This window comes from Bradyrhizobium sp. LM2.9, from assembly GCF_054056555.1.
This window is the reverse complement of sequence record NZ_JBSRYJ010000002.1, coordinates 3,916,072-3,973,742: the sequence shown is the minus strand read 5'-3', so window position 1 is coordinate 3,973,742 and position 57,671 is coordinate 3,916,072. Positions and strand designations below refer to the sequence as shown.

Here is a 57,671-nt window from a genome sequence, read left to right as displayed (position 1 = left end):
TGAACCTTGACGGCACCCAGCAGCTCGACCTCACCCGTGGCACGGTCGAGCAGGCGTATGACCGCTGGGCGCCGGTCTACGACCTCGTGTTCGGAGGCGTGTTCGCCAAGGGTCGGCAGGCCGCGATCGCGGCCACCAACAAGATCGGCGGCCGCGTGCTCGAGGTCGGCGTCGGCACCGGAATCTCGCTGCCGCTCTACGCGCCGCATCTGCGCATCTTCGGCACCGACATTTCCGAAGCGATGCTCGACAAGGCGCGCCAGCGCGTCGCCGAGGGCAAGCTGGGGAACGTCGAGGGCCTCGCGGTGATGGATGCCGAGAAGCTCGAATTCCCCGACAATTCCTTCGACGTCGTGATGGCCCAGTATGTCGTCACGGCCGTGCCGAATCCGGAAGTCGCGCTCGACGAATTCGCGCGCGTGCTGCGTCCGGGCGGCGAGCTGATCATCCTCACCCGCGTCAGCGCCGATACCGGCATGCGCCGCTTCATCGAGCAGAAGCTCCAGCCGGTGGTGCGTCCGCTCGGCTTCCGCACCGCCGAGTTCGCCTGGTCGCGCTACGCCAAGTGGCTGGCCGGTGCCGACGGCATCGAGCTTTCCGAGCGCCGCCTGATTCCGCCGCTCGGTCATTTCTCGCTGGTGCGCTTCCGCAAGATCGACGTCGCCAAGGCGGCTTGACTGCCGCTCCTCATGGTGAGGAGGCGCGCAAGCGCCGTCTCGAACCATGAAGGCCCACGCTGCTGCACTCGGGCCTTCATCCTTCGAGACGCGCGTTCCGCGCTCCTCAGGATGAGGGGAGAAAGTAACCGTGCGTCATCGCGCCGCTGCACATCGTCACATGACAAAATGATGATGTCACACGGCCTACACCGAATCCCTGTAAATCCTGAACCCGAAAGCATTTTGGGGGAGAGCATGATCAAGAATTATCTCGAGCAGCTGCGGATCCAGCGCTGGGACGACCATCGCTACTATCACCACAGCCGCATCAATCAGAGCCTGCACTTCGTCAGCGCGCTGAGCTTTCTGTTCGCCTATGTCTGGCTGTTCGTCGACCCCATGATCTCCGCGCTGGTCGGCTGGCTGGTGTCGATGACCTCGCGCCAGGCTGGTCACTTCTTCTTCGAGCCGCACGGCTACGACCAGCTCAACCAGGCGACGCACGAGCACAAGGAAGAGATCAAGGTCGGCTACAACCTTCGGCGCAAGGTGGTGCTGATGTCGATCTGGGCGCTGTCCCCGGCGGTGTCGTTGGTCGATCCCACGCTGTTCGGACCGTTCACCCCCTGGGCGGGCGCGACCGACTTCATGCGGCAAGTCGCCAAGATATGGCTCTTCGTCGGCGGCGGCGGACTTCTGTTCCGCACGGTCCACCTGTTCTTCATCCGCGACGTCGAGACCGGCCTCGTCTGGATGACGAAGATCCTGACCGACCCCTTCCACGATTTGATGCTCTACCGCAACGCGCCGCTGGCGCTGCTGCGCGGCGAGTTGATGGACCCCGGCCTGCATCTCAACCCCGAGCACACGCTGGGCCTGATCGGCGAGTCCACGCTCGAAGAGCACCACGCCTGAGCACGCCGCGCAGATCCGGCATTCCGATGTCTGATGGTTGCATCATGCCCGGGCTTGTCCCGGGCATCCACGTCTTCGATCTCTCGCGCGGAGACGCGTGGATGGCCGGGACAAGCCCGGGCATGACGGCGTTGGAGGAACTAACCTCAGCGCCCGAAGCGCTTGGCCAGCATCTCTTTCAGGATCTGCCGCTTGATGGTCTTGTTGGTGAGGACGCCATCGTGCCACCAGAAGTCGTCGGCCTTCATCTTTTCGGCTGCGCGGACGAAGCGCTCGGCGACTTCGGTGAAGTCGGCGTCGGTGTAGTTCAGGCTGAAGATCAGCCGTCCGGTGCCGACCCAGCTCAAGGACAGGCCTTCCGCGCGCAGGTAGTATTGCAGCATCCAATTGTAGCGGGACGGCGTGGTGTACTTCACCGTCCAGATCGACGAGAAGTTTGCGAACCGCACCGGAAGGTCAGCATCGGTCATCGTCCGGTTGAGCTTTTGCGCGCGGCCGTTCCAGGTCTCTTCCAGTCCGTCATAGACAGCGCGGAAGTTCGGGCTGGCGAGCCGGCTCAGAAACTCGTCCATCGCCGTCATGACGTAGGGGTGCGAGTTGAAGGTGCCGCGGGCGAAGCAGACGTCGGCGGGACGATCGTCACGGAAGCGGCGCATCAATTCCTTCTTGCCGCAGACCACGCCGATCGGCAGGCCGCCGGCAAGGCTCTTGCCGTAGGTCACCATGTCGGCACGCACGCCGAAATACTCCTGGGCGCCGCCTGCGGCGAGACGGAAGCCGACGAACACCTCGTCGAGGATCAGAACGATGCCGCGTTCGGTGCAGACCTCGCGCAGCTTCTTCAGCCATTCGGTGTAGGCGGCGCGATCGAAACTGCCGCCGCGGGACGAGTCCACCAGCGCGGAATCGCCGGGTGCGCTGGCATTCGGATGCAGCCCCTGCAGCGGGTTGACCAGCACGCAAGCGATGTCTTTACGCGTACGCAGCACATGCAGCGTCTTCTCCGACATCTCGGCGAGAGTGTAGGTCTCGTGCGCGGTGATCGGGTTGCCGACGCCGGGCTGCACATCGCCCCACCAGCCGTGATAGGCGCCGGCGAACCGGACAAGATGCGTGCGCCTGGTGTGGTAGCGCGCGAGCCGCACCGCCTGCATCACGGCTTCGGTGCCGGACATGTGGAAGGAGACTTCGTCGAGGCCCGAGATCCGGCACAGCCGCGCCACGTTCTCGAGGATGACGGGATGGTAGGGGCCGAGCACCGGTCCGAGCGCCTGTGCGCGCTTCTCGGAGCCCTCGATGCACTCCTTGTAGAAGTCGTTGCCGAAGATGTTGACGCCGTAGGACCCGGTGAGGTCGTAGGAGGTGTTGCCGTCGACATCCGTGACGGTGACGCCGCGCGAGGACTCGGCGAAGGTCGAGGTGCCCAAATGCTCGCGGACGAGACGCGAGAACTGGAACGGCACGCGGTAAGTCTCGGTGAAGTGCAGGTCGGAGATTTTCTCCGCCGCTTCCTTCGTCATCGCGCGGCCCTTGGGGTAGCGCTCCGCGTAGAGGGCGGCGAGACGGAAGAAGGCGTCCTTGCGCTGCGTTGCGACGTTTGCCGGCGCGCCGTCGCAGGCGAAGTACGCATCGCCTTCGAATTCGTAGAACGGGACCAGCTTCGCCACCTGGCGCGACATCTTGGAATGCCCGGAGAGCGAGCGATGCTTGGCGCGGGACAGCTCCAGGCGCGCTTTGAGCTTCGGGAAGGCGGCGGCAGCGGACGCTGCGGCGGCCACGGACAAAGAGAGAATCGGGAGTGTCGTTTCCATGACAACAAGCGCTAATACTGCGAGCTGACAGATTCATGACAGTCAAAGCCCTCATCGCTTCATTCACCCAGCAGGAAGACCTCAACTTCCTGTTGACCAACCGCGTCCCCCGCGCGGCCCTGACCCGCTTCATGGGCTGGTTCTCCAAGATCGAGAATCCGCTTGTCCGGGACTTCTCGATCGCACTGTGGAAGCTGTTCTCCGACCTCGATCTGTCGGAGGCGCGCAAGACCCATTTCAGGAGCCTGCACGATTGCTTTACCCGGGAGCTCAAGCCCGGCTTGCGGCCGTTCGATCCCGATCCTGCGGTCGTCGCCAGCCCGTCCGACGGCATCGTCGGCGCCCATGGCCGGATCGCCGACACCGAGCTGTTCCAGGTCAAGGGCGCGCCTTACTCGCTGCTCGATCTGCTCGGCAATTCCGCGCTGGTGGACCAGCACCGCAACGGTTCCTTCGTCACGCTGCGGCTGACCTCGAGCATGTATCACCGCTTCCACGCGCCTTGTGACGCATATATCGAGCGCGTCACGCTGATCCATGGCGACGTCTGGAACGTCAACCCGATCGCGCTCAAGCGGGTCGAGCGCCTGTTCTGCAAGAACGAGCGCGCGGTGATCCGCACGCATTTGCCAACCGGCGAAGCCGTGACGCTGGTGCCGGTTGCCGCGATCCTGGTCGCAAGCATCCGCCTGCATTTCCTGGACATGGTGCTGAATGCGAAGACCAGAGGGCCGGTCAATTTTCCCTGCGACGTCAACGTGAGCAAGGGCGAGGAGCTCGGCTGGTTCGAACACGGTTCGACCATCATCATGCTCGCGCCCGGCGATTTCACGTTCTGCGACGGCATCGCCGAAGGCACGCGCATCCGGGCTGGTCAAGCGCTGCTGAGAAAAAACTAGCCTTCAATCCGCCGCGTCGACCGCCTATATCGTTCGCGGGGACGTTTCTACGACTAGGGATCTGGTGATGGCACGGGCGCCGGTCATGGCGGCGGGGGGTATTGTGCTGCGGCGTGGTGCGCCGCCGCTGATTGCCGTCGTGCGCCAGCGCAAGCGCAACGAATGGGTTCTGCCCAAGGGCAAGCTCGACGACGGCGAGACGCCGAAGCAAGCCGCGCATCGCGAGGTGCTGGAAGAGACCGGCCACGACGTCGCTATCCGCGAGTTTTTGGGCACGCTCGCCTACCAGTCCGGTGGTCGCTCCAAGGTCGTGCATTTCTGGCGCATGGAGGTCGAGGGCGGTCCCGTCCGCAAGCTGATGAGCGACATCAAGGCGGTCGACTGGCTGACGCTGGAAGACGCGCTTGCGCGCCTGTCGCGCGAATATGAGCGCGCGTTCCTGGTACAAGTCGGCCCGATCGCACTCGCTGCGGCCGGGCTTGCGCCGGCCGATGCGGAGCCGACGCCGCCGTTGGCAAGCGGCGATGTCGACGCCGCGATGCAGACCCGGACACCGGTAGAAGCCGCCTCCAGCGACGAACTGCGCCATGGCCTGTTGCAGAAGGTACGAGCGTGGTTGCGCGGTGAGGCGTGAGTTCTCATCGTGCCGCGCTTGCGGGCGCGTAAGCATCCGCGCGGGCTGATACGGTTGGGGAGAGCGCACCAGCTCTCTCCAAATCGTCATTGCGAGCGCAGCGAAGCAATCCAGAATCTTTCCGCGGAGGCACTCTGGATTGCTTCGCTGCGCTCGCAATGACGGAGAGGAGGGAGGCTGATTGCGCTCGACGTCAATCCTCATGGTGAGGAGCGCGCATTGCGCGCGTCTCGAACCACGAGGCCCAACTGTGGCCTCGCCCTTCGAGACGCTTGCTTCGCAAGCACCTCAGGGTGAGGGGCGGCACAATCACCGCCGCTCCTTCTCCTTCGGAGCGGGCGCCGGTTTGCGTGGCGCTCCGGGTCGTTGTGCGCCCGGCAGGCGTTGCTGGAATCCGCCCGGGCGCTGCAGGCCTGGCTGTTGACCGGCGGGCGGCTGCCCCGGCTGCATGCCGGTGCGTGGCAGTTGCAGCTGCTGGCCGGGCTGCTGCTGTGTCCCGCCCGGCGGCGGCGCGACTCCTCCGGGGTGAGTTTGAATTTGTCCACCGCGCTGCGGCTGGGTTTGCGGCGCGCCGTTAGGCTGCGTGCCTTGCCCGCTGCGTGGCGCACCTACCGGACGTCCCGCGCCTTGCTTCTGGCCTTGCTGTTGCTGACCCTGACCCGCGCGCGGCGTGCCCGGCTGCACGGCGCCGCCTTGGCCTTGCCCTTGGCCCTGCCGCTGCGGTGGCTGGGCGCCTTGACGGTTCGGTGCGCCCGGCTGCTGCTGGCCTGGACGGTTGTTCTGACCGGGCTGGCCGTTCGGCCGCTGCGGCTGTTGTCCGGGCGCCGTGTTCGGCCGCAATTGCTGCTGTTGCGGCGCGGCTGGAACGGACGCGGGATGCGCGGGCTCGCGGTCGGATTGGCGCGGCGGAAGTCGCGCTGCTCGATGACGATCTGCCGGCCCGTGGTCTGCGCCAGATGCACCTGGCTGACGAAGCCGCGGTCGCGCGCGATCTGCTGTGGCGCGATCGTGATCGGCACCGCGGCAAAGCGCATGACGCCAGCAGCGGCCGCACCCGGCCGGATCGCAAAACCGCTCGATCCTTGCGTCAGTGCGCCGAGCCGCGTCCCGCTCGTGCGGTCGTCGACATCGATGTGTCCGACCCGGCCGTCGGCGTCGGGATAGAGCTTGATGTTGACATTGTTGGCGTTGTTCGCGGCCGCGCCTTCCGGCACGTCGATGACGCCGGTGGTGCCGCGGATGCCGAGCGTCGCCGTCGGCGTCGTGATCTTCATGTCGCCGGTCTTTGCCACCGCCGCAGCGACGAACGCGACGGTGCCCTTGCCGATGTCGAAGGCGCCTGCGTTCTGCTTGCCGCCGTCCTCATAGACGTAAGTGTCGATGGTGATCTTGGCGCTGGCCGACAGATTGAATGTGGTCGCGTCGTTGAAGGTAATGCCGAGCGAGGAGTTGGACGAAGTCTGCACGACGTCGTTGAGATAGATGTCGTCTCGCACCCGCAGCGGGTAGGAATTCCTGTCGCGGATCACGGTCGCGATGCCTGTCACCGTCGCGACGTTGCCGATCGGCTCGACGGCGGCGGACTGCGCATCCGTCGCGGGAGCGGGTGAAGCTGAGGGCGTCGGAGAGGGGGCGGGCGTCGGTTGTGCTTGCGGCTGCGCCTGCGCAAGCTCGATCGCATCGGATGCGAACGCAACACTCGCACAGGCCGGTGGCAACGCCAGCAGCACAAGCGCGAACACGAGGCGGCGCCAAGCCACGATAAAAGTCACGAAGAGGTCCCGGTGAGAAACGCGAGGCGAGATCGACCGATATCAGCCAGATACAGCTGAACGGCGGATGAATGTCTATCGCACGGGAGCGGTGAACGTTCAAATGCAACTCTTTCCCCTCATGCTGAGGAGCGCGCTCTTGCGCGCGTCTCGAACCATGCCGGCCCGGCTCTCGATCCCGGGCCTTGCCCTTCGAGACGCCTGCTTCGCAGGCTCCTCAGGGTGAGGGGATAACGTGAAGCTGTCGCGCGAGATCCCGGGTCGATGCTTTGCATCGCCCGGGATGACGATAGTATGGGACGACGGTGGTGCGTCAGCTCACGCGCTTCCAGGTCTGGCCGCCGCAGAACATGCCGCCGAAGGCGCAACCCTGCACGCGCATTGCATTCGGGCCCTTCATCGCGATGGTCGAATCGTAGTTCTTGCCGGAGTCGGGGTCGTGGATGCGGCCGCTCCACTTCGCGCCCTCGGGCTTCATGTTGATCAGGATGCGCTCGTTGGTCTTCGCGGCGTAGCCGCAGAGATTGGCGCCGCACTGTTCGACGCGGACATTGCCCTTGTTCTCTTCGGTGGCCCAGACGCCGATCGGCGTGTTGGCGGCAAGCGCAGGCGCGGCGACAACCGGAGCCGGCGCAACCGCGACCGGCGCGGGGGCGGCAGCGGGAGTCGCAACGGGCGCAGTCTGCGTCGTGGTGTCGTAGCCGGCGGCCGGGGCAGCGGCAACCGTCGTTGCCGGAGCGGCGATAATTGGAGCCGCCGGTGCGGTCGCCTGTACCGGGGCCTGTTGCTGCACGGGAGCCGGCGCGGGCTGCGCGGTCGTGGCCGGAGCCGGCGTGGTGTCGATGTCATCGTCCTTGGAGCCAAAGTCTTTGGAGCCAAGGCCCTTGAGGTTGATGTTGTTCAGCTTGATCGGCTTGTCCGACAGGCCCGGTGCGACGATGGTCACGCAGTTGAGCGAGGCGCAGTTGCGCGGCGTCTCGATGCGGATGTGCTGGCCTTCGATCTGGAACGAGAGCGAATTGCCGGCATGCGCGGCGGCGGTCGAAGCGAGGAAGAGGGCAGCGGCGGCGATGGTGAGCTTGTTCATGACAACCTCCGAAAAATGTGTGGTCCCGACAGGACTGAAGTCACCCGTGGATGAAGCGTGCTTCGACCCTACGCCGGGCCGATCGAGCGTTCTGTGATAGATGTCACAACGGCTCGCCGCCGCTGGGTGAGGCAGCGCACATTCAGCCGCGATTCCATCTGCGTAACGTCTCGGGACACAGAGGGAGCCGCCGATGATGCGGCTTGTGACTTCGCTTGGCACATTGATCGCGCTGATGGCGCTCACTGAAGCGTCGACCAGGGGCGAGAGCGTGCTCGTCAATATGACGCCAAAAACGCACGACGTCTGGACCGGCAACATCTACAGCCGCTCCAGCGGCAGCACCTATTATGCGACGATGACGCTGAAGAGCTCCGGCAAGCTCCACGTCGAAGCCTGCGCACTCGGCCACTTCTGGTGTTCCGGAAACGACCGGAGGCGAGCCGAAGAGCAGCCGGAGAAATTGATCACAATGTCGCGGCAGTGGAGCGCGCGGTCGTAAGGGAAGCGTTCGATACCGCCGATTGAAGCCGCTAGATCATGCCGAGCACGATGGCGCCGACGAAGGCGATGGCGAGGTAGGCGGTGATAACGCTCAGTCTCCCGGCGAACGTCATGAGGTCGCTCCCGCTGTCGCGCCGCCTTGCGCGAGAGCGTCATGGTTAACAGAGAGTCTCTTTCCGAAAAAGCCAGCCTTGCTGTCGCTCGTCACCGGCAGGCGCGCCTGCGAGCGCGGGCCGGCATGGTTAAAGAAGACTGAAATCAACACGTTGAAGAGTCTTTAAGTAAATTCACCGAACGTGCGTGCATGACGCGCGGAGTTCGTTTGTATCTCGTCGGCTCCATCGTCCTTGTTTCGCTAGCGGGTTGCGGACGCGGCTTCTTCCAGGCCGAACGTGAACCGTGGCGGGCCGAGGCCGAAGCCGCATGCCTGAAATCAGGCGCGGTGAAAGAGGGGCCGGATCTCGTCCGCATCGACCCGATCTCCGGGCCGGGGATGTGCGGCGCGGAGTTTCCGCTCAAGGTCGCCGCCCTCGGCGAAGGCTCGAGCAGCTACGGCTTTGCCGATGAGGAACTGCGCCCGCCCGGGAGCGTCGGCAACCAGCCGCGCTGGCCGGTGACGCAGCCGCGATCGAATTACCCGCAAGGCCAGAACTATCCGCAACGCTCAAACTATCCCGAGAGCGCGGTGCGGCAGCCTTCCGGCTATGGCGCCTCACCCGGTCCAATGCCTCTGAATGCACCCGGCGTGGCGCAGCAGGAGGACGAGATCGACCTGCCGCCCGAGGGCACCGATGCATCGGGCGCCGCGCGCTACATGAATGCACCAAGCTATCCGGCGCGGCCGGCGCCGTATTCGCAGGCGCCCGCGCAGCAGCCGCTGCCGCGTCTTGGTCCGGCGCAGGGCAATCCGGTCACCGCCGTCGGCCCCGTCGCCGTGAAGCCGACCGCGACGCTGGCCTGTCCGATCGTCTCCGAGCTCGACCGTTGGCTTGCCGATACCGTGCAGCCCTCGGCAATGCGCTGGTTTGGCGCTCGAGTCGCCGAGATCAAGCAGATCTCCGCTTATTCCTGCCGCGGCATGAACGGCAATTCGCATGCCCACATCTCCGAGCACGCGTTCGGCAATGCGCTCGACATCGCAGCGTTCGTGCTCGCCGACGGCCGCCGCGTCACCGTGAAGGATGGTTGGCGCGGCATGCCGGAAGAGCAGGGATTTTTGCGTGACGTGCAGTCCGGCGCGTGCGCGCATTTCACCACGGTGTTGGCGCCGGGATCGAACGTCTATCACTACGATCACATCCACGTCGATCTGATGCGCCGTGCCAGCCGTCGCCTGATCTGCCAGCCCGCCGCCGTCTCCGGCGAAGAGGTTGCCGCGCGAGCGGGCCGGCGCAATCCTTATGCGAATGCGCGCGATCCCTCCGTGACCGGCTCGCTCGGTGCGAGCAAGAGCGCCGCGCACAAGCGCGAAGAAGACGAGTATGCGGACGACTAGAAATGTCCGCTGATATCGTCCGTTATCTCACCCACCCGCAGGTGCAAATCGACCCCGCGGTGCCGGTGCCGCAATGGAGCCTCAGTCTGATCGGCCGAACGCGCACCGAGGGGCTTGCGAATGCGAGCTGGCTCTGAAGCACCACGCAGATCGTCTCCAGCGGCGAGCGCAAGGCGATCGAGACCGCCGAGATCATTGCAGGCCCGCTCCGCCGGCGGCGGTCATTGTTTCGCGTTCGCGCGCAACGGGCGCCGAGTCCTGCACGCGTGGCGCCGCATGGAATATCTGGACCGGCCGGCCTCGCGCTGAGCCCTGCCTGCTCAGCCGACGCCGCGTCTTCGGCAGAGCACATCTCGGGCGCAAAAATTTGCGCACTCGCAATTCTTGTCTAAATCGTTGAAATCAAAACGACAATTGTGTCGTGGCGGGCTTTGCCGGAAGTTGGCACAATCGCTGCAATGGGGAGGCTGCCACGAAACGGCGCTGCCGGCGCCGTGAGCCAGCGGACCCCGTCATGCAGATGCCTGTCGCCCCTCCTTACTCGGATATCGAACGGCGCGTGCTGTCGCACATCACGGAGGAGCGCTGGCTTGAACTCGCATCCGAACTGATCCGCACCGGCCAGCCCCGTTCCGGCAATCCGCTGGATCCCGATTTGCCGCCTGCCGAGGAAGAGGCGACCTCGATGCTGGTCGCGGGCAAGCTCGAAGCGCTCGGCATGGAGGTCACCAAGCACAGCGCGCAGCCGCACCGGCCGAACGTGCTCGGCGTGCTCAAGGGACGGGCCGGCGCGCCCTCGCTCATTCTCAACGATCACCTCGACACCTATCCGGTCGTCGAGCCCGAGAAATGGCACATGACGGATTTCGATCCGTTCAAGGCGACGCGCCACGGCGATCTGCTTTATGCACGCGGCACGTCCGACACGCGCGGGAACCTCGCAGCATCGCTGCTCGCAGTGCAGGCCCTGATCGAAGCGGGTGTGAAGTTCGATGGCACCTTGATGTGTTGCTACACCGTCGATGAGGAGCGGAACGGCACCGAGGGCTCCATCTACATGCTGAACAAGGTCGGCCTTACCGCCGACTACGAGATCACCGCCGAGCCGACCGCGTGGGGTGACGTCAACAAGGACTGGGGCATGAACCTGTCGGTGGCCAATTCCGGCCACTGCCTGATCGAGCTCACCGTTCACGGGATCAAGTCGCACATCTGGCGGCCGGACATCAGCGTCAACGCCATCATGGAAGCGGCAAAGCTGTTGCCGAAGTTGAAGGACATGGCGTTCACGCATGTGCCGAGCAAGTTCATGGGCCATACGCCGCCCTGCTGCGCCGTGGTGCGCATTCGGGCCGGCCTGCCTGGCGAGATGCAGTTCTCGCCGGATGCCTGCACCATTACGCTCGCCGTGGTCGGCATCGTGCCCGGCATGACGCTGTCGAGCGTGATCTCGGACATCGAGCGTCTCGGACGGGACACTTTTGCGGGCGTGAACGACGTCAAGGTGGGGGTGCGCCAGGTGGCTGGATCGCTGTTCGTCAACGCGACCGAACCGGTGCCGGTCGAGGAGGAGCCCTGCCGCTCCTTGCGCACGGTTTACCGGCGTCTGATGGGCCGCGAGCTCGGGGTCAACCGCAAGAATGCCTTCAACGACACGATCCGCTTCCGCGAAGCCGGCATCAATGCAGTGACGTTCGGTCCCGGAGAAGACGGCTGGGCCGTCGACAACGAGAACATCTCGATCACCAAGTCGGTGATGGCGACGCGGATCTACGCGCTGACCATCATGCAGATCCTGGGAGTGCGGACATGAGCGTCGAGGCGAGCCCCATGGCCATTCCGATCTCGGCGGATCGCACGCGACGCGGCAGCCTGCCGCTGCGGCTTCCGAAGGTCTCTCGATCGGTGCTGCTCTCGACGCTTACCGTCGCAGTGCTGCTGGCTGGCTGGGCCATCGTCACGGAGAGGGGTTGGGCCAACGAGCTGTTCCTGCCGAAGCCGCAGGCGGTATGGGCCGCGTTCGTCAAGACGATGACGAGGGGCTATCAGGGTGCAACGCTGTTTCAGCATCTCGGCGCAAGCCTCTATCGTATCCTCACGGCGTTCACACTGGCCTGCCTGATCGGCATTCCGCTCGGCGTCATCATGGGCGTGTCGCGCAACGCACGCGCGCTGCTCAATCCGTTGATCGAGTTCTACCGGCCACTGCCGCCGCTCGGCCTTTACACGCTGCTGGTGATGTGGCTCGGCATAGGCGAGAGCTCGAAGCTGTCGCTGCTGTTTCTTGCCGGCTTGCCGGGCATCGTCATCTCGACGATCCAGGCCGTCACCAGCGTGGACCCGGTCTATGTGCGCGCCGCTCAGTCGCTTGGCGCGACCCGGCGCCACCTGCTCTTTCACGTCTACCTGCCGGCGGCGGGACCGCTGATTCTCGCCGGCATGCGCATCTCGCTCGGATTTACCTACACCGTTCTCGTCGCCGCCGAAATCGTCGCGGCATCCGCCGGCATCGGCTGGATGATCTGGGACGCGGCAAAATTCCTACTCTCCGACATCGTGATCATGGGGCTGATCGTGCTCGGTCTCACCGGCGTCGTGCTCGACCTCATTATGCGCGGCATCGCGAAACTGCTGATGCCGTGGGCCTGAATCCAATCCTGATCGTAGGGAGATCGACATGATCAAGAGACTGATTGCGACGCTCGCAGTTGCCACGTTGGCGCTCACGGCCGCGGTACGCGCCGAGGACAAGCCGGCGAAGGTGACCGTCGGCTATTTGAACCTCGTGAACGCGCAGCTGGTCACCAAGCATCTTGGCCTGCTCGCCAAGGAGATGCCGGGCGTCGACATCAAGTACGTCAAGATCGGCGGCGGCGGCGACATGCTGCGCGCGATCGCCGGCAACGACGTCGACTTCGGCGGTCTCGGCAACCCGCCAACCGCGATCGGCGCGACGCGCGCCCTGCCGATCAAGGGCATCCTGGTGATCAACATGCTCGACTACGTCGAGTCGATGGTGGTTCGCACCGACAAGAACATCACCTCGCTCAAGGACCTCAAGGGCAAGACGGTGGCGGCGCCGTTCGGCTCCACGACACACTACCTCCTGCTCCAGGCGCTCAAGGACGAGGGTGTCGATCCCGCCTCGATGAAGATCTTGGACCTCGCGCCGTCGGACATCGCGGCGGCCTGGCTTCGCGGCGACATCGACGCTGCCTGGTTCTGGGAGCCGAATCTCGGCAAGGCCGTGAAGAACGGCGGCAAGATCCTCGTCACCTCGGGCGACATGGCCAAGCGCGGTTACCCGACCTGGGACATCGGCGTCGTCATGAACGCGTTCGCGGAGAAGTACCCGTCCTACGTCGATAAGTTCATCAGGGCCGAATGCGAAGGCATCGAATTCTGGCTGAAGAACCCGGAAAAGACCGCGGAGATCATCGCGGAAGAGCTTTCGCTGCCCATCGAGGACGCGCAGCGAATGATGGAGGGCACCGGGATGGTTCCCTGCAACAGGCAGCTCACGGAGGAGTATCTCGGCACATCCGCGAAAAAGGGCAAGTTCGTCGACACGCTGGTCTCGACCGCCGACTTCCTGGTGAAGCAGGAGCGCCTGCCGAAGCTGCTGCCGCGCGCCGACTTCGAAGCCTTCATCCAGCCCGCATATCTGGAGAAGGTGATCGGCCGCTAAGGTCGGTGCCGGCGAGCTTGTCTCGCCGGCACATTGCCCAATTCCTGCAAGCACGTGATCGACATGAATCTCGCACCTCGCCACCTCCGTGCCGCCTATCGCAGCGGTGAGCTCAAGCCGTCCGATGTCGCCGCGCATGTGCTTTCGCGCCTTGACGACGCCGACCAGAGCGGCGTCTGGATCTCGACGGCAAATCCCGAAAGCGTCATGGCAAAGGCCCGCGCGCTCGATGCTCGCATAGGCGAGATCGGCCAACTGCCGCTCTACGGCCTCGTGTTCTCGGTCAAGGATTGTATCGATGTGGCCGGCGAGCAGACCACCTCGGCCTGCCCGGAATTCGCCTACACCGCGAAAGACACGAGCCCGGTTGTCGCCGACGCCATCGCCGCCGGCGCGATCTATCTCGGCAAAACCAACATGGATCAGTTCGCGACCGGCCTGGTCGGCGTGCGCTCGCCCTATGGCATCGCCCGCAACCCGCACAACCCGGACTACATTCCCGGCGGCTCCAGCTCGGGCGCCGCGGTATCGGTCGCGACAGGCACCTCGTCCTTTGCTTTCGGCACGGATACCGGCGGATCGGGCAGGGTGCCGGCGTCCTATTGTGGCGTGACCGGCTTCAAGCCCGCGCCCGGCGCCTTCAGTCAGCGCGGCATGGTCTATGCGTGCCGAAGTTTTGATACCATCTCGCTCTACACGCGCGATCCCCGCGATGGCCACGACGTCTATCGCGTCTTGGCGAGGCGCGATGCCGAGGACTGCTTTTCACCGGTAGATTTCGCCGGATGGACGGAGCAGGCATCCCCAGCGCGGCCGCTCAACATCGCAACGCCGCGTCCGGATCAGCTCAGGTTCTTCGGCAATTCAGAGACGGAGGCGTTGTTCGGCGATGGGATCCGCAAGCTACGGCAGCTCGATCTGTCGGTCGCATCGATCGATTTCTCGCCGTTCATTTCGGTCAACGACCTGATGTTTTTCGGACCTTTCCTCGCCGAGCGGGACGTCTCGGTCGGCGCATTCCTCGACGCCAACCCGGACGCGGGGGTGAAGATCGTGCGCGACCTCGTCATCGGCAGCCGGAAGTTCACGGCGGCCGACACCTATCGTGCGCTCTACAAGGTGAAGGAGGTCCAGCGATCGCTGCGCGATTTCTGGCAAGTTCACGATGCGCTGGTCGTGCCGACGGTCGGTACCGTGCTGAGCATCGACGACGTCGCGCGCGATCCGCTGACGGCCAACTTCAACAATGGCTATTACACCAACTACGCCAACCCGCTGGGCCTGACCGCCATCGCCGTTCCGAACGCCGTCACCGCAGCAGGCGTGCCCTATGGCGTCACGTTTCTGGCGCCGGCCGGCCGGGAGCGCCTGCTCACCGATCTGGCTTGCGCGTTCATGGAGGCGGCAGCCGAACCTCAACATCTGCGCCGCGTTGCAATCGGAGCGGAGACCTCCTAGCCTTCGAGCCGTCACTCGAAGGGAGACCGATCGTGGAGCGCAGCGATGCGCATGAGGTGGCCGATCCAGGTGAGCCGCGCGCTGAGCTGCCACGGCCCGGGACCGGACGTTATGTGCTGAAGGCGTTGGACAAGCCCGATCTGGACCTGGTGATGCGAACCGGCAGGCTCGCGACCTACCAGAACCGCGAATATCTGCTGCGGGAGGGCGAGCCAGCGAATGGCATCCACATCATCCTGAACGGGATCGTCGAAAGCACCCATGCCGGCACGCAAGGGCGCGAACTGATGCTGTCGACTTGGGAGGCAGGTGACTTCGTCGGCGCGCCCTATATCCTCGGCGATCATCGCCACAGCTGGTCAGCCCGCGCGCTTGGGCGGGTCGAAGCACTGCATCTCGACCAGGATGCGGTCCGCCGGTTGATCGCGCAGTCGCCCTCATTCGCAGTCGCGCTGATCGAGTGCCTCGGCTTCAAGGGCGAGACCTATTCGATGCTGGCGCAGACGCTGGCGGGACAGAAGGCGGCGGAACGGTTGGTCCTGCTCCTGGTCAAGCTGTGCGAGAACGCGGCCCAGGACGAGAGCGGCCCGATCTCGCTCGGCCGCATCACGCAGGCCAATCTGGCGCGCATGATCGGCGCGACGCGCCAGTCGATCAGCCTGATCCTCAGCCGCCTCCAGGGCGACGGCATCATCTCGACCGGCCCGACCAAGATGGTCGTCAACGATCTCGCCGCGCTGAGGAGGCAGGTTACCGACTAGGCGTGTACTCATAGAGGTCAGCTTACCGACGCAAAACGGAAGTCTCCCGCCTTGAGCATGATGGGCGGCTTGCGTGAAGGTTTTCGGCGCGGCCGCCAACCTTGGAACCGTCCGTTGTCATCCGCCATGGCTGATCAAGTGTGTCTTACCCAAACCGTAGCGAGGTAGCCACGATAGCGGCGGCGCTTGCGGAACTAAACCGCAATCGCGTGATTAGGAAGTCACTTGCAACCTGGACTATTAGGGGTACTGAGCTGAGCCTCGGAGGATGCAATCAAACCACTCGAGCATCAATTTTGGCTTTAGGATTCCTCGTTTCAGTCGCAACTTTGTTGCCCGAAAGCGTCGATGCCCGGCGCGGCGGCTCAGACCGGCGGAAGCGAGCGACCTTGGCGCGCAAGCTGTGCACTGCACAAGTAGAGAGAGGGTTGGCGGCACTTTGAAAGGAGATCGACGTGTACAAGAAAATTGCAATTGCATGCGCGGCCTCGCTACTGGTCAGCCATATCCGGGCCGCCACGCCTCACTATCCCGACGCGCTGGAGACGATACCGACCACCACCGAAAACATTAACGCTGGTCTGGAACTCGACGCCTATCAAACAGGTCTATCAGCCTACATCTGGGGATACCCGCTGGTCAGGATGGAACGCGTTGCGCGGGAGTACAGCGATGTGTCGGGGCCGCAGTCACCCACCAGTTATCGTGCGCCACTCAACCAGATCGGCTGGGCGGCGACGGTGGCGACGGTGGCGACGGCGGACGCCAAGGACATGCCGACACCGAACAACGACACGGCCTACATGAGCGCGGTGGTGAAGCTGGACGAGCCCTTTATCCTGCACGTACCTGATACAAATGACCGCTACTACGTGGTCGACGTTTTCGATATGTGGCAGAATCTGCAGCATTACGTGGGCCGTCGCGCCACCGGCACCAAGCCGGGCGACTACGCGCTGGTGCCGCCGGAATGGAATGGTCAATTGCCCGAAGGCGTCAAGCGACTCGATGTGTCCACCAACAAGGTATGGCTCTGGGGGCGAATGCGCGCGATAGAGGGCGAGGATCTTGCGCCGATGCACGCCTTGCAGAAGCAGTTCACGCTGCGCCCGCTAAGTCACTGGAAGGATACCAACTATGCGCCGGTTGCGGCAGCTCTCCCGCCTCTCCCCGCAATTGAAGGTGACGAATTCGGCTTCTTCACGCACTTGGCCGCTGCCCTCAAGTCCAATGCAGTGCCAGCCCAAGACGCCGCTCTTTTCGGTCAGTTCGCCCGGATCGGCCTGACAAAGAACGGCTTCGACAAATCCAAGCTGACGCCACCGCAGCGGAAGGGTTTGTTGCGGGCACTGGCAGACGGCCCGAAGGTCGCCGTCTCAGCCCTTGCTACTTCGACTGTCGACCGCAACGGCTGGAGCTGGTCCACAGGGCTCGACAACTTCGGCTATGACTACCCATTGAGGGCGCTGGTGGCAGGGCCATACCTCGGCGGTAACGGCGAGAAGGAAGCGATGTACCCGCTCCGGTCGACCGATGCCCAGGGCAATCAGTTGGCCGGAGGGAAGAACTACATGATACGTTTCGTCAAAGCGCCGCCAGTCAATGCGTTCTGGTCGCTCACCGTCTACGACGCAACCGACAAGCTGTTGGTCGAAAATCCAATCCACCGCTACAAACTCGGCTCAGGCACCAAGGGCCTGAACGTTCGCGCAGATGGCTCCGTCGAGGTGCGAATGCAGAACGCGCCGCCGTCAGGCGACGCCGCCAACTGGTTGCCGACCCCTAAGGGCCCCTTCTATGTGATCCTGAGACTCTATCAACCCACGGACGAAGTGCTGTCGGGAAAATATGAGCTGCCCCAGGTCGAACCCGTCCAGTAGCTGCGACGGACCACCAAGTCAGTAGCGAGGTTTCAATGGCCGCAGCAAAGCCTGGTGAAGGTTTTCGGATGCCGGCCCACGATGATGGCGCCACGCGCTCTGGGGCCGGCGTACGAAAACCTCCAAAGGAGGAAACCGCGGGACGTCGGGCGAGGTGGCACGTCAGGTGCTATGGGGATTTCGTCGCTGGCGGTGTGTGTGCGAGGTTCGTTGAACGCGTTTTGCGGACGCGATCGAGAAGGTTGGCGGGTTTGATCGGATGGGCAGAACCGGCGTTGAGCGGCGATTTGTTGACAAGCCTGATGGCGGATCGCTTAAGCGTGACCCTGAAGAAGAAACGCAACGCCGCCACGGTCGCATTGAGGGCTCCCGTGCCGACGCCGCTCTGGGCCACATGCAGCTGAAAGCGTCGGACGTCCTCGAAGCTCGCCTTGTCCGGCGACCGGCAAAGGAAAGCTGCCGAATTCTTGATCGTGCGGATGTAGCCTTGCTGGGTCTTCGGCGATAACGTCCGGATCGTCATGTCTTCGATCATGCGCCGGCGCAACGGGCTCATTGCCTCGTCGGTCATGGGGATGCTCCTGTCTTGAGTGAGGTTTGCCAACTCCTCATCTTCAAGACAGGACGCCCCACAGCGCTATCCTGTTTGCTGTGCCGCCGGCCGCGGCGCCCTACCGCGCGAGCGGCTTAGTCCTTTGAACCAAAGCAGACATCAGTGTTCTAGGCCGACACCGACGAGAAGCGCCTCGACGACAGTGGCAAATGCGGTAGGTCTTTTCCAACTCAACAGTCACTTCGTGGGAGCATTGATTGTCGCGGTCGCCGGCGGCGGGTTGGTGACGCCGTAGTGGTCAGCCAGGAAGTTACCCGGGTGGACATAAGACGCCGGTCGCGACCGTTCTGGCAGCATCGAAGCGTCCCAAACCGCCCATTCGCTTTTCAGCCGTTCGAATACGTCTTTCTCCCGGTCCATGAGGTTCGCTCGCTCCCGCGGGTCTCGCACGACATCGAAGAGAAATTCGTTTCCCCCTATCCGCAGATATTTCCGATCGCCGTCGCGGATGGCGCGCTGCGATCCCGCTTTATAGCGCCAGCACAACTTCCGGGGATGCGATCCCGCACCGCCGGCCAAGATCTGTCCGAGGTCCTCACCATCGGATGGATATGCCGCGTCCGGCGACGTGCCGGCGGCAGCCAGCAAGGTCGGCATCCAGTCCATCGTAATCGTGACCTGTTCGGACACCGCTCCAGGCGCGATCCGTCCGGACCAGCGAACGATCGCTGGAATGCGAATGCCACCTTCGAGGAGCTCATGTTTCATGCCGATGAACGGCCACACATCGGAGAATCGTTCGCCGCCGTTGTCACTGGTGAATATGACAATGGTGTTGCTGGCGAGACCGCTCGCGTCAAGCGCGTGTAGTACCCGACCGATATTGGCATCTAGACTTTGCACCATCGCCGCGTATGTCTTCTGGGAGCCGCCGTCGCGGTCAATAATGTTCCTGATCCGCTTTGACTCAGCCTCGTCGTCCGGCCCCTCCCATGGCCAATGCGGCGCCGTGAAATGCAGACTTAGCAGGAACGGCTCCTTCGATTTGGCGTAGCCTTCAAGAGTCTGCACCGCTCGATCGCCGAGGAGGTTTGTCATGTAACCGTGACGCTCAACCGGTACCTCCTGCTCGTAGAGTTGATGCGCAAGTCCGGGGAACGGCAATATGTACGTTTGCGAGGCCTCCGCCCCATGATTGAAATAATCGGCACAGCAGCCGAGTATCCCAAAAAACTGGTCATAGCCGCTTTTCAGCGGACTGAAATCCGGCAGATCACCAAGATGCCATTTTCCGACTAGAGTCGTGCCATATCCCACCTTCTTCAGCAGTGATGGTAAGGTGGGATGGCTCGGCGCCAAGCCAATCCCTTTCGGGCTTAAAGGAGAAAGTGGCTCTTCGAGCCCAAGCGGCAAGCGAGCCTGATAGCGCCCAGTGATCAGCCCCGTGCGCGTCGAAGAGCAATCAGGCGAATTGGAGTATGCCTGTGTGAATTTCAACCCCTCGGCAGCCAACCGGTCTATGTTCGGCGTCGTATAGTCCCGCTGACCATAGCAGCTTACGTCAGCGTAGCCGAGGTCATCCGCCAGGATGAAGACGATGTTCGGCTGTCGCGATTGAGCCGCGGCGGGACCGATCCGGCCTATTCCCGTGAGCGCCAGCGAACTCGCGGCGGTTGTTTGGACAAATCGGCGACGTGAAATTGCGCTCTGCTGGACCATGGATGAGTTTCCCCTTGCGGACTGAAGAAAATCGTCGCTTTCGTCAACAGCTTACATTGCTCCGTCAAAATATGCAGAACCAGAACCACCTCTAGGATTCCGTCCGCAACGTACATCTAAGCTATATGGGAAAGCTTGCACAATCGATCGTGCAAGAGTGGCGATTAGTGATTGATTTAAGGTCGGTCGTGTTGACGAGTTCATTCGGCACGAGTGTCTAACTCAGGTCTGAGTTTGGCCCATCGCTTCCGTTAGCGCGCCAGCGCCAAATGTCGGGTCATAGAGAAGACCGGTAGTTTTCGTCCGAGCACCAAACCGACGCTTTTGACCCGAACCGGCCGTCCATTCAACACAACCGCAACAACTTGTAAGGGCCGTGAACCTAGTCAGCAACCCTGACCAACGCAAAGCCACAAAACTCTGGTAGGTTCGAGCATCCGGGCGTTTGGCCCCTGCGGGGAGGCAATGGTGACAGACTCAGAAGTCTCCAGCGACCGACCGAATAAACCGGCATCCGATAGTGACCCACTGAACAAAACGCCATCTGATGACGAGCCTCCGGACCAACCGGCATCGACTCGCAACTTTAAGGGCCGCTTCCGGGTGCGAATGCAATTGATCGGCGGGGCGCTCGCTTCGATCGCGGCTATCGGTGCGATCGCGGGTGGCCTCGTCGGCTATTGGACTGTGTGGAAGACGCTCCGCACCGACGTGTTTCCGGACAAGCAACAGACGCAGAGGGAGGCTATGGCCCGGCCCGACATTGCTCCCCGCTTGTCACTTGTCATTCTGCCGTTCGCAAACGTCAGCAACGATCTGGAGCAGGACTATTTCGCCGACGGCATCACAACCGACCTAACGACCGACCTCGCGCAAATGCCCGGCGCGTTCGTTATCGGACGCGGAACGGCGTTTACATACAAGAACAAGCAGATCGACTTCAGGACGCTCGGCAAGGACCTTGGCATCCGCTGGGCGGTCCAGGGCGCGGTGCGGCGCAACGGGGATCAGGTTCGGGTCAACGTATCACTTACGGATATCGCGAGCGGTCGGGACGTCTGGTCCGATCGTTTCGACGGCGATCGTACGAACCTCGCCGCCTTGCAGGACCAGATCACAGCGCGGCTCGCTCGCTCGCTTAACATTGAACTGATCCAGGCCGAAAGCCGTCGCAGCGAAGTAGACCGATCGAGAAATCCAGACGCTACGGACTTCACGATGCGCGGCTGGGCAAAGCTCTATGGGCCGCAGTCGAAGATCCAAAATGGTCAGGCAAAAGACCTATTCGATGACGCGCTGCGCCTCGATCCGGACAACGTCGAAGCCATGATTGGCAAAGCGCGGTGTCTAGCGGCTGGTGTGAACAACCGATGGTCTACATCCGTTGTCGAAGACAAAAAGCAAGCGATCGACCTCATCGACAGAGTTCTGTCCAAAAGCTCGGCAAGCGCGAGTGCTCATACGACCAAGGGAACCATTCTTCTATTTGGACGTCCTGAGGAGGCATTGGCTGAATACGATACGGCGCTCGAAATTGATCCAAATAATCCAGCTGCCTACGCTACTAAAGCAATTGCACTCATCGCCTCCGGGCGCGCGCGCGAAGCCTTCTCGCCGGTCCAGTTGGCTCTCCGTCTCAGTCCCAGAGATCCTTTTGCTTTCCAATGGCGCTTCTGGCTCTGCCATGCACACTTGCACCTGCACCAATATGGAGAAGCCATCGAGGAATGCGGGCGCTCGGTCAATCTGAACAACTCGCACATGTACGCTTATGTAGATCTGACTTCGGCTTATGGAGCCACGGGGCAATTGGAACAGGCACAGCGGAGCTTGACTGAATTGAACAAGCTGCGACCAGACTTCACGATCCATTGGTACCGTGATCTTGTTTACTCAATGTCAACCAATCCGCAGTTTCGCCGCGAGATCGACGACATTCTCGATGGGCTGAGGAAGGGAGGGGTCCGGGAGCAATAAGAAGCAAGGCTATTCGCTTGCTGACGTCGACGGCCTCTTACATCTTGAGTGTCGCCTATTGGCCCATCTGCGACCTCGGAGGCCATCCGCTCTTCGGCCGGTGTTGGCGTTAAACCGGACATCAAGCGGCCGGCCGCTCAATGAGTGCACGCCCTCGCGCCTGGTGCCGTAGAAAATCATTTTCAGGCCGACTTCGACGGTACTGGGAGCAGCCCCATGCAGTGCTGCACCTCGGCCGGGACCTTGTAGGTCCGCATGATGTGGCGGCTGTCGCGCAAGCCGGATGCCTCACGCTGCACCACGAACATCCAGAGCGCGTGGCCGGCTTCCATCACCAGCTTGCGCCTGGCCGGTTGCATCGAGGCCGGCACCTCGGGGAGGGCATGGGCGGCGTCGAACTCGCGCAAGCGCGCTAGCGCCTGTTCGAGCGTGTGGCCCATCCGTCCAAGCGCGGAGGCTTGTTCCTGAACGATCTCGTAATGGAGGATATCGACCGGCGGCCGAAGATCACGGGACATGGGACCCAATATAGGACCGCCGGAACGGCCTGCAACGCATGCCCAGCTTGGCGCTACTTCGCCCGATAAGCCGCCAGGAACATCCGCGTCGCGCTGTCGACGACTTCGGTCATGCGCTCTTCCGACGGTGCGGGTGCGGCCTGGAAGACGAAGGGCAGGAAGAGCGAGGCCTTGCACAGCTCCATGAACTGCGACGCAGCAAGGTCGCAATCGTCGATATCGAGATCGCCAGTAACGACATGGGCTTTGAGATAGTCGGAGAGGCGGTTGATGGTCTTGTCCAGCACCCGCGCGTAGTAGCGGCGGCCGACGTCGGGCATGCGTTCGGCGATCGCCATCACGGTGCGGATTGCGGACCCGCCGCCGGGCCGGCACAGCAGATGGATGTAGGCCTGGCCGAAATCCTTCAGCGTGGTCTCGGCGTCGCGGGCGGGATCGAAATTGAACACGACCTGGCCGTGCTGCAGCGCCTCCTGCTCGAGGATGGCTTCGAACAGCGCGGATTTGTCGGCGAAGTAGACGTAAAGCGTGCCCTTGGAGACCTGCGCCGCGCGGGCGATCTCGCCCATGCTGGCACCGTCGAAACCGAGATCCATGAACACCTTACGCGCCCCGTCCAGGATCTGGCGCCGCTTGGAGCTGTCCTCTTCTTGGACGACGTGTAGTTGTTCGCGGCCGGTTACAACCATTGGTTTAGGGTCTCGGAAGGTTTTTGGATCGGTCCAGGGCCATGAAACCGAAATAAAGGATTCGGGCCAGTAGCGTCTGCCCGGGAATATTATCTATATTGACCGAACCGTTCGGTCAATGGTATTTGAGATGGGCGAGAGGGAACCGGCCGCACGGCGGCCGTCCCTCATCGCGCTTTTGGGGAAGCCTTTATGGCCGTATTGAGAGACCAGTCTGCGCGCGTTCTTCGCCAGGATACGGTGGAGACGCCGGCGCCCGCGGGCGGTGACGCCGCCACCGAGACGTCCGCAGTTCTCGCCGAGCAGTTGCGCTCTCATGTGACCGAGGAAACCAAGCGCCGCACCAGCGATGCGCCGGAGAAACCCGTGACCGACAAGCCGGCCGCAGCTCCAGAGGCGACCGCTGCCGCCGCCGCTCCGAAGTCGGGCAAGCGCAAATTCGTGATGATGGGAGTAGGCCTGGTGCTGGCGCTCGCCGCCGCGAGCTATGCCGGCTATTACACGCTGGTCGGGCGCTTCTACGTTGCCACTGACGACGCCTATGTCCGCGCCAACAATACCATGCTGGGCGCGCGCGTTGCCGGTCACATCTCCTCGATCCTTGCTGGCGACAACGCCACGGTGCGTGCCGGCGACATCGTCTTCCGCATCGACGACGGTGACTACAAGATCGCAGTCGACGCCGCCGCGACCAGGATCGCGACCCAGCAGGCCACCATCGATCGCATCGGCCGCCAGGTTGCGGCGCTCGACAGCCAGGTCGCGCAGGCCAAGGCGCAGTTCGTGTCCGCCGAAGCCGGCCTCAAGCGCGCCGACCTTGATTACGAGCGCCAGCAGGCGCTGAACAGCAAGGGCTTTGCCTCACGCGCCACCTTCGAAACTTCGGAAGCCGGACGTGACCAGGGCGCCGCCGCGGTCAAGGCCGCGCAGGCCGCCTATGACGTCGCGGTCAGCAATGTCGACGTCGCCAAGGCGCAGCAAGCCGAAGCGCAGGCGCAACTCGCCGAGCTCAAGACCACGCTCGCCAAGGCCGAGCGTGATCTCAGCTTCACTGCGGTGCGCGCGCCGGTCGACGGCACGTTCTCGAATCGCCTCGTCAGTGCCGGCGACTTCGTCGCGGTCGGCCAGCGGCTCGGCAATGTCGTGCCGCTCGACAACGTCTATATCGACGCCAATTTCAAGGAAACCCAGCTCAAGCGCATCCGTCCCGGCCAGCCGGTGACGATCAAGGTCGATGCCTACGGCATGCGCAAGTTCTCCGGCGTCGTCGACAGCATCGCGGCGGGTTCGGGCTCGGTGTTCACGCTGCTCCCGCCTGACAACGCTACCGGCAACTTCACCAAGATCGTGCAGCGCGTGCCGGTCCGCATCCGCGTGCCGAAGTCGGTCGCGAGGCAAAACCTGCTCCGCGCCGGCATGTCGGTCTATGCGACCGTCGACACCAACAAGGGCGCGGTCGACGCCGACAGCGAAATCGATCTCGACGATCCCACCACGGTCCATCCGCAGTAGCGCGCCGGCGCTTCGAGGTCAGGCCATGGCGAACGCCACCACCGCTTCACCTGCCATGATGGCGGACCCCGCTTCGGAGCGCATCGCGCCGAAGCGGCTGTTCGCTTTCATCATCATGGTGTTCGGGATGTTCATGTCGATCCTGGACATCCAGATCGTCTCGGCGTCCCTGAGCGAGATCCAGGCCGGCCTGTCGGCAAGCTCCAGTGAGGTCTCCTGGGTCCAGACCGCCTATCTGATCGCCGAAGTGATCGCGATCCCGCTGTCGGGATTTTTGTCGCGCGCCTTCGGCACGCGGCTGTTGTTCGCGATTTCTGCCGCCGGCTTTACGGCTTCGAGCCTGCTCTGCGGCTTCGCCACCACCATCGAGGAGATGATCCTCTGGCGCGCGCTCCAGGGCTTTCTGGGCGCCGGCATGATCCCGACCGTGTTCGCCTCAGCTTACACTGTCTTCCCGCGCTCCAAATTCCACATCGTCGGTCCCATCATCGGCTTGGTCGCGACGCTGGCCCCGACCATTGGGCCGACCGTCGGCGGCTACATCACCGACCTGATGTCGTGGAACTGGCTGTTCTTCATCAACATCGTGCCCGGCATCGGCATCACCCTGGGGGTGCTGGCGCTGGTCGATTTCGACGAGCCGCACTTCGAATTGCTCGACCGCTTCGACTGGTGGGGCCTGCTGTTCATGGCCGGCTTCCTCGGCACGCTGGAATACGTACTGGAGGAAGGCCCGCAATACGAATGGCTGCAGGACCCCTCGGTCGCGATCTGCGCCGCGGTCTGCGCCGTCTCGGGGATCGCCTTCTTCTGGCGCGTGTTCACGGCGGCCGAGCCGATCGTCAATCTGCGTACGTTCTCGAACCGCAATTTCGCAATCGGCTGCGTACTTCAGTTCTGCATCGGCATCGGCCTCTACGGCCTGACCTATATCTATCCGCGCTATCTTGCCGAGGTGCGCGGCTACAGCGCGCTGATGATCGGCGAGACCATGTTCGTCTCGGGCATCACCATGTTCCTGGTCGCGCCGCTGGTCGGCCGGCTCATGGCGAAGTACGACATGCGCTACATGATCGCGTTCGGCCTCGTCGTGTTCGCGATCGGCTCCTACCAGATGACCTGGATCACGCGCGACTACGATTTCTACGAGCTTCTCGTGCCGCAGATCCTGCGCGGCATCGGCATGATGTTCGCGATGGTGCCGACCAACAACATCGCGCTCGGCACGCTGGCGCCGGACCGGGTGAAGAATGCCTCGGGCCTGTTCAACCTGATGCGCAACCTCGGCGGCGCGGTCGGGCTTGCGGTCATCAATACCGTGCTCAACGACCGCACCGACCTGCACATCACCCGCCTGCAGGAGCGCGTGACCTGGGGCAATGCCACCGCGACCGAAACCCTGACCATGTTCATGCAGAAGTTTCAGGGGCTCGGCGACTCCACGCTGATGGCGATGAAGCAGCTCAGCCAGATCGTGCATCGCCAGGCCGTGGTGATGAGCTTCGGCGATACTTTCTTCATCCTGACGCTGTTCTATCTCGGCCTCACCCTCACGGTCACGCTGCTGAAGAGGCCGGCCTCGCCGTTCGGCGCCAGCGGCGACGCGCACTAATTTGCAACACTCGTGCGTGATCTCGCGCGAGCCCCGTTGCAAATCACCAATGGCACATCTATAAAGCGCACCTCATTCAATCGAACCGGGAGGATTTGCATGATTTCGTCGCATTCGCAGATCGTACGCCCGCGCTCGATGATGTTCTGGCTCGGTATGTGCTCGGCCTCCTAGAGGCCTCTTCCGCCAGCTTCGATTGGGCTTCCAGTTCCGATCGCTCCGCTCCCCAAGTCAAAGCCAAGTTCAAGTGACGCCGTCTCGGCCCTCGCGGCCGGCCTGCGTCCATCAATGGAGCCGGCCTGCGCCAAAAGCGGCCGGATGATGCCATGACCGCTCTGTCAAAAAAGCCCGCAGCGATACGCGTCGTGCTGCCCTTCGTGTTCCGGCACTGGCTGAAGCAGCCGGGGCGTACGCTTGTCGTCGTTGGCAGCCTGCTGGGCGCGACCGCCGCCGACTTGTTCATGCCGGTATTCTCGGGGCACCTGATCGATGCCCTGACGCGCGGTCCGTCGGATTCCGATGCGCGTCACGCGGCGCTGGTCGCGTTCGGCGCCATCGTGGCGCTCGGCGCGGCCTCGATGGTGCTGCGGCTCGCAGGACTGCAGGTGATCGTGCCGTTCACGCTGAAGATCATGTCCGAGGTCGCGCAGGACGCGTTCATGCGCGTGCAGCGCTTCTCGACCGACTGGCACGCCAACTCGTTCGCCGGCTCGACCGTGCGCAAGATCACGCGCGGCATGTGGGCGCTCGACCTGTTGAACGACACCGTCCTGTTGGCGCTGCTGCCCTCGCTGGTCGTGCTGATCGGGTCGATGGTCCTGCTCGGCGTGCACTGGGCCTCGCTCGGCGGGGTGATCGCGCTCGGCGCGCTGGTCTATGTCACGATGACGGTGCTGTTCTCGACGCGCTACATCGCGCCGGCCGCGCGCGTCTCCAACGCCTGGGACACCAAGGTCGGCGGCACACTGGCGGATGCGCTGACCTGCAACGCCGTGGTGAAATCCTTCGGCGCCGAAGCGCGCGAGGATGCGCGGCTTGGCCGCGTCATCAACCGCTGGCGCGTGCGCGTGCGGCGGACCTGGCTTCGCTACAACACCACCGCCGTGGCGCAGCTCTCGCTGCTGCTGGTCTTGCGCGCCTCCGTGATCGGCGGCGCGGTGCTGCTGTGGATGTCCGGGCATGCCTCGCCCGGCGACGTCACCTATGTGCTGACGAGCTACTACGTCATCCACGCCTATTTGCGCGACGTCGGAATGCACATCAACAACCTCCAGCGCTCGGTCAACGACATGGAGGAGCTGGTGGCGATCCATGACGAGCCAATCGGGATTGCGGATGCGACGGACGCGCGGCCGATTGCGATCGAGAGCGGCGAGATCGTGTTCGACGGCGTCACGTTCCATTATGGCGGCCATCGCGCGCCGCTCTACGACGGACTGTCGGTCACAATCCGCGCCGGCGAACGCGTCGGCCTCGTCGGCCGCTCCGGCTCCGGCAAGACCACCCTCGTCAAGCTGGTGCAGCGGCTCTACGACGTCACCGATGGTCGCGTGCTGATCGACGGGCAGGACATCGCGCTGGCCACGCAGCAATCGCTCCGCAGCCAGATCGCGATCGTGCAGCAGGACCCGATCCTGTTTCACCGCTCGCTCGCCGAGAACATCGCCTATGGCCGGCCAGAGGCCAGCGTGGAGGCGATCGAGCAGGCGGCGAGGCTGGCGAATGCGCACGACTTCATCCTGCGCCTGCCGAAGGGCTACGGCACGCTTGTCGGCGAGCGCGGCGTCAAACTCTCGGGCGGCGAGCGGCAGCGCGTGGCGCTGGCGCGCGCGTTCCTGGCGGACGCGCCGGTGCTGATCCTGGACGAGGCGACATCAAGCCTCGATTCGGAATCGGAGGCGCTGATCCAGCAAGCGATGGAGCGGCTGATGAGGGGCCGGACCTCGATCGTGATCGCGCACCGGCTGTCGACGGTGCGGAGCATGGATCGGATCCTGGTGTTCGACCGCGGCGAGATCGTCGAGCAAGGCACGCATGCCAAGCTCGCGGCCAAGCCAGACGGCATTTATCGCGGCCTGTTCGAGCGCCAGGTGGTGGAGCTCGGACATCTCGCAGCAGCGGAATGAATGACGCGCGGCCGGCGGACGAAGATCCGGAGGCCGCGTCGTCAAAGGTGGGATGACATGAAAGACCTGACCAACGGCTCCGTCGCGAAGCACATCCTGGCCATGGCACCGCCGATCATGGTGGGCATGATCACGATCATGCTCTGCCAGCTGGTCGATCTGTACTTCGTCTCGGGCTTGGGCGATGCCGCGGTTGCGGGCGTAGCGGCGGCCGGCAATGCCGGCTTTCTCGTCAACGCGCTGATGCAGGTGCTCGGCGTCGGCTCGGTGGCGCTGATCGCGCATGCGGTGGGTCGCAGGGATCGGCCCGATGCCAATTTGATCTTCAACCAGGCGATCGTGCTGTCGGTGCTGTTCGGCTTGTTGACCCTGGTCGCGGGCGCCGCGCTGTCGCGCGCCTACATGCGTTCGGTTGCCGCGGATCAAGCCACGATCGAGGCGGGGACCACGTATCTGTTGTGGTTCATGCCGGCGCTCGCGCTGCAGTTCGCGACCCAGGTGATGGGATCCGCGCTGCGGGCCACCGGCATCGTACGTCCCGCCATGCTGGTGCAGGCGCTTGCGGTGGTCATCAATATCGCGCTGGCGCCGGTCCTAATTTTGGGCTGGGGCACGGGCCATGCGTTCGGCGTTGCCGGGGCGGGGCTGGCGAGTTCGATCGCGGTGTTGATCGGCGTCGTGATGCTGCTTGCGTATTTCCGCAAGGTCGAGCGCTATGTCGCCTTCAATCCGGCGCAGTGGCGTCCGCAGGCGCACCATCTGAAGCGCATTCTCAACGTCGGTCTGCCCGCCGGTGGCGAGTTCGCGATGATGTTCATCCTCATGGCGGTGGTCTATTTCGTGCTGCGCGATTTCGGCGCGGCGGCGCAGGCGGGTTTCGGGATCGGACAACGTGTGCTGGGCCTGATCCAGATGCCGGCGCTTGCGATTGCGCTCGCCGCCGGGCCGATCGCCGGCCAGAACATGGGCGCCGGAAAAGGCGAGCGCGTGCGCGAAACCTTCGTCAAGGCGGCGCTGATCACCAGTGCCGTGATGCTCGGCTTCATGTGCCTTGCTCAGTCGAAGCCGCAGCTCCTGCTCGCCGGCTTCTCGAACGATCGCGAGACCATGGAGGTCGCTTTCCTGTTCCTGCGGATCATCTCGCTCAACATGGTGGCGCAGGGCCTGATCTTCACCTGCTCGAGCATGTTCCAGGGCCTCGGCAATACCAAGCCGGTGTTGTGGAGCTCGGCAACGCGCGTGTTCACCTATTCGCTGCCGGCGATCTGGCTGTCGACGCGGCCGGGCTTTCGGATGGAGTACGTCTGGTACCTGTCGATCGCGGCAACCACGTTGCAGGCGGGCCTGAGCTTGTGGCTGCTACGCCGCGAATTCGGGAAGCGCCTGGTGGTGCAAGAGGAGGCTCCAGAGCAGGCTGCACCCGAACCCGTGCCGTCTCCTGCACGTGCGCCCGCGTAGCGATCGCTTGTTCCCGGAAGAAAATGCGGACTTAGTGCGTGCCAAAACTGTTCCAGACGAGGCCGAGGCCCGACAGGAACAACAGACCGAGCACGACATCGCCAAAATGCTTGTCGCTCAATGCGTGATAGACGCGTGCGCCGGCCCATGCGCCGATCAGCGTGCCCGGAAATGCGACCACCGCGAGCCAGACGACCTTGAACTCAACAAGGCCCGAGGCCGTCTGCAACACCAAAGCGGTGGCGAGCACCGTGAAATTGAACAGCTGGAAGATGCCGCGCCGCTCGTGCTTGTTCCAGCCGCGGATGTTGGCCCACAGGATTGGCAGCGGGCCCGACAATCCGGCCAGACCGCCAAGAATGCCGCCGGCAAAGCCGATCGCGCCGTCGGCGATCCGACCGCCGAAGGCAATGGCGAGCGGCTTCTTGTTGAGGTACAGCGCGCTCGAGAAGATCAGCAGCAGCACGCCGACGCTCAGCTTGAACACTTTTGGATCGGCGGAGGCGACCAGCATGGTGCCCAGCGGCACGCCGATCAGTCCTCCGATCAGGAACGGCCAGACCAGCGAGAGATCAAAACTCTTCCACATCGACGGCAGTGTCGAGCTCTGCGCGATCACCGAGCAGATCAGCACCAGGGGCACCGCGAGCGACGGCGGCAGCACGTAGAGCCAGATGCCGAGCGCCATCAGCGCCGTGCCGAATCCGGCAAGGCCCGAGACGAAGCCTCCGGCCAGTGCGCCGAACAGCAGCAGCGCGTAGGTGAGCGTATCCAACCGATTGTCCCTGTTATCTGGGCGATCCCGAACTGTTGATCGCCATCGCTCGCATAGCACAGCTGCGGCTATGCCGGTCAATTTCAAAACTGCACGCAAGCGTGATCCCCGACGGCGGGCGTTCGCGAAAGACAGGCCTACATGTCCTCTGCAATGTGGGGGCCCGCCCGACGCGATCATGCGGTTCGATTGCCCGGTCACCCGAACGAGATTATGGAGAAGAACGATGACCCGCACGAAGATCGCCGTTGCAGCCGCGCTATTGTCGGCGGCGGCCTTGATGCCGACAATCGCGCAGGCGCAGTTTTCCGAGCCTGCGGCCTATCAGGCTGCCCATCCGGACCGCGATGTTCTGAACGGCGGCCAGCTCACGCCGGCCGCGCGCGGGGCCCGTGGCGAGACCGTTGCGCCGAGCGAGGCCTATGCGGCCTATCCGTCCCTCGTCGCGCCGGCTGTTCGCTCCCACCATCGCCGCCAGCATCGATAAGTATTGCTAGACGATCTGCCGGGTGTCGGCCGGCCTGTGCAGCGCGCCGACCAGGATGCGCAGCGCTTCGGTCAATTCCGCTCTGTTGCGCGCTGCGCCAAGCGAGACGCGTGCCGCGTGCGGCGTGGTCCCGTCGACGGTGAAGGCCTCGCCGGCGACGATGGCGAGACCATTTCGCAACAGATGCGCCGCGACGTCGGGGCGGCCCTCCGGCAGCCGCAGCCATAGATGATGAGCTGCCGACTTGGCCAGAAATTGAAAACCCTTCAACGTCCGCTGTGCGAGCTGCTGGCGGCCGATCGCCTCGTTGCGAATGGCGGTGATGATGCGATCGGCGATGCCGGTCTCGATCCAATGCGTCACCAGCGCGACCATCAGCGGCGCCGGCATCTGCACGGTCGCCTGCAAATAGTTGCGCATTTCCTGCTGGGAGCTCTCGTCGGGCGTCACCAGATAGGCCACCCGTAGCGCCGGCGCGATGCACTTTGACAGCGTGGTCGCCAGATATGTCCGCTCCGGAATGAGATTGGCGATCGGCAATGCGGAGCGGTCGAGCAGACCGTAGGCGTCATCCTCGATCAGCATCGTATCGGCATCGCTGATGATCCTTGCGATGGCGCTGCGGCGCTCGGGGAGAAGCGTCGCGGTGGTTGGGTTGTGCAGCGTCGGAATGAGGTAGACCGCTTTCGGCTTATGCGCGCGACACGCTTTCGCCAGCGCGTCAGGCAGGACGCCGCCGTCATCCATGGCGATGCCGACGAGCTTGACGCCGAGCCGCGCCGCGGCGGCCTTGATGCCGGGGAAGGTGAGGGCCTCCGTCAGCACCACGTCGCCGGGCCTGGCGAGATGGGCGAGCAGGTTGAATAGGATCGTCTGCGTACCGGGAAAGATCACGAGCTTGTCGGCATGTGCGTGCGGAACGCGTGCGCGCATCCAGCGCGCTGCGACCGCGCGCTCATGGCCGCTGCCGCCGGGCGGCTGGTAGTTGAGATGCGCGGTCAGGCCCGATTGCGCGCGGATGGCCTCGAGCCCTGCGATGATTCGCTCGTCCAGCTGCGCTTCGAGCGGATGCGGCGGCACGTTCATCGCGAGGTCGATCGCGACGGGATGCGGCAGATCGACCGCGCGGCGCACGCTGGTCTCCGACACGAACGAGCCCTGACCGACCCGGGCTTCCATGATGCCGCGGCGCCGCGCCTCGGTGTAGGCGCGCGTCACCGTGGTGAGGTCAATGCCGAGCGCTTTTGCGAGGGCGCGCTGCGTCGGGAGTTGCTGCCCGCGTACGAGGCGGCCGGCGGCGATGTCGGCCTCCATGGTATCGACGATGCGTTGATAACGCGGGCCATTCAGCTCCGAGATTGTAGGGGTCCAATCCATGCAATTTGAGCCCATATCCTTTGAATGTATGGATACAAGATAGTATTGTATGGATCAGCGGAAAGGAAGAGGTGCTGTCATGGCAACCGGTTCAGTCTCTCTCACGAAAGCGATGTGGCGCGGTTTCGTGGGCAAATGCCCGAATTGCGGCGAAGGGCATGCGTTCGGCCGTTTCCTGAAAGTGGCTGACGCCTGCGACCATTGCGGCGAGGAGCTGTTTCACCAGCGCGCCGATGATTTTCCGGCCTATCTCGTGATGGTCGTCGTCGGCCATCTCGTGGTCCCGGCGATCCTCGTGGTCGAGACCGCCTATGCGCCGGCAGTCTGGTTGCAACTGGCGGTTTGGCTGCCTGTGACGCTGTTCGCTTCGCTCGCGCTGCTGCAACCGACAAAGGGCGCCATCGTCGGGCTGCAATGGCAGATCGGCATGCACGGTTTTGAGCCGGGCAAGCTGCGGCGCGAGGCCGGTCAGCTTGCACCCGTCTTCGTGAAAGCGGATACGCGCGCGGCCTCGGGGCCGTAGCGTTTACAGCGCGCGACTGGCCGCTACACCGAACGTCACGGCGCCAGAGGCGCTGATGGCGGTGTTGCAAGAGATCGTCGGATAGCGAGCCCAAAATGGTGAGGGGCCCGATGCGATCAGCATCGAACCCCTCGTCACTTCTTGGTAGACACGTTTTCTTCTGCTCGAAAACGCTTTAGAATATCAGCCGGCCTGTAAGCCGGGTTCTGTAAGGCATCGTCCGCTTGCGCGAACGATACGTGACGGCCATTCCTCTGGGACCATGTTTGCACATGGCCTCGAGCAACCTACCCGGACGGCGGGCCTGACATCGCCCCGCGGCGTTATCGCTTTCGCGAACAGCCCGCTACGCCGTCCCTATTCGGTTTTGCTCCCGGTGGGGTTTACCATGCCGGCGCCGTTGCCGGAGCCGCGGTGCGCTCTTACCGCACCTTTTCACCCTTACCCGCCTATGCAGCTTGCGCTGCTTCGGCGTGGCGAGCCTTGCGGGCTTGTCACGCCACAGTCCCGTTAGGGGCGAAGGCGGGCGGTTCGTTCTCTGTGGCACTTTCCCTGGGGTCGCCCCCGCCGGACGTTATCCGGCACCGTATGTCAAGGGAGCCCGGACTTTCCTCCCCGGCGGCCTTTCGGCACTTGCCGGAGCGGCCGTCCGGCCGACTGACGGCTTACGCATGGAGCATTTGCGACGGTTCCGTCAAGCCGATATCGCCGCGCACGCGACCTTCAGATAATTTATCCTGAACATGTCGTTTGGGGTCTGGCTCGTTCGACTGGATGTCGGTGATCCCCCGAACACACAGGAGTGAAGCGATGCAGTATCTGCTGATGATCTACCAGAACGAGGTCGAATACGCGAAGAACGACGCTGCCACGGCCCAGAAGATGATGAGCGAATACCAGGCCTTCACGCAAGGCATCATCCAGAGCGGCAATTTCAAGGCCGGCGACCGGTTGCAGCCGACCACGACCGCGACGACGGTCCGCGTGCGCGACGGCAAGACGCTGACGACCGACGGCCCGTTCGCCGAAACGCGCGAGCAACTCGGCGGCTATTACCTCGTGGAGGCCAAGGATCTCGATACTGCGATCGAGATCGCGTCCCGGATTCCGTCGGCGCGCATCGGTTCGATCGAGGTGCGGCCGATCTGGGTCTACGACAAGTGATGGCGCAGCCGCGCATCGGCGCATGACACTGTCCGAGATCGACAAAATCTTCCGCGACGAGGCGGGGCGGGCGCTGGCCACGCTGATCCGCCTCGTCGGCGATTTCGATCTCGCCGAGGATGCGCTCCAGGACGCTTTCGCGGTTGCGCTGGAGCACTGGCCGGCGGGCGAGCTTCCCGACAACCCGCGCGCCTGGCTGGTCAATGTCGCCAAGCACAAGGTGATCGACCGGATTCGCCGGCAGGCCGTCTTCCGCGGCAAGCAGCAGGCACTTGTGCACGAGCTCGAGCTCAACGCGCAGGCGACCGACGAGCCGTCGGCGATGCTCGACGACGACATGCTGCGGCTGATCTTCACCTGCTGCCATCCCGCGTTCGCGCCCGAGGTCCAGGTCGCGCTGACGCTGCGCACCGTCTGCGGGCTCTCCACCGCGCAGGTGGCGCGCGCCTTCCTTGTCAGTGAGGAGGCGATGGCGCAGCGTCTCGTCCGCGCCAAGCAGAAGATCAGGCTCGCCGGCATCCCCTATGAGGTGCCCGAGCGCGACACGCTGGTGCCGCGGCTCGACGGTGTACTCGCCGTGATCTATCTCGTGTTCACCGAAGGCTATGTGGCGACGTCGGGTGCGGATTTGATGCGGCCCGATCTCGCGGCCGAGGCTATCAGGCTCGGCCGTTTGCTCGATCGTCTGCTACCCGATCGGACCGGCATCAAGGGCCTGCTGGCGCTGATGCTGCTGCACGATGCGCGCCGCGCCGGGCGTGAGACCGCCGCCGGCGATATCGTGCTGCTGGAAGAGCAGGACCGCTCACGGTGGGACCGTGCACAGATCGAGGAGGGCCTGCGTATGGTGGACGACGCGCTACGCGTGCCCGGCCGGCCGCAGCCCTATGCAGTACAAGCCGCGATCGCCGCACTGCATGCGCGTGCGCCGAGCTATGAGCAGACCGACTGGCCGCAGATTGCCGGGCTCTACGAGGTCCTGCTGCGTATCAACCCGTCGCCGGTGGTCGAACTGAATCACGCGGCGGCGGTGTCGATGGTCGACGGGCCGGCACGCGCGCTCGATCTGGTGGATGCGATCGCCGCCCGAGGCGGGCTCGATGGCTACGAGCTGTTGCCGGCGGTGCGGGCGGATCTGTTGCGGCGGCTTGGCCGGAATGAGGAGGCGCGCCAGGCCTATCGCGCGGCGACGGACGCGACGCAGTTGGAGCCGCTGCGACGGCTATATGCGCGAAGGATGAGGGAGATGGAGTAGTTCCTGCCTCATACTCCGTCATTGCGAGGAGCACTTGCGACGATGCAATCCAGACTGCTTCCGCGGAGGCAGTCTGGATTGCTTCGCTTCGCTCGCAATGACGGGGTGTGTGGCAGTCGCCCTCACTTCGTCGCGATGGTCGTTGCCTCCTGAGGGAGACTCCCCAACAGCGCCTGCAAGGTCGACAGGGTGGAGTGATCCGCGACTCCATCCAGTCGCGCCGGCCGGAAGTGCCGCTGAAACGCGGTGACGACTTCCATCGTCCCGGCGTCGTATTTGCCGGTCAAGGGAACGCCGTAGCCGTATCTGGCGAGCGCCTGCTGCAGGCTCAACACCTCGTCGCTGATGGTGCCGAGCATCAGGCTCTCGCCGCGCACGACCGGCGCGGGCGTGACCCAGTGGCCGACGCCTGAATTGGCCAGCGAATGCCACGGAAATTTTTCGCCGGGATCCTTCTTGCGCGCGGGCGCGACGTCGGAATGGCCGAGCACCCGGTGCGCGGGCACCTTGCGACGGAGCATGATGCCGCGGCACAGCGCGATCACGGCGGCGATCTGGCGCAGCGGGTATTCCGGATAGCCCCAGTCATGGCCGCGATTGACGATCTCGATCCCGATCGAGCAGGAGTTGATGTCATCCTGGCCGCCCCAGGACGAAACGCCGGCATGCCAGGCGCGCCTGGCCTCCGGCACACATTGCACGATACGGCCGTCTTCCAGCACGACGTAGTGCGCCGACACCTCGGTGCCCGCGGAGCAGAGCCGCGCCAATGCACCTTCGACGTCGGGCATGCCGGTGTAGTGCAGCACGATCATATCGGGCTGCCGGCCCTTGTTGCGGTCGCCATGGTTCGGTGAGGGGATGATGTCGGAGACGATCGAGGAATCCGGCTCGAACGTCCGCATGTTCGCCGCGGCCTTGGGAACCGGGAGAACGCGTTGACGCTTCGAATCAGATCCAGACGGCGTGGACGAACCGGACGACATAAACAGCTCAAGACAGACAGAGAGTGGGCCAAGCCCTTCTCTTTACTATTCCTTTACCCTCCACCGTGCGCAATCGGGAGACGGGGTTAACGGGTGCATTTTGGCGCATGTGTGTGGATGCAGCATCACCGTCGCGTCAGCTTTTCGACTTGTCACGAGCCGATCAACGCTTTCTTAACGCTAAGGGCCGTTACTGAGAGATGAAGAGCCGACCCGTGTCCGGAGGCGGCCAAAGCGTATTTTGGCTTGAAATCCCATGGCTGCCCGACAAATTCCACTGGGAATGCTGGGTTGGCGGCTCAGGGTCACCGGGCTCGGTAACCATGCTGGACGGGGGTTGGGTCGTGGAACCGCCGCGACGCGGAATCATGCGAGGCGTTATGAGCTTGTTCGTCCCCGATCTCGCATGGACGTCCGGCGGGGCGCTCGGCAGGCTTGGCGCATGAACTCGGCTCCGCACATCCCCGTTCTTGGCCGCGAGGCTGTCGACTACCTCGCCCCGCGCGAAGGCGGCCTTTATGTCGACGCGACCTTCGGTGCCGGCGGCTACAGCCGCGCGATTCTCGACGTGCCGGGAACCCGCCTGATCGCGATCGACCGCGACCGCACCGCAATCGCAGGCGGCGCCGAGCTGGTCGAACGCTCCGCGGGCCGGCTGACGCTCGTTGAAGATCGCTTCTCCAACCTCGCCGAGGTCTGCGCGGCTCAAGGCGTCGATGGCGTCGACGGCGTCGTGATGGACGTCGGGGTATCCTCGATGCAGCTCGACCAGGCCGGCCGCGGCTTCTCCTTCCGTCTGGAAGGTCCGCTCGACATGCGGATGGGGCAGGCGGGACCGACCGCAGCCGATGTCGTGGCGCGTGCCTCCGAAGGCGATCTCGCCGACATCATTTATCTCCTCGGCGAAGAGCGGCATTCGCGCCGCGTTGCCCGCGCCATCGTCGCGGACCGGCAGGAGACGCCGTTCACGACCACGCGCGCGCTCGCCGATCTCGTCGGCAGGGTGGTTCGTTCCAAGCCCGGCGATATTCACCCGGCGACGCGGACGTTCCAGGCCCTGCGCATCTTCGTCAACGAAGAGCTCGAAGAGCTTCAGACCGCGCTTGCCGCGGCGGAGCGTGTGCTCAAGCCCGGCGGTCGCCTCGTGGTCGTCTCGTTCCATTCGCTGGAAGACCGCATCGTCAAGAATTTTCTGGCCGAGCGTAGCAAGACCGGTGGCGGCTCACGGCATCTGCCGGAAGTGTCGCAGGCTGTGCCCAGCTTCCAGCTTTTGACACGGCGGCCGGTGATCGCAGGCGAAGACGAGGTCGCGCAGAACCCGCGCGCGCGGTCTGCAAAACTGCGCGCCGCCGAGCGCACCTCGGCGCCTGCGCATGACGATGGCGAGCAATCGCCCTGGCCAAAACTCTCCGACGTCATGAGAGGTGGCTAGCGCATGCGCTTCATCCACCTCCTCGTCATCGGCGCGCTGGTCTTTGCGGCGGCCTATGTCTACCGGATCAAGATGGACTCCACGGCGCGCACCGAAAAGGTGCTGCGGCTGCATGCCGAAATTCGCGAGCAGCGCGACGCCATCGCGGCGCTCCGCTCCGAATGGGCCAAGCTCGACGCGCCCCTGCGCTTGCAAGGCCTGTCGGACCGGCATCTGCAGCTCAAGCCGGTCAACGGCACGCAGTACGATTCACTGAAGAACCTGCCCGAGCGTCCGCCGCGGATGTTCAGGCCGGGCGAGCCGGATCCGATCGGCGCCATGCTCAACACCATCGAAGCCGCGAGCGATCCCGACACGGTGACGGGCTCCGTGCCTCAGTCCGAGGACAAGCAATGAGTGCTGTGACCCCGGCCAAACCTGCAGCAAAGCCGACTGAGCCCTGGCGGCAGCGGCTGATCCGCAGCCTGCTTTATGGGCGCAACGTCGATCGCGCCGCAAAGGCACGCGCGCGCGTCGGCCTGGCGATGCTCGCCTTCGTCGCGGTCTACGCCCTGATCGGCGGCCGGCTCGTGATGTTCGCGATCGGCGCCGACGCCCACGGCGCGCGCCGCGCCGCGGCGCAGGAGGTGGTCGCGACCGCGCGGCCCGACATCATCGATCGCAACGGCGCGATCCTCGCGACCGACGTCAAAGCGTCGAGCCTGTTCGGGGAGCCGCGCCGCATCATCGACAAGGATGAGGCGATCGAGCTCCTGACCGCCACCGTGCCCGACCTCGACGAGGTCGAGGTTCGCGAGCGCCTGTCGTCGCGCAAGGGCTTCGTCTGGCTCAAGCGTGAGATCACGGCGAAGCAGCAGCAGGACATCCACAAGCTCGGCATTCCCGGCATCGGCTTCCTGCGCGAGAACAAGCGCGTCTATCCGACCGGCAACGAGGTCGCCCACCTCATCGGTCTCGTCAACATCGACAACCAGGGCATCGCCGGCATGGAGAAGTGGCTCGACAATCAAGGGCTGGCCGATCTCCACCGCGCAGGTTTTGCCACCGACCGGCTGCAAAAGCCGATCGAGCTCTCGGTCGATCTGCGCGTCGAGCACGCCCTGCGCGACGAACTCCTGAAGGCCAAGGAGAAGTACCACACCAAGGCCGCCTCCGGCATCGTCTCCAACGTCAAGACCGGCGAGATCGTGGCGATGGTCTCCCTTCCGGACTTCGATCCCAACAATCCGAAGGAAGCGCACGACCCCGACCGCATCAATCGCCTGACCACCGGCGTCTACGAGATGGGCTCGACCTTCAAGGCGTTCACGCTGGCGATGGCGCTCGATTCCGGCAAGATCAACCTGAACTCGATGTGGGATGCACGGGGAAACCTGCACTACGGCAAGTTCACCATCCATGACAGCCATTCGCTCGGACGTTTCATCAATACCAAGGAAGTGTTCACGTTCTCGTCCAACATCGGTGCCGCGCGGATCGCGCTCGGCCAGGGCGTCGAGGCGCACAAGGCGTTCCTCGCCAAGATGGGCCAGTTGACCCGGCTGCGCACCGAGCTGCCGGAGAGCGCGGCTCCGCTGATACCGCGACGCTGGGGCGAGCTGAACACGGTCACCATCGCGTTCGGCCAGGGCATGTCGGTGGCGCCACTGCAGGCGGTGATGGGCATCAACGCGCTGGTGAACGGCGGCTATTTGATTCCGCCGACCTTCATGAAGCGCACGGAGTCCGAAGCGGCGGCGATGGCGAAACGCGTGATCAAGCAGGACACCAGCGACAAGATGCGGTTCCTGATGCGGCTCAATGCCGAAATCGGCACCGCCAAGACCGCCGACGTCAAGGGTTACTACGTCGGCGGCAAGACCGGCACGTCCGAAAAGGTCATCAACGGCCGCTATGCCAAGAAGCGCGTGCTCAACTCCTTCACCGCGATCATGCCCTGCGACGACCCGAAATATCAGATCCTGATCATGCTGGACGAGCCGCAGGCGATTCCGGAAACGAAGGGTTTCATCACCTCCGGTTGGAACGCGGTGCCGACCGGCGGCAAGGTGATCGAGCGGATCGCGCCGCTTCTGGGCATCGAGCCGCGGTTCGACCTGCCGCCGTCCGAGCGCCTTATTCTTGCAGCATCCAGGACAACCCAGTAATCAACCGGGTGGGCCGTTGCCGCCGCTGAGTCGGGATTTCCCTGAAGATTCGGCGCTCCGGTGCGGCATGTCGACTGGAAGACCATGAAGCTGCGCGACCTCCTAGGTCAGGATGTTCTGGGCAATGATGCCGCACTCGAGCCCGCTGTCGCGGCGCTCGATGTGAACGGCGTTGCCCTCGACAGCCGCGTGGTCAAGCCGGGCGATCTCTTCTTCGCACTTGCGGGCAGCAAGACCGACGGTGCGCGCTTCATCGATGCCGCGATTGCCGCAGGCGCGGTGGCGGTGGTCGGCGACCATGCGCCGGCGGCTGACAAGGTGCCGTTCATCACTGTCGCCAATCCGCGCCGTGCGCTGGCGTTGGCCGCGGCAAGTTTTTTTCCGACGCAGCCCGCGACCATCGCGGCGGTGACCGGCACCAGCGGCAAGACCTCGGTCGCGGCGTTCACGCGCCAGATCTGGGAGCGGCTCGGGCATGCCTCCGCCAGCATCGGCACCATCGGCCTCGTTTCACCCAAGCGCACCGTCTACGGCTCGCTGACGACGCCCGATCCGATCGCGCTGCACCGGCAGCTCGACGAGATCGCGCGCGAGGGCGTCACGCATCTCGCCTTTGAGGCGTCCTCGCACGGGCTCGATCAGTATCGCCTCGACGGCGTGCGCGTTTCCGCCGGCGGCTTCACCAATCTCTCGCGCGACCACATGGATTATCATCCGACCGTCGCGCATTACCTCGCGGCCAAGCTGCGCCTGTTCCGCGAGCTGGTTCAGCCTGGAGGCGCGGCGGTGATTTCGGCCGATCATGATTGCTCGGCAGAGGCGATCAGTGCTGCGAAGTCGCGCGGCTTGCGCGTGATGGCGGTCGGTCGCAACGGCGACGGGGCAGGCGAGGGCATTCGTCTCGCTGGTGCCGAAGTCGAAGGGTTTTCGCAAGTGCTCGCGCTCGAGCATCGCGGCAACCGCTATGCGATCCGGCTGCCGCTGGTCGGCGAATTCCAGATCGAGAACGCGCTGGTGTCGGCCGGCCTTGCCATCGGCACCGGCAGCGACGCCGCAAATGTGTTTGCAAGCCTGGAGCATCTCGAAGGCGCCAAGGGTCGGTTGGAGCGCGTCGGCGAACGCAATGGCGCGCCGATCTTTGTCGATTACGCGCACAAGCCCGATGCGCTGGCGAAGGCGCTGCAGGCGTTGCGTCCCTACGCCAGGCGCAGGCTGATCGTCGTGTTCGGCGCCGGCGGCGACCGCGATGCCGGCAAGCGTCCGATCATGGGCGAGATCGCGGCTGACAACGCGGACGGAATCATCGTCACCGACGACAATCCGCGCAGCGAGAAGCCGGAGGCCATCCGCGCCGAGATCCTCGCGGCCGCCAAGGGCGCGCGCGAAATCGGCGACCGCGCCGCGGCGATCCGCATTGCGATCGAGGAATTGGAAGAGGGCGATGCGCTGCTCATCGCCGGCAAGGGACACGAGACCGGGCAGATCGTCGGCGGAGAGATTTTGCCCTTCAGCGATCACGAGGCGGTCGCCGCCGCACTAGCGTCGAGGATTCCATGAGCGCGCCAATATGGACGGTGGCTGAAGTGGCACATGCGCTGGGCGCTGCCGGATCATTCCCGGACACGCCGATCGATGTCGTCACCCAGGACAGCCGGCTGGTGAAACCGGGCAGCCTGTTCGTCGCGCTGAGTGGCACGCCGAGTGGCGGCTTCATCTCGGCCTTCGCCAGCGCGCGTGATGGTTGGGAGTTCGCGGACAAGGCGGAAGCTTCCGGCGCGGTCGCGATGATCGTGCCGTACCAGATCGCCGGCATCCGCATTCCCCAGATCGTCGTCAAGGACACGCTGATCGACGGTCTCTGGGGTCTTGCGCGTGCCGCACGCGCACGCTTCAAAGGGCCGGTGATCGGGCTCACCGGCAGCGCCGGCAAGACCAGCACCAAGGAGTTTCTGGCCGCCTATCCCGGCGCCTATGCCAGCCCGGCGAGCTTCAACAATTTCTGGGGCGTGCCGCTGACGCTGTGCAATGCGCGGCCCGATGCCAGTCTCTGGGTCGTCGAGATGGGCATGAACCAGACCGGCGAGATCGCGCGGCTCAGCGAACTGACGCGGCCGACGGTTGCGCTCGTCGTCAACGTCCAGCCGGTGCATCTCGAGAAGCTCGGCTCGCTCGAAGCCATCCGCCGCGAGAAGGTGTCGATCGCCCTCGGTCTGTCCTCGGACGGCGTGCTGGTGCTGCCCGCCGGGATCAAGGCGCCGGACTGGAAGGGCAAGGTCGCACGCTTCGGCGAGAAAACCGAGGTGCACGAGGTCGCGCACGCGCCGCATGGCGACAGCTGGCAGGTCGTGGCCGCGCTCGGCAAGAAGGAGATCGCCTTCAGCCTGACGCCGGGCGCGCCGCACCGCGTGCAAAATGCGCTGGCCGCGCTCGCTTCGATTCGTGCGGCGAACCTCGATGCGGCGACGCTTGCGACCAAGCTCGACCGCGTCGGCATCATGACCGGCCGCGGCGTCGAGCAGGCGGTCGTCGGCGTCACCGTGATCGACGACAGTTTCAACGGCAACCCGGCCAGCGTTGCTGCTGCGCTGCAAAGCCTTCAGGCGCGCAACATGACAAGCGGCCGCCGCATTGCGGTGCTCGGCGATATGCTGGAACTGGGCGACGGCGCGCCAGGCTATCACGCCGACCTCGCCAAGCATCTCGACGGCATCGACGGCGTCTATTGCGTCGGGCCCCTGATGCGTCACCTCTTCGAGGTGCTCCCCGCCGGCAAGGGTCTCGGCTGGCACGACGATCCCGTCACGCTGAAGCCGGGCGAGGTCGCAAATCTGCTGAGGGCAGGCGATGTCGTGGTTGTCAAGGGCAGCAAGAAGATGTTCTGGGTCAACAAGTTTGTGCCGGGCCTAGTGGCCGCCTTGCAGGCAAAGGCGTAAACTGCTTGGAAGGCGCTGCTCCCGAATCCCACCCTTTGCGGCGCGAAACCGTCCGTTTTCTTTAGAGGTCGCCCGACCCCATGATCAAGACCAGCGAATGCGCGTGAGGCACGTCGAGTCCAATACCAAGAACACGGCCATAACCACGGCCAAAAACGCGTGCGAAAAGCGCCATAGGACCGTCTGAATGTTTTACTGGCTGATCGAGCTCTCCAACACATTTCCGGGCTTCGGTGCCGTTCGCACCTTCCTGAACGTCTTCCGCTACATCACCTTCCGCACCGGCGGCGCGGTCGTCACCGGCGCGCTGTTCGTGTTCCTGTTCGGGCCCTGGATCATCGACCATCTGCGCCTCCGCCAGGGCAAGGGCCAGCCGATCCGGGCCGATGGCCCGCAATCGCATCTCGCCAAGAAAGGCACGCCCACCATGGGCGGGCTGATGATCCTGTCCGGCCTCACGGTCGGCACCGTGTTGTGGGCCAATCCGCTCAACCCCTACGTCTGGATCGTGCTGGCAGTGACGCTCGGCTTCGGGTTCGTTGGCTTCTATGACGATTATCTCAAGGTGACCAAGCAGACCACGACGGGCTTCGGCAGCAAGCTTCGCCTGCTGATCGAGGCGGCCATCGCGCTGGTCGCCTGCTATGCGCTGGTGCGGCTGAACCGCGATCCCGCGTCGACCGCGCTGACGATTCCTTTCCTGAAGGACACCGTGCTGCATTTCGGCTGGTTCTTCATCGTGTTCGGTGCCTTTGTCATCGTCGGCGCCGGTAACGCGGTGAACCTCACCGACGGTCTCGACGGCCTTGCCATCGTGCCTGTGATGATCGCGACCGCGAGCTTTGCGATGATCGCCTATCTCGCCGGCAACGCGGTGTTCGCCGATTATCTCCAGATCAAATATGTCGCTGGTACCGGCGAACTCGCGGTGCTCTGCGGCGCGCTGCTGGGCGCCGGCCTCGGCTTCCTCTGGTTCAACGCGCCGCCGGCCTCGATCTTCATGGGCGACACCGGCTCGCTTGCGCTCGGCGGCATGCTGGGTGCGATCGCGGTGGCGGTGAAGCACGAGATCGTGCTCGCGGTGATCGGCGGCCTGTTCGTGCTGGAGGCGGTCTCCGTCATCGTGCAGGTGGTGTCGTTCAAGATGACCGGAAAACGCATCTTCCGGATGGCGCCGATCCATCACCATTTCGAGCAACTCGGCTGGACCGAGCCGCAGATCGTGATTCGCTTCTGGATCATCTCGGTGATGCTGGCGCTGGCGGGCCTGTCGACCTTGAAGCTGCGGTGACCGGTCGATGATCCCCGTGACGTCCTTTGCCGGCAAGACGGTCGCAGTGTTCGGCCTCGGCGGCTCGGGGCTCGCGTCCTGTCACGCGTTGAAAGCGGGCGGCGCCGAGGTGATCGCCGCCGACGACAGTGCCGAGAACGTCGCCAAGGCCGCGCAGGCGGGCTTCATCACGCGCTGATTTGCGAAACGTCTCCTGGGCGAATTTCGCGGCGCTGGTGCTCGCGCCCGGCGTGCCGCTGACACATCCGGTCCCGCATTGGAGCGTGCTGAAGGCGCGCGAGGTGGGCGTCGAGGTGATCGGCGACATCGAGCTGTTCTGCCGCGAGCGGCGGCGGAACGCGCCGGACGCGCCGTTCGTCGCCATCACCGGCACCAACGGCAAGTCGACCACCACGGCGCTGATCGCGCACCTGACGAAAGTTGCCGGCTACGACACCCAGATGGGCGGCAATATCGGCACTGCGATCCTGTCGCTGGAGCCGCCGCGCATGGGCCGCGTCCACGTCATCGAGATGTCGTCCTACCAGATCGACCTCACGCCCTCGCTCGATCCCTCCGTCGGCATTTTGCTCAATGTCAGCGAGGACCATATCGACCGTCACGGCACCATCGCGCATTACGCCGCGGTGAAGGAACGCCTCGTTGCCGGTGTGCAGGGCGGCGGCACCGCGATCGTCGGTGTCGACGACGGGTTTTGCCGCGACATCGCCGACCGGCTCGATCGCGCAGGCAAGAAGGTGGAGCGCATTTCCGTCAAGAACCCGTTGGCGAGCGGCATCCATGTCGAGCACGGCACCATTGTGCGCAATTCGGGCGGCGCCCGCAGCGAAGTTGCCAGACTCGGCGGCATCGGCTCGCTGCGCGGCCTGCACAATGCGCAGAACGCGGCGTGCGCCGCAGCCGCCGCGCTCGCGATGGGCATCAGCCTCGATGTGCTTCAGAACGGCCTGCGCAGCTTTCCGGGCCTTGCACATCGCATGGAGCAGGTCGGCCGCCGAGGCAATGTGCTGTTCGTCAACGACTCCAAGGGCACCAACGCTGATGCCACCGCGCATGCGCTGTCGTCCTTCGGCGATATCTTCTGGATCGCCGGCGGCAAGCCGAAGGCGGGCGGCATCACTGGGCTCACCGGCTACTTCCCGCGCATCCGCAAGGCCTATCTGATCGGCGAGGCCGCACCGGAGTTTTCCGGCACGCTCGGCACGCAAGTTCCGCACGAGATCAGTCAGACTCTCGACGTCGCCGTCGAGCATGCCGCGCGCGATGCGGAGATGTCGGGCATCACTGACGCGGTCGTCCTGCTGTCACCCGCCTGCGCGTCCTTCGACCAGTACCGCAACTTCGAAATTCGCGGCACCAGGTTCCGCGAATTGGTGCAGGCGCTGCCGGGTGTGAAGCCGGTGGTGTAGGAGCTCTCGTGTCCCGGACGCGGTGCGGCACGAAGTGACGCTCCGCAGAGCCGGGACCGTGAAGTCGCAATGGGCCCCGGCTCTGCAGCGCACCGCCATAGCGTGTCGAAGACGCGCGTAAACGCGCTTAGAGCGCTGCGCTGCGTCCGGGGCACGAGACTCTCCACAAGTTCATCGATCTCATTAACCCCCCGTAAACCAACCTCGGCGACCAATGGACCGACCTCTGTCCGAAAGCGGCCGCCATGCTCTCCCGTGAAGAACGCACCCCCTTTTCCGAGTGGTGGTGGACCGTCGACAAGCCGCTGATGGGCGCCATCCTGGCGCTGATGCTGACCGGCGTGATCCTGTCGCTGGCGGCGAGCCCGCCGGTTGCGACCCGCATCGGCCTCGATCCCTTCCACTTCTTCAGCCGTCACGTGCTGTTCCTGGTGCCGTCCTGCATCGTGCTGCTCGGGGTCTCCTTCCTGTCGCCGCGCGCGATCCGCCGCAGCGCGCTGATCATCTTCACGGTCAGCATCATCCTGATCGTGCTGACGCTCGCGATCGGCCCTGAGGTCAAGGGCTCGCGGCGCTGGATCACGCTGCTCGGCGTCAATATCCAGGCCTCTGAAGTGGCCAAGCCATCCTTCGTCGTCATCGCGGCCTGGCTGTTCGCGGAATCGACCAAGCGTCCGGAAATGCCGGCGACCTCGATGGCGCTGGTGCTGCTCTTGATGCTGGTGTCGCTCCTGGTGATGGAGCCGGACTTCGGCCAGACCATGCTGATCCTGATGGTGTGGGGCTCGCTGTTCTTCATCGCGGGCATGCGGATGATCTGGGTGTTCGGCCTTGCCGGGCTCGGAGCGGCCGGACTGTTCAGTGCTTACCTGTTCGTCCCCCACGTCGCCGGCCGCATCAAGCGCTTCATGAATCCGGCCTCCGGCGACACCTTCCAGGTCGATACCGCGATGGAAGCCTTCTACAACGGCGGCTGGTTCGGGCTCGGACCGGGCGAGGGCATCGCCAAGCGCAGCCTGCCGGACAGCCACACAGATTTCGTGTTCGCGGTCGCCGCCGAAGAGTTCGGCATCATCCTGTGCCTCGCGATGCTGGCGCTGTTCGCCTTCGTCGTCATCCGCACGTTGTCGCGCGCCTATGCCAACGAGGACATGTTCTCGCGCTTTGCGGCCTCGGGTCTTGCGATCCTGTTCGGCGTGCAGGCGGCGATTAACATGTCGGTCAACCTCCAGCTCATCCCCGCCAAAGGCATGACGCTGCCGTTCATCTCCTATGGCGGCTCCTCGATCGTGTCGCTGGCCTATGGCGTAGGCATGATGCTGGCGCTGACGCGGCTGCGCCCGCGCACGGAGGTCGAGGCGAGCGGCCACGCCGAGGCGATGCGCAGCTACGCGTGACCCTCACCCTGAGGAGCCGCGCTACGCGCGGCGTCTCGAAGGGCGAGGCCACCGGCCGGGCCTGCATCCTTCGAGACGCGCGAAGATGCGCTCCTCAGGATGAGGATCAGGCAGTCTGGCCGGCTCGCTCGCAATAGCGAGGGAGACACTGTAAAACTCCCCGCCATGGACAAATCCCCCCTGATTCTTCTCGCCGCGGGCGGCACCGGCGGCCATCTGTTTCCGGCCGAGGCGCTCGGCGTCGAATTGATCCGGCGCGGCTTCCGTGTCCGCCTCGTCACCGACGAGCGCGCGCTGCGCTACAGCGGGCTGTTCACCAAGGACATGATCGACGTCGTATCGAGCGAGACCGCGCGCGGCCGCAATATCCGCTGCAGCTCGCCTATGCCGGCCTGACGCTCGCCGCCGGCACGCTGTCCGCCTACGGCCTGATCAAGCGATTGAAGCCGGTCGCCGTCGTCGGCTTCGGCGGCTATCCGACGCTGCCACCGCTGGTCGCGGCAAAATTCGCCGGCGTGCCCGGCATCATCCATGACGCCAATGCGGTGCTCGGCCGCGCCAACCGGTTCCTGTCGAGCCGCGTCCGCGCCATCGCGACGTCGTTGCCCGGCGTGCTCGACCGCGATCGGGCGCTATCCGGCAAGACCACGACAGTCGGAACGCCGATGCGACCGGCAATCCTCGCTGCAGCCGACGTGCCATATGCTGCGCCTGAAGTGAACGGCCCGCTGCGCCTGCTCGTCGTCGGCGGCAGCCAGGGTGCACGCATCATGGCCGACATCGTGCCCGGCGCGATCGAGCGCCTCGAGCCTGCGTTGTGGAGCCGGCTCGTTCTCACCCAGCAGGTGCGCGACGAGGACATGGCGCGCGTGCGCGCGGTCTACGACAAGCTCAAGATCAATGCCGAGCTTGCGCCGTTCTTCACAGATCTGCCGGCAAGGCTCGCCTCCAACCATCTGGTGGTGTCGCGCTCCGGTGCCGGCACCGTGGCCGAACTCGCCGCGATCGGGCGGCCCTCGATCCTCGTGCCGCTGCCCGGCGCGATCGACCAGGACCAGTTCGCCAATGCCGGCGTGCTGGCCAAGGTCGATGGCGCGATCCGCATCCTGCAGACCGAGTTTTCCTCCGATCGCCTCGCCGCCGAGATCTCCGCCTTCGCCGCCGAGCCCGCGCATCTTGCCGCCATGGCCGAGGCCGCCCGCAGCGCCGGCCGGCTCGACGCGGCCGAGCGGCTGGCGGATCTTGTGGTCAAAGTTGCGGGAATCTGACGCGAAAAAGCCCTTGTCTTCGCCTTCTAAAGCGGGGCATCCAGTAGGAAAGGCCCGCGGCTGATTTGGCCGTGACCATCGCCAGAGCCGCTCTTGCAGGGCGCGGCAAGGTCAGGGAACAACGCATGAGACTGCCGCGCGAGATCGGACCCATCCACTTCGTCGGGATCGGCGGGATCGGCATGAGCGGCATCGCCGAAGTGCTGCTCAATCTCGGCTATTCCGTGCAGGGCTCGGACGCGTCCGACAATTACAATCTCGACCGTCTGCGCAAGAACGGCGCGAAGGTCTCGGTCGGCCACAAGGCGGAGAACGTCGACGGCGCCGAGGTCGTCGTGGTCTCTACCGCGATCAAGCGCGACAATCCGGAACTGATGGCGGCGCGCGAACGGCGCATCCCCGTGGTGCGCCGCGCCGAGATGCTGGCCGAGCTGATGCGGCTGAAGAGCTGTGTCGCCATCGCCGGCACCCACGGCAAGACCACGACGACCACGATGGTCGCGACGCTGCTCGACGCCGGTGGCCTCGATCCCACCGTGATCAACGGCGGTATCATCAACGCCTATGGCTCCAACGCGCGTCTCGGTGCGGGCGACTGGATGGTGGTCGAAGCCGACGAGAGCGACGGCACATTCCTGAAGCTGCCGACCGAGGTCGCGATCGTCACCAATGTCGATCCCGAGCATCTCGATCACTTCAAGACGTTCGAGGCCGTGCAGGACGCGTTCCGAAGCTTTGTCGAGAACCTGCCGTTCTACGGCTTTGCCGTGATGTGCATCGACCATCCCGTGGTGCAAACCCTGATCGGCAAGATCGAGGACCGCCGCATCATCACCTATGGCGAGAATCCGCAGGCCGACGTGCGTTTCGTCGATCTGACACCGATGGGCGGCGGATCGAAGTTCAAGGTCGCGTTCCGCGATCGCAAGACCGGCCGCGTGCACGAGATCGCCGATCTCATGCTGCCGATGCCGGGACGCCACAATGCCTCCAACGCGACGGCCGCGATTGCGGTCGCGCGCGAGCTCGGGGTGTCGGACGAGGCGATCCGCAAGGCGATCGCCGGCTTCGGCGGTGTCAAGCGCCGCTTCACCAAGACCGGCGAATGGAACGGCGTCACCGTCATCGACGATTACGGCCATCATCCGGTCGAGATCACCGCGGTGCTGAAGGCCGCGCGGGAGTCCACCAACGGCAAGGTCGTCGCCGTGGTGCAGCCGCATCGCTACACCCGCCTGGAGTCGCTGTTCGAGGAATTCTGCACCTGCTTCAATGATGCGGATGCGGTGATCGTCGCCGAGGTCTATGCCGCAGGCGAGACGCCGATCGAAGGCATCGACCGCGACCATTTCGTCTCAGGCCTTCGCGCGCACGGCCACCGCGAGGTGATTCCGCTGCCGGCGGCGCCGGAGCTTGCGGGCATCATCAAGGCAATCGCAAAGCCGGGCGATCTCGTGGTGTGCCTGGGCGCCGGCAACATCACGCAATGGGCGTATGCGCTCCCCGGCGAATTGAAGGCGCTGGGGTAGGGCAGTGAGCTTTCCCGACATCACCCCCACTCTCAAAGCCGCGATGCCGAAACTTCGCGGCCGGCTGCTCGCGAACCAGTCGCTCGCCGAGCTCACCTGGTTTCGCGTCGGCGGTCCCGCGCAGGTGCTGTTCACGCCGGCGGACGAGGACGATCTCGCTTATTTCCTCGCGCATCTCGCAAGCGACATTCCCGTCTACGTCGTCGGCGTCGGCTCCAACCTGATCGTGCGCGACGGCGGCATAGCGGGCGTGGTGATCCGGCTGACGCCGCGCGCCTTTGGCGAGGCGAGCGCGAGTGGCGATGTCGTCACAGCTGGAGCCGCCGCGCTCGACAAGCGCGTGGCGGAAGTCGCCGCTTCCGCCAATATCGGCGGGCTCGAATTCTACTTCGGCATTCCCGGCACGATCGGCGGGGCGCTGCGCATGAATGCGGGCGCCAATGGCGGTGAGACCAAGGACGTGTTGATCGAGGCGCGAGGCGTCGGGCGCGACGGCACGAAGCACGTCTTCTCCAATGCCGACATGAAGTTCGTCTACCGCAACAGCGGCGTCGATCCCTCCATCATCTTCACCTCCGGGGGTTTCCGCGGCGAGATCAGGGATGCCGAGGCGATCCGCGCGCGCATGGCGGAGGTGCAGTCCCATCGCGAGACCGCGCAACCGATCCGCGAAAAGACCGGCGGTTCGACCTTCAAGAATCCGCAAGGCCATTCCGCCTGGAAGCTGGTCGATGCCGCCGGCTGCCGCGGTTTGCGCGTCGGCGGGGCTAAGGTCTCCGAGATGCACTGCAATTTCCTGATCAACACGGGTGACGCCACCGCGCACGACATCGAGACGCTGGGCGAGACCGTGCGTGAACGGGTGAAGGCAAATTCCGGAATTGAGCTACACTGGGAAATCAAGCGGATCGGAATTCCCGGCTAATTTGGACAAGCGACGAGAGAACATGCGCATCACCATCCTCTTCGGCGGCTCCAACCGCGAACGTCTGGTTTCGGTCGCGTCAGCCCAGGCGCTGCATCAGGCGCTGCCCGAGGCCGATCTCTGGTGGTGGGACGTCGAGGACAAGGTGCATGTCGTGCAGTCCAAGCAGCTGCTCGAACATGCCCGCCCGTTCGAGGACGAGTTCAAGCCGGGTACATCAGGCATTCCGCTGGCGCAGGCGCTCGACCAGGCCAAGGCCGAAGGTCGCGTGCTGGTGCTCGGCCTGCATGGCGGGCGTGCCGAGAACGGCGAATTGCAGGTGATGTGCGAGGCGCGCGGCGTGGCCTTCACCGGCTCGGGCTCGGCCTCCTCGCATCTTGCCTTCGACAAGATCGCGGCCAAGCATTTCGCCGCGCTCGGCGGCGTGACGCCGCCGGCCAACGTTGCGCTGGACGAGATCGACGAGGCGTTCGCCGAATACGGCCGGCTGATCGCAAAGCCCGCGAAGGATGGCTCGAGCTACGGCCTGATCTTCGTCAACGCCAAGCAGGATCTCGTCGCCGTCCGCAACGCGGCGAAGCACGAAGAATACGTGATCGAACCCTACATCGCCGGCGTCGAGGCGACCTGCGGCGTGCTGGAGCGGCGCGGACGGGTCGATCATCGCGCTGCCGCCGATCGAGATCATTCCGGGCGAGGGTAGCTTCGACTACGCCGCGAAATATCTCTTGAAGTCGACCCAGGAGATCTGCCCCGGCCGCTTCACGGCGGAGATCACCGCCGCATTGAAGCAGCAGTCGATGCTGGCGCACCGGGCGATGTCCTGTACCGGCTATTCCCGTTCGGACTTCATCGTCTCGGACAAGGGCCTGGTCTATCTCGAAACCAATACGCTGCCGGGCCTGACCAAGTCATCGCTCTATCCCAAGGCGCTGAAGGCCGAGGGCATCGAATTCGTCGACTTCCTGCGCGGTCTGGTCGAACTCGCCGTGCCCGGTGTGCGAAAATAATTAGGATTGGTTAACGGCCGAAGTGGCGAAACGGTCGGTTTTGGAACCCAAAACCGGTAAAATGCCGGACATTGCGGCATAAATGCCTCACCGGCCTGGGCAAAAAGCTCTCGTCGTTAACGAACTTTACCTTTTGTTTACCAGGACGTCCGAAGGTTAACGCTGGCGGCGCATATGACGCTTTGGCTGCCGGCGCGTGGACCGTTGCGGGTGTTGTCACCTCCAGCGAACGCTCTGAAGGGGAGAGGTTTTCTTCTGCTGAAGACCAGCACCCGGCCCGGCAAGTCCGAGACGTCATATTCGCCAGGACCCGCGCGATGTCGCGGGCAAACTGTTGACGAGCTCGTGCAATGGATGGAGCAGGAAGCCTCACTCGGTCGCTTTTCAGATCGCTGAGGCCCCAAGCTGACCTGAAGGCGGCCGCTATCGGAGCGGTCGTGCTTCTGCACGAGTGGGTGCAGGACAAGCGCGAGGAAAGACTTCACGGCGCCCGCGCGGCCGCCAGGGACAAGACCAAGGCCAAAGCCGTCGTCGAGCGCGAGCCGCCGCCGCGCGTGGTCGCGCTGGTCGAGCGCTTTATGCCGCGCCGGGTCGGGATCAGCATGACGGTGCTGCTCCTGATCGGAAGCTGCGGCTTCGGTATCGTCAAGGGCGGCCATCTCCAGGATTTCATCACCGCGGTCAACGACACCCGCAACGCGCTGGCCAATTCCGCGGGCTTCCGCATCACCTCCGTCGTGATCAACGGCCGCAAGCAGCTCAGCCAGGATGAGATTCTGGCGATCGGCGGCGTCAGCGGCCGCTCATCGCTGCTGTTCCTCGACGCCGACGCCGTGCGCGACAAGCTCAAGGGCAATCCCTGGATCGCGGATGCGACCGTGCTGAAGCTCTATCCGGGCCAGCTCATGATCGAGCTCACCGAGCGCAAGGCGTTCGCGCTGTGGCAGGAGGCCGGCCGGCTTTCCGTCATCGCCGATGACGGCGCCGTGCTCGAGCCCTATGTCTCGCGCCGGTTCCTGTCGCTGCCGCTCGTGGTCGGCAAGGGCGCCGATACGCAGGCCCGCGATTTCCTCGCGCTGCTGGCGCGCTATCCGCAAGTCAATTCGATCACCAAGGCCGCGATCTTCGTCGGCGAGCGGCGCTGGAACCTGAGGCTCAAGGATGGCCTCGATATCCGGCTGCCCGAGCAGGACGTCGGCAACGCGCTTGCGATGCTGTCCAGGCTCGACAAGGAGGACAGGCTGTTCTCCCGCGACATCGTCGCCGTCGACCTGCGCCTGCCCGATCGGCTTGTGGTGCAGCTGTCCGAGGACGCCGCCAAAGCGCGCGAAGATTTGTTCAAGGACAAGAAGAAGAAAAAGACCGGGGACGCCGCATGACCGGTCTTGATCGCACCCAAACGCCGAAGACACGCCCGATGTCGCACAAGCGCAGCGGCCTCGTCGCCTGCCTCGACATCGGTACCAGCAAGATCGCCTGCATGATCGCGCGGCTGAGGCCGTCGGCGCCGAGCGAAGCCCTGCGCGATCGGACCCATGCGGTGGAACTGATCGGTTACAGCCAGATCCAGTCGCGCGGCATGAAGGCCGGCGCGGTGGTCGATCTAGGCGAATGCGAGCAGGCGGTGCGCCAGGCCGTTCGGGCTTGCGGAGAAAATGGCCAAGGTGCGGGTCGAGTCCGTGTTGCTGTCGGTCTCCGGCGGCCGGCTCTCCGGCCAACTGGTCGAAGCTGCGGCCGACATCCGCGGTGGCGCCGTGACGCCGGCCGATGTCAGCCGCGTCACCTCCACCGGCATGCGCCACGCCACCGGCGAAGGCCGCACGGTGCTGCACGCGCTGCCGGTCGGCTACACGCTCGACGGCGTCAAAGGCATCCGCGATCCCCGCGGCATGGTCGCGCATCAGTTCGGCGTCGACATGAACGTCGTCACCTGCGACGCCACCGTGGCGCGCAACCTGATGCTGGCGGTCGAACGCTGCCACATCAACGTCGAAGCCATGGCGGCGAGCCCCTATGTGGCCGGCCTGTCGGTGCTGACCGACGACGAGGCCGATCTGGGCGCGGCCGTCGTCGAGATGGGCGCGGGCACGACAACGATCGCGGTCTATTCCGGCGGCCGGTTCGTGCATGCCGCGGGTTTTTGCGGTCGGCGGGCAACATATCACGATGGATCTGGCGCGCGGACTCTCCGCGACCATTGCCGATGCCGAGCGAATCAAGACGTTATACGGGACCGTCATCACCGGCGGATCGGACTCGCGTGAGCTGATGTCTGTACCGACAGCCGGTGACGAACAGGATCTGCCGCAGATCGTCTCCCGCGCTACCATCGCCAATATCGTCAAGCACCGTGCCGAGGAAGTCTTCGAAATGGTTCGGGACAAGCTGAAGGATTCGCCCTTCGCCTCGGAGCCCAACGGCCGCGTCGTGCTCTCCGGCGGGGCCTCGCAGCTCACGGGCCTCGTCGAACTCGGAACGCAGATTCTCGGCCGGCCCGTGCGGGTCGGACGTCCGCTCGGATTCGGCCGGCTGCCCAACGAGGCGAAGAACGCCGCGTTCGCGGTGCCCGCCGGACTTCTCGTCTACCCGCAATATGTTCACCAGGAACATGTCGAACCGCGGCATACGCGGCAGCAGGTCAAGACAGGGACGGGCGGTTATTTTGGAAAGGTCGGACGATGGCTACGCGAGGGCTTCTGATGAACCGGTTCCGCAATCTTCGAATTTCACCAACTCCCGCGGCCGTCGGCCGGGGCGAACCCACGCGCGCGTGATCGAGAGGCAAACATGACCATCAGCATCAATGTTCCTGATATTCACGAACTGAAGCCCCGCATCACCGTGTTCGGCGTCGGCGGCGCCGGTGGTAACGCCGTCAACAACATGATCACGGCGGGCCTTCAGGGCGTCGACTTCGTCGTCGCCAACACCGACGCGCAGGCGCTGACGATGTCGAAGGCGCAGCGCATCGTGCAGATGGGCACGGCGGCGACGCAAGGATTGGGCGCAGGCTCGCAGCCGGTCGTCGGCGCGGCCGCGGCCGAAGAGGTGATGGACGAACTCCGCGACCATCTCTCGGGCGCCAACATGGTGTTCGTCACCGCCGGCATGGGCGGCGGCACCGGCACCGGTGCGGCTCCCGTGATCGCCAAGATCGCGCGCGAGATGGGCATCCTTACCGTCGGCGTCGTGACCAAGCCCTTCCACTTCGAGGGCGGCCGCCGCATGCGCACCGCGGAAGCGGGCATCAACGAGCTGCACAAGGTCGTCGATACGCTCCTGATCATCCCGAACCAGAACCTGTTCCGGGTCGCCAACGAGAAGACCACCTTCGCCGACGCCTTCGCGATGGCCGACCAGGTGCTCTACTCCGGCGTTGCCTGCATCACCGATTTGATGGTCAAGGAAGGCCTGATCAACCTCGACTTCGCCGACGTGAGAGCGGTGATGAAGGAAATGGGCAAGGCGATGATGGGCACGGGCGAAGCCTCCGGCGACAAGCGCGCGCTGACCGCCGCTGAAGCCGCGATCGCCAACCCGCTGATCGACGATAGCTCGATGAAGGGCGCCAAGGGCCTCCTCATCTCCATCACGGGCGGCAAGGATCTCACCCTGTTCGAGGTCGACGAAGCTGCGACCCGCATCCGCGAGGAAGTCGACCAGGACGCCAACATCATCGTCGGCGCGACCTTCGACGAGGCGCTCGACGGCCTGATCCGCGTCTCGGTCGTCGCCACCGGCATCGAACAGGCCGCGATCGCCCGCAACAGCCAGGCCACCAGCGCTCCTGTCGCGAACGCGGCACCGCAGGCACCGCAGGCTCCCGCTGCTCCGGCCGCGGTTGCCGAGAGCCGCCTCGCCGATCTGACCGCGCGGTTGCGCGCCGACAATCAGCGCATGGCCGAGCGCGCCCAGAAGCTGGAAACGCAGATCCCGGGCGCCGCACCGGGCCAGTTTGCCGCCGCTCCCATGGCTCCGCGTGCGAACGTCGAGCGCGCTGCGCTCGCCGCCATCGCTGCCGCCGTTGCGGACGTGCCGCAGGCTCCCGCCCCGATGCAGACCTATGGCGACGTCACCGTGCGCCCGATCGCGCAGAAGCCCACGCTGTTCCCGGAGCCTGAGCAGGCGCCGATGGCCATGCATGAGCAGATGACGCCGGAAACCTTCATCCCGCCGCAGGCGGAGCGTGCGCCGGTCCGCACACCGCGGATGCCGCGTATCGAAGAACTGCCGATGCCGGCCCAGGCCGAGCTTCGCCAGGCCCGCGGCGAGCTTGAAGAAGAGACCCCGCAGAAGACCCGCCTGTCGCTGCTCCAGCGCCTCGCCAATGTCGGCCTAGGCCGTCGCGACGAGGAGAGCGAGGCGCCGATCGCGGCCCGTACCGCCGGTCCCGCGATGCCGCCGCTGCCCGATCGCCGGACCCAGAAGACCGTGGCGCAGCAAATCGCGTCCAGCGAGCCGGTGTCCGAGTATGCCCGCCGTCCCGCGCCGCAGGGCCTGGACATGCATGGCCGTCCCGCGCCTGTTGCCCCGGCGCCACAGGGAGACGACCATCTTGATATCCCGGCCTTCCTGCGGCGGCAGGCGACCTGAGGATTGTTACAATAAGGCAGACGAAAAAAGGTCCCGGCGGGAAGCTTGCCGGGACCTTTCCTTTTGTCCGGTACATATCCGGATTGCATCGCCAAGCAGCTGATTTTAAATCATTAATTACGTATTCGATGGTTCAGTAAAACTGCCGATAACGGTCCCGAACTTCGCTCTAATTTGGTTAAGCCTTGGCGCGAATACGGCAGGTTTGGGGTAACAATCGGTAAAAAAGCGTGAGTTGGCGCTGTTTGAGGCAGTGACTATGGTTTGCCGTGACTTGGGGATACGGATTCGGAGCGGGCGGCCTTGGCCGGTCAGTCGGGTTCAGTATAAGTCGCGATGGTCGTAGTGGGGCGGTTCCTGATGAAATTTAGCCGGCAAACAACGCTTCGTGCGCAAGCCTCCGTGGCAGGCGTCGGCGTTCATTCCGGTCTTCCCGTCACTCTCACGCTTGGGCCCGCTTCTGTCGACGCGGGTTTTATTTTTGTCCGCACAGGGCTCGAGGGAAGTGACCGCGAAGTTCAGGCGACCGCCGAGCAGGTGATCGCGACCGATTTCGCCACCGTCCTCGGCGATCGCAGCGGCCCGCTGGTTTCCACCGCCGAGCATGTACTTGCTGCGCTGCGGGGCATGGGCGTCGACAACGCCATTATCGAGATCGACGGGCCGGAAGTGCCGATCATGGACGGCAGCGCCGCGGCCTTCATTGCAGCGATCGATCAGGCCGGCATCGTGACCCAATCGGCACAGCGCCGCTTCATTCAGGTTTTGAAGCCGATCTCGGTCAAGGTCGGCGATTCCTTCGGCGAGATCAGGCCCTACGCCAGCGGGTTCCGCGCCGAGGTCGAGATCGACTTCACCAATCCTGTCATCGGCCAGCAGAGCTACGCCTTCGACCTCAACCCGGAGCGTTTTCGCCGCGAAGTCGGCCGGGCCCGGACTTTCGGTCTGATGTGCGACGTCGCGCGGCTCTGGAGCGCCGGCTATGCGCTCGGCGCCTCCTTCGACAACACCGTCGTGTTCGACGAGGAGCGGCTGCTCAACACCGAAGGCCTCCGCTACGCCGACGAATGCGCCCGCCACAAGGTGTTGGACGTGATCGGCGACCTCGCGCTGGCCGGTCTGCCGCTGCTTGGCGCCTATCGCTCGGTCCGTGGCGGCCACAAGCTCAACCACGCCGTCCTGACCGCGCTGCTCGCCGACCGGACCGCCTGGCGGGTGGTCGAGGGCGAGGCGGCCCGCCGCACCACCGCGCGTCCCGTGGGCGAAGTCGGTCGTGGCATCGTCGGCGGCCGGATCGCCGCGGCCTACGGGCCGGACGTTTCCTGAAGAGAGACGTGTCCTGACCGACCTCTCGTCGCGGCCACTTGTACCCGCCGACCCCGGGAAACTCCTGGTAACGAAGATCGGCTAGGATTGCGGCGCGGTCGCCTTAATCCGGGCGAA

42 protein-coding genes, 1 other RNA gene and 6 pseudogenes (1 of these 49 running past the window's edge) are annotated in these 57,671 nt (G+C 64.5%); 38 read left to right on the top strand and 11 right to left on the bottom strand.

Annotated elements, in window-relative coordinates; all coding sequences use genetic code 11:
* Both ACVWW3_RS20825 and ACVWW3_RS20820 read left to right on the top strand, forming a co-directional pair.
* Positions 1-677, top strand: the 3' portion of a protein-coding gene (locus ACVWW3_RS20825; protein WP_456648812.1) for a methyltransferase domain-containing protein. Its footprint begins 13 nt before the window's first position; the window shows 677 of its 690 coding nt (coding positions 14-690); its start codon lies beyond the left edge, outside the window; it ends in the stop codon at positions 675-677.
* A 237-nt stretch (positions 678-914) separates the two neighbouring features.
* A complete protein-coding gene (locus tag ACVWW3_RS20820) occupies positions 915-1,574 on the top strand; it encodes a hypothetical protein (RefSeq protein ID WP_456648813.1) in 660 nt (219 codons plus the stop codon).
* Between the two features lie 146 nt (positions 1,575-1,720).
* On the opposite strand, the gene ACVWW3_RS20815 is transcribed toward ACVWW3_RS20820, so the two are convergent.
* The gene (locus ACVWW3_RS20815) at positions 1,721-3,385 is read right to left on the bottom strand and encodes an aminotransferase class III-fold pyridoxal phosphate-dependent enzyme (RefSeq protein WP_456648814.1); all 1,665 of its coding nucleotides are present in this window, start codon (positions 3,383-3,385) and stop codon (positions 1,721-1,723) included.
* Positions 3,386-3,420: 35 nt separating this feature from the next.
* Here ACVWW3_RS20815 and asd point away from each other — a divergent pair, with 35 nt between their 5' ends.
* Together asd and ACVWW3_RS20805 are read left to right on the top strand one after the other, a co-directional pair.
* Complete coding sequence (asd, locus tag ACVWW3_RS20810; protein ID WP_456648815.1) at positions 3,421-4,284, top strand: archaetidylserine decarboxylase; 864 nt, start codon at positions 3,421-3,423, stop codon at positions 4,282-4,284.
* Positions 4,285-4,351: 67 nt separating this feature from the next.
* Complete coding sequence (locus tag ACVWW3_RS20805) at positions 4,352-4,918, top strand: NUDIX hydrolase (RefSeq protein WP_456648816.1); 567 nt, start codon at positions 4,352-4,354, stop codon at positions 4,916-4,918.
* A gap of 309 nt (positions 4,919-5,227) precedes the next feature.
* Here ACVWW3_RS20805 and ACVWW3_RS20800 read toward each other — a convergent pair.
* Positions 5,228-6,690: pseudogene (locus ACVWW3_RS20800) on the bottom strand (FecR domain-containing protein).
* A gap of 313 nt (positions 6,691-7,003) precedes the next feature.
* A complete protein-coding gene (locus ACVWW3_RS20795) occupies positions 7,004-7,777 on the bottom strand; it encodes a DUF2147 domain-containing protein (RefSeq protein ID WP_456648817.1) in 774 nt (257 codons plus the stop codon).
* Positions 7,778-8,012: 235 nt separating this feature from the next.
* Here ACVWW3_RS20795 and ACVWW3_RS20790 point away from each other — a divergent pair.
* The 9 genes and pseudogenes from ACVWW3_RS20790 to ACVWW3_RS20750 all read left to right on the top strand — a co-directional run.
* Positions 8,013-8,279, top strand: a pseudogene (locus ACVWW3_RS20790) (DUF2147 domain-containing protein); the annotation flags it as partial.
* 306 nt (positions 8,280-8,585) lie between these two features.
* On the top strand, positions 8,586-9,776 hold the full coding sequence (locus ACVWW3_RS20785; protein ID WP_456648818.1) for an extensin family protein: 1,191 nt from the start codon (positions 8,586-8,588) through the stop codon (positions 9,774-9,776).
* Between the two features lie 2 nt (positions 9,777-9,778).
* Positions 9,779-9,913: a hypothetical protein gene (locus ACVWW3_RS20780; RefSeq protein WP_456648819.1), complete on the top strand. Its 135-nt coding sequence runs from the start codon at positions 9,779-9,781 to the stop codon at positions 9,911-9,913.
* 377 nt (positions 9,914-10,290) lie between these two features.
* Complete coding sequence (locus ACVWW3_RS20775; RefSeq protein ID WP_456648820.1) at positions 10,291-11,589, top strand: M20 family metallopeptidase; 1,299 nt, start codon at positions 10,291-10,293, stop codon at positions 11,587-11,589.
* Entirely contained in the window at positions 11,586-12,425 is an 840-nt protein-coding gene (locus ACVWW3_RS20770) for an ABC transporter permease (RefSeq protein ID WP_456648821.1), read from the top strand. The genes ACVWW3_RS20775 and ACVWW3_RS20770 overlap by 4 nt, the downstream gene beginning before the upstream one ends.
* A 28-nt stretch (positions 12,426-12,453) precedes the next feature.
* Positions 12,454-13,464, top strand: a complete 1,011-nt coding sequence (locus ACVWW3_RS20765) for a taurine ABC transporter substrate-binding protein (protein WP_354049247.1) — start codon at positions 12,454-12,456, stop codon at positions 13,462-13,464.
* A gap of 63 nt (positions 13,465-13,527) precedes the next feature.
* Positions 13,528-14,922, top strand: coding sequence for an amidase family protein (locus ACVWW3_RS20760; RefSeq protein WP_456648822.1), 1,395 nt, complete (start codon positions 13,528-13,530; stop codon positions 14,920-14,922).
* Positions 14,923-14,954: 32 nt separating this feature from the next.
* Positions 14,955-15,683 carry a Crp/Fnr family transcriptional regulator gene (locus tag ACVWW3_RS20755; RefSeq protein ID WP_456648823.1) on the top strand — a complete coding sequence of 243 codons (729 nt, stop codon included), beginning with the start codon at positions 14,955-14,957 and terminating at the stop codon, positions 15,681-15,683.
* 455 nt (positions 15,684-16,138) lie between these two features.
* Complete coding sequence (locus tag ACVWW3_RS20750; RefSeq protein WP_456648824.1) at positions 16,139-17,563, top strand: DUF1254 domain-containing protein; 1,425 nt, start codon at positions 16,139-16,141, stop codon at positions 17,561-17,563.
* Positions 17,564-17,732: 169 nt separating this feature from the next.
* Here the strand turns inward: ACVWW3_RS20750 and ACVWW3_RS20745 are convergent, their stop codons facing one another.
* Entirely contained in the window at positions 17,733-18,134 is a 402-nt protein-coding gene (locus ACVWW3_RS20745; RefSeq protein ID WP_456672098.1) for a phage integrase N-terminal SAM-like domain-containing protein, read from the bottom strand.
* 219 nt (positions 18,135-18,353) lie between these two features.
* Positions 18,354-19,835: a sulfatase family protein gene (locus ACVWW3_RS20740; protein ID WP_456648826.1), complete on the bottom strand. Its 1,482-nt coding sequence runs from the start codon at positions 19,833-19,835 to the stop codon at positions 18,354-18,356.
* A gap of 468 nt (positions 19,836-20,303) precedes the next feature.
* Between ACVWW3_RS20740 and ACVWW3_RS20735 the strand changes: the two genes are divergently transcribed.
* Positions 20,304-21,812 (top strand): tetratricopeptide repeat protein, encoded by a 1,509-nt coding sequence (locus ACVWW3_RS20735; RefSeq protein WP_456672097.1) that lies wholly within the window; start codon positions 20,304-20,306, stop codon positions 21,810-21,812.
* A gap of 182 nt (positions 21,813-21,994) precedes the next feature.
* On the opposite strand, the gene ACVWW3_RS20730 is transcribed toward ACVWW3_RS20735, so the two are convergent.
* Positions 21,995-22,330 (bottom strand): DUF6665 family protein, encoded by a 336-nt coding sequence (locus tag ACVWW3_RS20730; protein WP_456648828.1) that lies wholly within the window; start codon positions 22,328-22,330, stop codon positions 21,995-21,997.
* A 53-nt stretch (positions 22,331-22,383) separates the two neighbouring features.
* Positions 22,384-23,019 (bottom strand): TetR/AcrR family transcriptional regulator, encoded by a 636-nt coding sequence (locus ACVWW3_RS20725; protein WP_247442591.1) that lies wholly within the window; start codon positions 23,017-23,019, stop codon positions 22,384-22,386.
* Positions 23,020-23,211: 192 nt separating this feature from the next.
* Here ACVWW3_RS20725 and ACVWW3_RS20720 point away from each other — a divergent pair, with 192 nt between their 5' ends.
* The 4 genes from ACVWW3_RS20720 to ACVWW3_RS20705 all read left to right on the top strand — a co-directional run bounded on the left by ACVWW3_RS20720 (position 23,212) and on the right by ACVWW3_RS20705 (position 29,727).
* On the top strand, positions 23,212-24,531 hold the full coding sequence (locus ACVWW3_RS20720) for an HlyD family secretion protein (protein WP_247442589.1): 1,320 nt from the start codon (positions 23,212-23,214) through the stop codon (positions 24,529-24,531).
* Positions 24,532-24,556: 25 nt separating this feature from the next.
* Positions 24,557-26,143 carry a DHA2 family efflux MFS transporter permease subunit gene (locus ACVWW3_RS20715; RefSeq protein WP_456648829.1) on the top strand — a complete coding sequence of 529 codons (1,587 nt, stop codon included), beginning with the start codon at positions 24,557-24,559 and terminating at the stop codon, positions 26,141-26,143.
* Between the two features lie 326 nt (positions 26,144-26,469).
* Positions 26,470-28,269, top strand: a complete 1,800-nt coding sequence (locus ACVWW3_RS20710) for an ABC transporter ATP-binding protein (RefSeq protein ID WP_456648830.1) — start codon at positions 26,470-26,472, stop codon at positions 28,267-28,269.
* Between the two features lie 57 nt (positions 28,270-28,326).
* Entirely contained in the window at positions 28,327-29,727 is a 1,401-nt protein-coding gene (locus ACVWW3_RS20705; protein ID WP_456648831.1) for an MATE family efflux transporter, read from the top strand.
* 31 nt (positions 29,728-29,758) lie between these two features.
* On the opposite strand, the gene ACVWW3_RS20700 is transcribed toward ACVWW3_RS20705, so the two are convergent.
* The gene (locus tag ACVWW3_RS20700; RefSeq protein ID WP_247442581.1) at positions 29,759-30,502 is read right to left on the bottom strand and encodes a sulfite exporter TauE/SafE family protein; all 744 of its coding nucleotides are present in this window, start codon (positions 30,500-30,502) and stop codon (positions 29,759-29,761) included.
* A 226-nt stretch (positions 30,503-30,728) separates the two neighbouring features.
* Here ACVWW3_RS20700 and ACVWW3_RS20695 point away from each other — a divergent pair, with 226 nt between their 5' ends.
* A complete protein-coding gene (locus tag ACVWW3_RS20695) occupies positions 30,729-30,989 on the top strand; it encodes a hypothetical protein (RefSeq protein WP_456648832.1) in 261 nt (86 codons plus the stop codon).
* Positions 30,990-30,995: 6 nt separating this feature from the next.
* On the opposite strand, the gene ACVWW3_RS20690 is transcribed toward ACVWW3_RS20695, so the two are convergent.
* Positions 30,996-32,366 (bottom strand): aminotransferase-like domain-containing protein, encoded by a 1,371-nt coding sequence (locus tag ACVWW3_RS20690; RefSeq protein WP_456648833.1) that lies wholly within the window; start codon positions 32,364-32,366, stop codon positions 30,996-30,998.
* A 49-nt stretch (positions 32,367-32,415) separates the two neighbouring features.
* Between ACVWW3_RS20690 and ACVWW3_RS20685 the strand changes: the two genes are divergently transcribed.
* Entirely contained in the window at positions 32,416-32,889 is a 474-nt protein-coding gene (locus ACVWW3_RS20685; protein ID WP_456648834.1) for a DUF983 domain-containing protein, read from the top strand.
* A gap of 179 nt (positions 32,890-33,068) precedes the next feature.
* Here the strand turns inward: ACVWW3_RS20685 and rnpB are convergent.
* An RNA gene (rnpB, locus tag ACVWW3_RS20680) (RNase P RNA component class A) lies at positions 33,069-33,550 on the bottom strand.
* A 149-nt stretch (positions 33,551-33,699) separates the two neighbouring features.
* Here rnpB and ACVWW3_RS20675 point away from each other — a divergent pair.
* The gene (locus ACVWW3_RS20675; protein ID WP_247347753.1) at positions 33,700-34,053 is read left to right on the top strand and encodes a YciI family protein; all 354 of its coding nucleotides are present in this window, start codon (positions 33,700-33,702) and stop codon (positions 34,051-34,053) included.
* Positions 34,054-34,075: 22 nt separating this feature from the next.
* Positions 34,076-35,308, top strand: coding sequence for an RNA polymerase sigma factor (locus ACVWW3_RS20670; RefSeq protein WP_456648835.1), 1,233 nt, complete (start codon positions 34,076-34,078; stop codon positions 35,306-35,308).
* 122 nt (positions 35,309-35,430) lie between these two features.
* On the opposite strand, the gene ACVWW3_RS20665 is transcribed toward ACVWW3_RS20670, so the two are convergent.
* Complete coding sequence (locus tag ACVWW3_RS20665) at positions 35,431-36,213, bottom strand: N-acetylmuramoyl-L-alanine amidase (RefSeq protein ID WP_354049286.1); 783 nt, start codon at positions 36,211-36,213, stop codon at positions 35,431-35,433.
* 523 nt (positions 36,214-36,736) lie between these two features.
* Between ACVWW3_RS20665 and rsmH the strand changes: the two genes are divergently transcribed.
* From rsmH to lpxC, 16 genes and pseudogenes are all read left to right on the top strand, one after another.
* Positions 36,737-37,726 (top strand): 16S rRNA (cytosine(1402)-N(4))-methyltransferase RsmH, encoded by a 990-nt coding sequence (gene rsmH, locus ACVWW3_RS20660; RefSeq protein WP_456648836.1) that lies wholly within the window; start codon positions 36,737-36,739, stop codon positions 37,724-37,726.
* 3 nt (positions 37,727-37,729) lie between these two features.
* Positions 37,730-38,122: a cell division protein FtsL gene (gene ftsL / locus ACVWW3_RS20655; protein WP_456648837.1), complete on the top strand. Its 393-nt coding sequence runs from the start codon at positions 37,730-37,732 to the stop codon at positions 38,120-38,122.
* A complete protein-coding gene (locus ACVWW3_RS20650) occupies positions 38,119-39,873 on the top strand; it encodes a peptidoglycan D,D-transpeptidase FtsI family protein (protein WP_247347748.1) in 1,755 nt (584 codons plus the stop codon). The genes ftsL and ACVWW3_RS20650 overlap by 4 nt, the downstream gene beginning before the upstream one ends.
* A gap of 84 nt (positions 39,874-39,957) precedes the next feature.
* On the top strand, positions 39,958-41,430 hold the full coding sequence (locus ACVWW3_RS20645) for a UDP-N-acetylmuramoyl-L-alanyl-D-glutamate--2,6-diaminopimelate ligase (protein ID WP_456649782.1): 1,473 nt from the start codon (positions 39,958-39,960) through the stop codon (positions 41,428-41,430).
* Positions 41,427-42,806 (top strand): UDP-N-acetylmuramoyl-tripeptide--D-alanyl-D-alanine ligase, encoded by a 1,380-nt coding sequence (locus tag ACVWW3_RS20640; RefSeq protein WP_456672096.1) that lies wholly within the window; start codon positions 41,427-41,429, stop codon positions 42,804-42,806. The genes ACVWW3_RS20645 and ACVWW3_RS20640 overlap by 4 nt, the downstream gene beginning before the upstream one ends.
* A 187-nt stretch (positions 42,807-42,993) precedes the next feature.
* Complete coding sequence (mraY, locus tag ACVWW3_RS20635) at positions 42,994-44,097, top strand: phospho-N-acetylmuramoyl-pentapeptide-transferase (protein WP_247347744.1); 1,104 nt, start codon at positions 42,994-42,996, stop codon at positions 44,095-44,097.
* 7 nt (positions 44,098-44,104) lie between these two features.
* Positions 44,105-45,506: pseudogene (gene murD, locus ACVWW3_RS20630) on the top strand (UDP-N-acetylmuramoyl-L-alanine--D-glutamate ligase).
* A gap of 245 nt (positions 45,507-45,751) precedes the next feature.
* Complete coding sequence (gene ftsW / locus ACVWW3_RS20625) at positions 45,752-46,903, top strand: putative lipid II flippase FtsW (protein WP_456648839.1); 1,152 nt, start codon at positions 45,752-45,754, stop codon at positions 46,901-46,903.
* Between the two features lie 165 nt (positions 46,904-47,068).
* Positions 47,069-48,171 (top strand): annotated as a pseudogene (gene murG / locus ACVWW3_RS20620) (undecaprenyldiphospho-muramoylpentapeptide beta-N-acetylglucosaminyltransferase).
* 125 nt (positions 48,172-48,296) lie between these two features.
* A complete protein-coding gene (gene murC / locus ACVWW3_RS20615; protein WP_456648841.1) occupies positions 48,297-49,700 on the top strand; it encodes a UDP-N-acetylmuramate--L-alanine ligase in 1,404 nt (467 codons plus the stop codon).
* A gap of 4 nt (positions 49,701-49,704) precedes the next feature.
* The gene (murB, locus tag ACVWW3_RS20610; protein ID WP_247442547.1) at positions 49,705-50,625 is read left to right on the top strand and encodes a UDP-N-acetylmuramate dehydrogenase; all 921 of its coding nucleotides are present in this window, start codon (positions 49,705-49,707) and stop codon (positions 50,623-50,625) included.
* Between the two features lie 22 nt (positions 50,626-50,647).
* Positions 50,648-51,635, top strand: a pseudogene (locus ACVWW3_RS20605) (D-alanine--D-alanine ligase family protein).
* A 350-nt stretch (positions 51,636-51,985) separates the two neighbouring features.
* A complete protein-coding gene (locus ACVWW3_RS20600; protein WP_456648842.1) occupies positions 51,986-53,014 on the top strand; it encodes a cell division protein FtsQ/DivIB in 1,029 nt (342 codons plus the stop codon).
* Positions 53,011-54,335: pseudogene (gene ftsA / locus ACVWW3_RS20595) on the top strand (cell division protein FtsA). Before ACVWW3_RS20600 ends, ftsA begins: the two are co-directional and overlap by 4 nt.
* 87 nt (positions 54,336-54,422) lie before the next feature.
* Positions 54,423-56,228: a cell division protein FtsZ gene (gene ftsZ, locus ACVWW3_RS20590; protein WP_456648843.1), complete on the top strand. Its 1,806-nt coding sequence runs from the start codon at positions 54,423-54,425 to the stop codon at positions 56,226-56,228.
* 360 nt (positions 56,229-56,588) lie between these two features.
* Positions 56,589-57,554, top strand: a complete 966-nt coding sequence (gene lpxC / locus ACVWW3_RS20585; RefSeq protein WP_456648844.1) for a UDP-3-O-acyl-N-acetylglucosamine deacetylase — start codon at positions 56,589-56,591, stop codon at positions 57,552-57,554.
* Positions 57,555-57,671 lie beyond the last annotated feature (117 nt).

Excerpts from the sequence above, each read along its gene's own strand:
- ACVWW3_RS20820 (WP_456648813.1), top strand. The coding sequence starts at position 915 with ATGATCAAGAATTATCTCGAGCAGCTGCGGATCCAGCGCTGGGACGAC.
- ACVWW3_RS20815 (WP_456648814.1), bottom strand. The coding sequence starts at position 3,385 with ATGGAAACGACACTCCCGATTCTCTCTTTGTCCGTGGCCGCCGCAGCG.
- asd (WP_456648815.1), top strand. The coding sequence starts at position 3,421 with ATGACAGTCAAAGCCCTCATCGCTTCATTCACCCAGCAGGAAGACCTC.
- ACVWW3_RS20805 (WP_456648816.1), top strand. The coding sequence starts at position 4,352 with ATGGCACGGGCGCCGGTCATGGCGGCGGGGGGTATTGTGCTGCGGCGT.
- ACVWW3_RS20795 (WP_456648817.1), bottom strand. The coding sequence starts at position 7,777 with ATGAACAAGCTCACCATCGCCGCCGCTGCCCTCTTCCTCGCTTCGACC.
- ACVWW3_RS20785 (WP_456648818.1), top strand. The coding sequence starts at position 8,586 with ATGACGCGCGGAGTTCGTTTGTATCTCGTCGGCTCCATCGTCCTTGTT.
- ACVWW3_RS20780 (WP_456648819.1), top strand. The coding sequence starts at position 9,779 with ATGTCCGCTGATATCGTCCGTTATCTCACCCACCCGCAGGTGCAAATC.
- ACVWW3_RS20775 (WP_456648820.1), top strand. The coding sequence starts at position 10,291 with ATGCAGATGCCTGTCGCCCCTCCTTACTCGGATATCGAACGGCGCGTG.
- ACVWW3_RS20770 (WP_456648821.1), top strand. The coding sequence starts at position 11,586 with ATGAGCGTCGAGGCGAGCCCCATGGCCATTCCGATCTCGGCGGATCGC.
- ACVWW3_RS20765 (WP_354049247.1), top strand. The coding sequence starts at position 12,454 with ATGATCAAGAGACTGATTGCGACGCTCGCAGTTGCCACGTTGGCGCTC.
- ACVWW3_RS20760 (WP_456648822.1), top strand. The coding sequence starts at position 13,528 with ATGAATCTCGCACCTCGCCACCTCCGTGCCGCCTATCGCAGCGGTGAG.
- ACVWW3_RS20745 (WP_456672098.1), bottom strand. The coding sequence starts at position 18,134 with ATGACCGACGAGGCAATGAGCCCGTTGCGCCGGCGCATGATCGAAGAC.
- ACVWW3_RS20740 (WP_456648826.1), bottom strand. The coding sequence starts at position 19,835 with ATGGTCCAGCAGAGCGCAATTTCACGTCGCCGATTTGTCCAAACAACC.
- ACVWW3_RS20730 (WP_456648828.1), bottom strand. The coding sequence starts at position 22,330 with ATGTCCCGTGATCTTCGGCCGCCGGTCGATATCCTCCATTACGAGATC.
- ACVWW3_RS20725 (WP_247442591.1), bottom strand. The coding sequence starts at position 23,019 with ATGGTTGTAACCGGCCGCGAACAACTACACGTCGTCCAAGAAGAGGAC.
- ACVWW3_RS20720 (WP_247442589.1), top strand. The coding sequence starts at position 23,212 with ATGGCCGTATTGAGAGACCAGTCTGCGCGCGTTCTTCGCCAGGATACG.
- ACVWW3_RS20715 (WP_456648829.1), top strand. The coding sequence starts at position 24,557 with ATGGCGAACGCCACCACCGCTTCACCTGCCATGATGGCGGACCCCGCT.
- ACVWW3_RS20710 (WP_456648830.1), top strand. The coding sequence starts at position 26,470 with ATGACCGCTCTGTCAAAAAAGCCCGCAGCGATACGCGTCGTGCTGCCC.
- ACVWW3_RS20705 (WP_456648831.1), top strand. The coding sequence starts at position 28,327 with ATGAAAGACCTGACCAACGGCTCCGTCGCGAAGCACATCCTGGCCATG.
- ACVWW3_RS20695 (WP_456648832.1), top strand. The coding sequence starts at position 30,729 with ATGACCCGCACGAAGATCGCCGTTGCAGCCGCGCTATTGTCGGCGGCG.
- ACVWW3_RS20690 (WP_456648833.1), bottom strand. The coding sequence starts at position 32,366 with ATGGATTGGACCCCTACAATCTCGGAGCTGAATGGCCCGCGTTATCAA.
- ACVWW3_RS20685 (WP_456648834.1), top strand. The coding sequence starts at position 32,416 with ATGGATCAGCGGAAAGGAAGAGGTGCTGTCATGGCAACCGGTTCAGTC.
- ACVWW3_RS20675 (WP_247347753.1), top strand. The coding sequence starts at position 33,700 with ATGCAGTATCTGCTGATGATCTACCAGAACGAGGTCGAATACGCGAAG.
- ACVWW3_RS20670 (WP_456648835.1), top strand. The coding sequence starts at position 34,076 with ATGACACTGTCCGAGATCGACAAAATCTTCCGCGACGAGGCGGGGCGG.
- ACVWW3_RS20665 (WP_354049286.1), bottom strand. The coding sequence starts at position 36,213 with ATGCGGACGTTCGAGCCGGATTCCTCGATCGTCTCCGACATCATCCCC.
- rsmH (WP_456648836.1), top strand. The coding sequence starts at position 36,737 with ATGAACTCGGCTCCGCACATCCCCGTTCTTGGCCGCGAGGCTGTCGAC.
- ftsL (WP_456648837.1), top strand. The coding sequence starts at position 37,730 with ATGCGCTTCATCCACCTCCTCGTCATCGGCGCGCTGGTCTTTGCGGCG.
- ACVWW3_RS20650 (WP_247347748.1), top strand. The coding sequence starts at position 38,119 with ATGAGTGCTGTGACCCCGGCCAAACCTGCAGCAAAGCCGACTGAGCCC.
- ACVWW3_RS20645 (WP_456649782.1), top strand. The coding sequence starts at position 39,958 with ATGAAGCTGCGCGACCTCCTAGGTCAGGATGTTCTGGGCAATGATGCC.
- ACVWW3_RS20640 (WP_456672096.1), top strand. The coding sequence starts at position 41,427 with ATGAGCGCGCCAATATGGACGGTGGCTGAAGTGGCACATGCGCTGGGC.
- mraY (WP_247347744.1), top strand. The coding sequence starts at position 42,994 with ATGTTTTACTGGCTGATCGAGCTCTCCAACACATTTCCGGGCTTCGGT.
- ftsW (WP_456648839.1), top strand. The coding sequence starts at position 45,752 with ATGCTCTCCCGTGAAGAACGCACCCCCTTTTCCGAGTGGTGGTGGACC.
- murC (WP_456648841.1), top strand. The coding sequence starts at position 48,297 with ATGAGACTGCCGCGCGAGATCGGACCCATCCACTTCGTCGGGATCGGC.
- ACVWW3_RS20600 (WP_456648842.1), top strand. The coding sequence starts at position 51,986 with ATGGATGGAGCAGGAAGCCTCACTCGGTCGCTTTTCAGATCGCTGAGG.
- ftsZ (WP_456648843.1), top strand. The coding sequence starts at position 54,423 with ATGACCATCAGCATCAATGTTCCTGATATTCACGAACTGAAGCCCCGC.
- lpxC (WP_456648844.1), top strand. The coding sequence starts at position 56,589 with ATGAAATTTAGCCGGCAAACAACGCTTCGTGCGCAAGCCTCCGTGGCA.